Genomic DNA, 57,671 nt, shown 5'->3' on the forward strand with positions numbered 1-57,671 from the left:
GTCAGTTTAAATACGCCCGTAGGTGTTGAGCGCATAAATGTTTCCAGTGCACAAGAGATGCACGAAGCCGTTATGACACATGCAAACCAGCATGATGCCTTTATTAGCTGCGCTGCCGTTGCCGACTACCGCCCACAAACGATCGCGTCTCAAAAGTTGAAAAAGACAGAAGACAACGACGAAATGGTCATTAATATGGTTAAAAATCCTGATATTGTTGCATCTGTGGCAGCAATGACGGAGAAGCGTCCGTTTACCGTCGGTTTTGCGGCTGAAACCAATGATGTAGAGACCTATGCTCGAGGCAAGTTAACAAAGAAAAACCTCGATATGATCTGTGCAAACGACGTTTCGGTTGCAGGGCAAGGATTTAACAGCAACGACAACGCAATTACCCTTTACTGGCCTGAAGGTGAACTTGCGCTCGCTTTGGAATCAAAAGAAGCATTGAGCTTTAAAATTCTCGAAAAAATGCATCAATTGATGTAACTAACGTTTGAAAACCCTGCCAATTTTTTACAAAAGCTGGCATAAATTTGGTACAAAAATGACAACTAAGGGTGTTAAATCTCCCATTCCACCCTTAGTGGTCTAGTTTGAGGCGAAATAGCGTCTTATAATCCCCTCCGCTCAACTTTGTATTTTGAAAGGAAGTAACTAATGGCCGGCAGTAAAAAATCCAACCGTCGTGAAGAAATCTTACAAGCATTGGCAGAAATGCTTGAATCAACAGATGGCGCTTCACGCATTACTACGGCAAAACTGGCCAAGCAAGTCGGCGTTTCAGAAGCCGCGCTGTATCGTCATTTCCCAAGTAAAGCGCGCATGTTCGAAGGGTTGATTGAGTTCATTGAAGAAGCCTTGATGACACGTATCAACCGTATTCTAGACGACGAAAAAGATACACTAGAGCGTATTCGTATGGTGATGCACCTTATTTTGGCGTTCTCTGAACGTAACCCAGGTCTGACACGCATTTTGTCGGGTCATGCTCTAATGTTTGAAAATGAACGTCTACGTGAACGCATCAATCAACTCTTTGAGCGTATAGAAACACAATTGCGCCAAATCCTGCGTGAACGTAAGATTCGTGAAGGGAAGTCTTTCCCTGTCGAAGAGCGCATCCTAGCCGCGCAAATTCTGGGACAAGTTGAGGGGAGCCTAAACCGCTTTGTGCGTAGCGACTTTAAATACCAGCCGACTGCAAACTTTGACGAGTACTGGGCGCTTTTGAGTGCACAAATAAAGTAAAAGACTATGAGTAAAGACAAATACACGCAGCCCGAGTTTTCTCTTTCACTTCTTCACCCTCGTAACTGGGGCGTATGGCTTGGTTTTGGTCTGTTGGCCATCCTCGTCAATATTCTTCCTTATCGGCTGCTGCTTTCATTAGGTCGTTCACTCGGCAAACTTGGCATGCGCTACGGTAAAAAGCGTGTCCACGTTGCTCAGCGTAACTTAGAATTGGCCTTTCCAGACAAAACACCTGAAGAGATTCAACATATTGTTGAAGAGAACTTCAAAAATACCGGTATGGCACTGATAGAAACCGGAATCACTTGGTTCTGGCCGACTTGGCGCTTTAAAAACCTGATCGTCGAGAAAGATCTCGGCGCACTGCGTGAAAAAGCCAAAGAAGGTAAAGGCGTCCTACTTTGTTGTGTCCATGCTCTTAATCTAGAGATCACTGCGCGTGCTTTCGCCGTGTTAGGCGTGGCCGGGTACGGCGCGTTTCGTCCGCATAATAATCCTGCTTATAACTTTATCCAGTATTGGGGACGGACACATAACGGCAATAAACTGATTGATCGTAAAGATGTAAAAAAGATGATTCGTGTTTTACGCAGCGGTGAGCGTCTGTTCTATTTACCGGATCACGATTACGGTCGCAAAAAATCAGTATTTGTGCCCTTCTTTGCCGTAGACGATGCGTGTACGACAACAGGCACGAGCATTCTGGCGTATACCTCAAAATGTGCGATCATCCCAGGCTCAGGGTTTCGCAATGACGAAGGAAAATACGACATCATCGCCGATAAGTGCATTGAAGCCGATTATCCACAAAAAGACGAAGTCGCCGCTGCCGCTTATATGAACAAGTATGTGGAAGAAGTCATTCTACGCGCTCCAGAGCAATGGATGTGGCTCCATAAACGCTATAAAACCATGCAAGATGAGCATGTCGAGAAAGGCATTCGCTATAAGTAAGTGGTCACGGCGATAAATCCAAAAACAAAAAAGGGCAGATGAATATCCATCTGCCCTTTTTACTTTTTCAGAAAAAGTAACCAATTAAATGCCGTATTCTGCGCGGTATGCTTTGACTGCTTCTAGATGCTCTTTGTCTGTGCCTTTCTCTTCAAGGAAAGTCACAAGGTCAGTCAGGCTAACGATTGAGATGATTGCACAACCAAAGTCACGCTCCACTTCTTGGATCGCAGACAACTCACCTTTGCCTTTTTCTTGGCGGTCAATCGCAACCAACACACCAGCAAGGTCTGCGCCATTTGCTTGAATGATTTCCATCGATTCACGAATCGCAGTACCTGCTGTGATTACGTCATCTACTAGCATGATACGGCCTTTAAGCGCAGAGCCTACAAGGTTACCGCCTTCGCCGTGATCTTTCGCTTCTTTACGGTTGAAGCAGTAAGGCGTGTCGACGTCATGATGATCCGCCAGCGCGACTGCTGTTGTCGTCGCGATTGGGATACCTTTGTACGCCGGGCCAAACAGCACATCAAACTCAATGCCTGAATCAGCGAGCGCGGCTGCGTAAAAACGACCAAGACGCGCTAGGTCACGACCAGTATTGAAAAGACCAGCGTTAAAGAAGTACGGGCTTTTACGGCCAGATTTCAAAGTAAACTCACCAAACTTAAGAACTTCTTTCTCAAGTGCAAACTCAATAAATTCACGCTGGTATGCTTTCATTATTTTCTCTCTATGTCCTTGGTTTCTTGTGTCTCTTCTCGACAATCATTCATTTCTCTATTGTCGAGATAAAAAAATAGCCCCCATAATGGGAGCTATCTAAATCAATTGGCTAACGCCGCCTTCTGCGCTGCGACAATTTCCGTAATGCCGACTTTCGCCGACTCGAGCAATGCCATCAGCTGTTCGTGACTGAACGGTTCACCTTCTGCGGTGCCCTGAATTTCAATCATCTTGCCTTCTTCGGTCATTACTACGTTCATGTCTGTGTCTGCCGCTGAATCTTCAACGTATTCAAGATCACACAATACTTCGTCGCCTAGTAAGCCGACAGAAACTGCCGCTACGTGGCCTTTCATTGGGTTTGCTTTTAGCTTGCCGCTATCTACTAGGTGTTGGAACGCATCGGCCATTGCAACACTTGCGCCGCTGATAGATGCAGTGCGAGTGCCGCCGTCTGCTTGGATAACGTCACAGTCAACGGTGATCATGAACTCACCCATGGCTTTTAGATCGACAACAGCACGTAGGCTTCGCGCGATAAGACGCTGAATTTCCATCGTACGGCCGCCTTGTTTGCCACTTGCCGCCTCACGACGAGTACGAGAATGTGTTGCTCGAGGTAGCATGCCGTATTCAGCTGTAACCCAGCCTTTACCTTGACCTTTTAGCCAACGTGGCACAGATTCTTCGACGGTCGCATTACACAACACTTTGGTGTTACCGAACTCAACTAGCACTGACCCTTCAGCGTAAGCTGTGTAGTTACGAGTAATTTTGATAGGGCGAACTTGATCCGCCTTGCGATCGTTTGGACGCATGGGCATCTACCTTAAATATGAGGAGAAGACGATTTGGTTGGGCGAAGATTATAACGGAATCGATTCCGGATTCATAGGTTACGCCGCTGGCACAACATAAACAATCCATACATCCCGCGCACCTATCGACGCAGCATGATACACTCTTGAAGTAATTTTCAAAAAATGAAGACAGGAAAATTCGATGATTTACAGTATGACAGCGTATGCACGCAAAGAAGTAAAAGGCGATTGGGGCTCTGCGGTATGGGAAATCCGCAGCGTGAACCAGCGTTATTTAGAAACATACTTCCGCATGCCAGAGCAATTTCGCGGGTTAGAGCCCGTTTTACGTGAGCGCTTTCGTAAGCGCTTAGCGCGAGGCAAAGTAGAATGTAATCTGCGTTTTGAAGCAAACCCTGCCGCAAAAGGTGAGCTTAGCATCAATGAAGCGCTTGCTAGCCAGGTAATTAAAGCCGCTGAACAAGTCATGCACATGACTGGTGAACTGAGCCGAATCAATCCATTTCAAGTCATGCAATGGCCGGGGGTAATGGAAACGCCAGAGCAAGACATGGATGCAGTAAATAAAGTGCTACTAGAAGCGTTTGATGGCGCAATGGATGAATTTATTGAAGCGCGCGCTCGTGAAGGCGAGAACATGAAAGCGCTGATTGAACAGCGTTTAGACGCCATCTCTGCAGAAGTCGTAAAAGTGCGTGCCCGCATGCCAGAAATTTTAGAATGGCAACGTGAGCGACTATTCTCGAAGTTCGAAGACGCTAAAGTGGAACTGGATCCATCTCGTATCGAGCAAGAGTTGATTTTGCTAGCGCAAAAATCGGATGTTGCTGAAGAGCTCGATCGCTTGGACTCTCACGTAAAAGAAACCACAAACATTCTGAAAAAAGGTGGCGCAGTGGGTCGCCGTCTAGATTTTATGATGCAAGAGTTCAACCGTGAATCAAACACGCTAGCGTCGAAATCCATCAGCACCGACATCACCGCATCGGGCGTTGAACTGAAAGTTCTAATTGAACAGATGCGTGAGCAGATCCAAAATATCGAATAGTTTTTTCACCCGTCCAAGAATGTCTTAAAAGCCCTGTTATTTGCTTGTAAATACAGGGCTTTTTTATTTCCCCCGCCCAAATCGGTTTGCAGACGTCCGTTACCAACTGCCTGTTTAGTGGTGGGCAGAATGGTGGGCAGTCCCCTCATTTTTGCTCAATAAGCATTTTGCGGTGAGCAAATTGGTGGGCAGTAAGTTACCCAATTTTCGCATTTAACTCGCCACCACAACAGGTTAGCTGCTGATTCAATAAGCAAATCGGTGGTGGGCAGCCATTATTGCCCCCTCCATTATTTCAGCAACTATGGAGTAAACATGGGAAAACTCACAGCAAAACAGGTTATTGCATACAGCAAAGCCGACCCAAAAAAATATTCAGATGGTGAAGGTCTATACTTTTGCGTCCGCAAACAAGGCTCGCCTTATTGGATGATTCGCTACACCACAGCCAAAGCAAGACGAGAAGCAACCTTGGGGCAATTTCCTTTAATGTCGTTGGCAGACGCCAGAATTGCCGCCGCATACTTTCGAAAGGAAGTACGTGACGGCATAGATCCTCTTCTAGAAAAACAGAAAATCGAGTTACCTGACATTGAAACCGTGGATCAACTGTTCCATGACTGGTATCGAACCGATCTGAGTAGACGACTAAAGCATCCCAAGATTCCGTATCGGGTTTACACCAAAGACATAAGCCCTGTCATTGGCATTAAGTGTATTGCTGAGGTGACCGCACGAGACGTGCGCGAAGTATTAGAACGCATTCGAGAAAGTAACCGCCCTACCATTGCCAACGACACCTTGATGTACATGAAGCAGTTGTTTCGACATGCGATTAAACTCGATTTAACGCTGAATAACCCCGCCGCAGCGTTTACCGTGGACGATGCCGGTGGCGTGGAGTCCAGTAAAGACAGGATGCTCAGCAAAGAGGAAATTCACTACGCCTTTAGCGTGTTTCATACCCATATCAATAGCTTTGGCCGCGATAACTACCTCGCTTGCTGCCTGTTTTTGGTGTTGGGCGTGCGTAAAAGCGAACTGTGCGAAGCCATGTGGCGTGAAATGGATTTAACCACGGGCGTATGGGACCTACCCAAGGAACGCAGCAAAACTGGCGTGCCGATAAGCATTCCCTTACCGCGCCAAGCCATTGCCTGGTTTAACGAGCTGCAAATCCGCGCTTGTGGCTCGCCTTATGTTTTCCCAGCCAGACGAGCAAGCCATCGTCCACATATGGGGCCAGATACGCTGAACCGCGCCATTTCTAAACTCTTTGGTCGCGAGCCAGGGCGCAAAAAACAGCCTCCCAATAAAATGGGCAAACTTGAACACTTCACCGTACACGATCTGCGCCGCACCTTTCGCAGCCTTGCCGCCTCTTTGGGCATTGCAGGCAATGTGGCCGAACGCTGTCTTAACCATAAGCTAAAAGGCGTTGAGGGTATCTACGACCGCCACGATTACTTTGAAGAGCGCCGTATTGCCCATCAAACCGTGGCTGATGTGGTTGAACCGCTAGTGAACTTTGAGCCACATTCGCAACAGCACGCAGGAGGGCATTAACATGCAATTTATGATGCGACTCGCCCCATTACCTTTCCAATAGCCGTGCTGGCAGGGCTTGGCTGGTGTATTGGCATTGCCCTACTCGAACAGTCTCATGGTATAGGCTACGCACTTACTCGGCATTGCCTGATGGTATTCGTGGTACTCGCTCCTTGGCTAATGCTAAAACTCATGTTCTACGTGATTGTCAGTTTAGGACGCAAACTGGGGCTCATCCCGCCTCCACGTCCAACGCACAGCTTGGGGTATGAAGAATCACTCTATTGGTTCAGAGTCTTGGCCTTCTTCGATGGCAAACGCAGCCGCATGCCGAAAAGGCCTATCAGGCGAAACTAACAAGCCCCCATTTGCTCACTTACCGTGGGCAGTTGGGACAATGGGGCAACACTTGATATGCCGAGCTTTAGAGGGTGAATAAGAGGAAATTACACTGCCCCAAGGAATGGGGCAATTGAGGGTCGTGCCAACAACTCCTTTCAGTCAATCAAACTACAAATTTGCAAAAGTCCCAATATGGGACTAGCATCTGTTTATGAGAATTATCGCACTATCAACCTTAAAAACATTTTGGGAAGACAGCCCAGAATACATTGACGCTAAAGAGCCTACTTTAGCGTGGTATAGGCATGTATTAAACGCTAATTGGGGATCACCGGCGGATGTGAAACAGGATTTTAGAAATGCCAGCATCCTCAGAGATGGGCGTGTCGTGTTTAACATTGCCGGTAATAAATACCGGTTAGTTGTTTGGATCAATTATGCCTACAAAGTGGTTTACATACGGTTTATCGGCAGCCATGCGCAATACGAAAAATTCGTCGGGAACGAATTTTCATGAGCAACGCGAGCCCGAAGGGTGAGGCTCATGGACGAGCCGAATAAAAAATTGATGTGCAAACGATTTGAAGCCAAAAGGTAGTAACAAGAGGTAAATATAATGGACATCAGACCTATTAAAACAGATGCCGACTACCGCGCGGCATTAAACGATATCGAAAACCTAATGATGGCGGAGCCTGATGCCGTCGAAGGTGAAAAGCTGGACATTTTGGTTACGTTAGTTGAAGCCTACGAAGCAAAGCATTTTCCAATGGATTTGCCAGACCCTGTTGAGGCAATAAAGTTTGAGATGGAGCGCAAAGGCTTAACGGTTAAAGATCTTGAACCCATGATAGGTAAAAGCAATCGTGTTTATGAAATCCTAAACCATAAGCGATCACTCACGCTAAAAATGATTTGGAAACTTCATGAAGGGCTAGGTATTCCAGCAGAGTCGCTCATCAAACCGCCGCAAGTTCGCGCTTCATAGCGCTGCGCATAAAAATTATGTTGTCATGAATGACGCTCGCTACCCAAATATTTCAGCTATTGATAACAGGCTAGCTGAGCTTGAAAACGAAAAGCAGCAGCTTCTCGCATTAAGAGAGGCTTTGCGTAGCGCTCAAAACGAGCGTTCAGTACAGACATTCACGCCAGAACAAAAAGTCGCCCTATTCAGACAACGATTTCGTGGAAGAGAGGATATCTTTGCCAATCGTTGGCAAAATCAACAGGGGCGCAGTGGCTATTCCGTAGCCTGTGATAATGAATGGGTAAACGGGGTTTGTAACAAGCCCCGCATTAAATGCCAAGACTGTTCACACCGAAAGTTTAGCGAACTAAACGAGCGCATTATTTACAGGCACCTTGCCGGTCATCAAGTGGTGGGGCTGTATCCCTTACTGAAAGATAATACGTGCTATTTGTTGGCAGCCGATTTTGACAAAGGCTGTTGGCAAGAAGAAGTCAAAGCAATGTCTAAAGCGTGCCAAGCGTTTGATATTCCACACGCGATAGAAATCTCGCGTTCTGGCAACGGAGCGCACTTATGGATCTTTTTTGACACCAACATCCCAGCTAACCAAGCTCGGGCACTTGGTTTCGCTTTGCTTGATAAGGCCATGGAAATATTTCCAAATCTATCGTTTGACTCCTATGACAGGCTATTTCCTAACCAAGATGTCCTTCCTGAAGGAGGGTTTAGCAATCTCATTGCGCTACCACTTCAAAAGGAGGCTCGCCTTTCAGGCCGTAGCTGCTTTGTTGACAATGACCTGAATTCGATTGACGATCAATGGCAGTACCTTGCTGAGCTTAAAACGCTCACGCAATCGAGTATTGTTCAACTCATAACAACCATTTCACCCAATACCCTATTACTGTCCGAACAAGGTCTAATAGACAACCGCCCTCCTTGGGAAATCACAGCCAAAGCCGCACCAATAAAATTAGAGTCTTTGCCGAAAACCGTGACCATTACCTTGGCCAACCATATCTACTTTTTGATGAGCGAGTTACCTGGGCCACTACTGGCAGGACTCAAGCGATTAGCGAGTTTTTCTAATCCTGTGTTTTTTAAAACACAAGCGTTACGCTTTTCAACCCATGGCATTCCAAGGTTTATTTCCTGTGCTCGTATTGAAAACGGTTATCTTGCACTACCGCGTGGCTGTCTCGATGACGCGATTGCTTTGCTACAAGAGCACAGTATTTCGCCACTGTTTGACGATAAGCGTGAAACCGGCAAACCATTATTAAAACTTACCCCTGAGTTCACTTTGCGAAAGAACCAGCGTGACGCAGTGGCCGCAATATCTAAACATGACTTCGGTATTTTGCATGCGCCGACCGCATTTGGAAAAACGGTTACTGCCATCGGCATGATCGTAAAACGCAAAGTAAATACCCTAATACTGGTTCATAGCCGACAACTGCTTGAACAGTGGCAAGAGCGATTACGCACGTTCCTACCCGACGTAAACATTGGCAGTATAGGCGGGGGTAAAAGAAAGCCAAGTGGCATTATCGACATTGCCACCTACCAAAGCTTGGTTAATAAAAAAGACAACTCCATCACGCCTCTCATCCAAGACTACGGCCACATTATTGTTGATGAATGCCACCATCTGTCTGCGCCAAGGTTTGAAATGGTACTCAACGAGGTAAGAGCAAAATATGTATTGGGCCTAACAGCAACGCCAGAGCGACAAGATGGCCATCAGAAGATCATTTTTATGGCGGCAGGGCCCATTCGCTATAAAGTGAAACAAAGTCCTGATGAGCAATTTACTCAAACCGTGATGATTCATCAGCTCTACGATATACCGCCAACTGAGCTAATAAAAACAGATGTGCGCCCAAAAATAAGCGATGCCTACCGCTGGCTCGTCGATAACCAACAGCGCACTTCAAAAATTGTCTCAGACGCCTCTCAATGTGTTCAAAATGGCGGACACCCGCTAGTCCTTACAGAGCGCAGAGAGCACGCAGAGTACGTACACTCACGACTTACCGAGATGGGTATAAGCACTGTCGTACTCAAAGGCGCCATGAAAGCTGCCGAACGCAAGAATGCTGACAATCATCTGCAATCGGCTCAAGTTGTCGTCGCAACAGGAAAATATGTGGGTGAAGGGTTTGACCTACCAAGACTGGATACGTTGTTTTTGGCCATGCCAATCGCATGGAAAGGTACATTGGCCCAATATGCCGGTCGTATTCATCGTGAATCGGAAGGAAAAACACAAGTCACCATTCACGACTATGTAGACTGCGCCCTCCCTATGCTGCAACGCATGTTTAAAAAACGCGAGAAAAGCTACAAGGCAATGGGGTACGCCCTTGAGTACATTGATGGTAACAGTGACAAGCAACCTTCACTGAAGTTAGAAAACGTCCCTTCATCAAATACCAAGCCAAAATAAACAGCAGCACTTCATTAAACACTTCCCCATGCCTTTCCCCCCATACGCCAAAACCACTATCCGTTTGGCTTTTGGATCGAAACGCCAAACAGGGAAATCAGCCCATTTACTGTTTGGCGTCTCAATTAAAATCCAACGCTGCTAAGCCTTGCCGGTACTGGCACAAAGCAAGGTTTGGCACTTTTTGCACCCTAAACCAACCTCGAATCCAAAGTACAAACTGTTTGTTTTTTCTAACCCAGAATGCAAACGATCGTTTGGCGTCTCGATTTTTTTGCACTTGGCGAACGCAGCCAAACAGCGCTGTATTGGACTATGTATATCAAACAGTTAGCCGCGCACGGGTCATCATAAAAAACCGATTTGACTGGTTAGTTTGATGGCCATTTCTTTCATCTAATTCACCACTGAGTCTTCACCCGACGACTGAAAATAGACGGCATGACGAACCAACAAGGTGATAAGTGACGTGTTATGGGCAAGTGCTAACGATTTGGATAGAGAATGGATACAGCAGGTGGTCACTTTACTGGTTGGGCATGGCGCATTTACCCTCTACCCAGCATTAAGCCAGTGCGATAATGCAGCCGAACGCCTAACCCGCTGGCTGACCTATCAGTTACCGCGCGTTAAACAAGCGCACCTAGGCTGCCCGATTCACCAATGGCTAAATAGCATTGGCGCACAAGTGATCGTAGAAAAATGGCAAAGCCCCGAGCAATGGCCAAACCTCTATTGGCTACCTTTACCTGAGGTTGATGGCCACCCGCAAGGCGGCTTGGTTTTGTTACCGGCACATTTGTTACCGGTATATTTGGATTACACGAGCCAAACCAGAACATTACAAGCAAACACACCGGCCAACGCCTGTATTTTTTGGTGCATCACGCCTTTGTCTAAAACAGGAAAGCGCGCTACCTTGCACCCCAAACAGCAAAACCGCGCCTTTTGCCTGCCCAGTTCGCCAGAGCAAATGGGCAAATCATGTACGGGGTTATTACTGAGAGGTTTTAGAAAGGAGAGCCAAAAACGAAACGGCAACGTGATCAGCCACCAGATAAACCTAGCTCTACTGCACCACCTTTGTGGGCCGGAGAATGATGTGTGGTTGAAAGCGAATTTTGGTGCCATAACTCATTACGGTACCAAAAATTAGAAGCCTGAAAAACGAGTAACCCCTCACAGGGCGCTGTTCTGACGGGTAGCGGGAGGGGTGTTGTTGATGCGATTTTAATATCAAAAGCGCCAAATAGCTCGATATTATTTGATGTCGCTTTTTAGTTACTGTTTGCTAAATTGCACAGTTGGTAAAACAACCCTTGGCAAACGCAGTCGTTCACATTGAGTACTTAAGAACTCGCGCCAATAAGGCCAAACATGGTAGCTAGCATTTTTCAGTGCAAATTCATCAATCGATTCCTGCTCTAGTTCTGCTGCGACTTGGTATTCTGCAATAAAGTCTGCTTCAACAAAGGCTTTAATATCAGGATCGCCATTTTCCTTAGGATTCACCCAACGAGTCCCCAAACGGATATAAATGCGTACCAGATGGCCATCGCCATCAATATCGATCAATTCACTTCGAAGAACAACATGCATTTGTTGCACTAACAACGCTTCAAGTTCCGTGGATTTTGGGTCAAAGTCTTCAACACACTTAGCTTGGCACGATTTAACGTATACATCCTGTATCACTAAAGCATCAATAGCCTGTTGTAACGATTTTGATACTTTTTTAACCATAACACGCCTCTAGTTCGAGTTCGTGCGATGCAACAATTCTCGTCTTTCGAGCAGTAGATGAAAAATCCACTACAGCTACATTTTTCCAGCTGGTCTGGATATTACACTCAACACCCGCATCCAACATTAACTTATCTAAAGCAGCTGGCACTTCCGCCGCTAAACGGAGCAGTTTATCCATTGCGTCTGATTGCATCACATCGTCTGATTCGTACTTGGAAAACGCAACAGGGCCACCACCAAACACTTTTGCAGCATCAGCCTGTTTTAAGCCCCAGCGTTTACGCAAGACCTGGAGTTCATTACCCGTTAACAAGCCTTGCACCTGCTTTTTAAAAGCAATCATTGCACGCTTGTTAAAGCGAGCTTCAGCAGTACCAGCCTGTTCACTGCCGCAGCAATCACACACTGCATACTGGCTGTCAATTTGGCCTTGCTGACCTAAATGCTCAACTGTAACCCTCTCGGTATGGAGAGTTAATTGGCCCATCTCACAAATTGGACAAGTTTGACTATTCATCACATATCCTCAGCGCGACAAATGACAAGAAACCAGTAATAACAATTTACCTGTCTTGCCTATCGCAAATTTCACATAGTATTCGTAGCGCATTTCTTTATGCGCATACTCCACCCATTCATTTCTAAACAGCCGATAACTATCACATGCAGCCCAAGAAATAGCCTTATCAGTTTGACCAACTATGCACCATTCTGATTTTAGGTAACTTCCTGAACTCAGAGCGGCACAAACTAGCTGTTTAACATCATCAATATCGAATCCCATTGTCTGAACATCTTTTCTACAACGTTCAGTCAATAGCTTAGTGTTGTCACCAGCGGTTGGGAGCAATGCCTTAACCAACTCTGATGAATAAAGAGGCCCGTCTGCGATATAGATTCTGTCACTGCCAGCTTCATTAGGTGGCTGCTCATCAATATAGGCGCTTACATTTATCGCATTATTTACCATAATGGTAATTTAATCCAGTTAAAGTTGAACATTTAGCCTCACACCATTGCCGCTTCGTACACTTTTTCAACCTCGGTAAACTTAGTGACGCTCTCTAGGCGAGTTAAGGTTGTGAGTTTCATCGAGTTTTTCATTGGGCGATGTGGCACATTGGTCACTGGCGTTTGCAGTGATAGCGGTTTGCCAAGCTCAAATAAATAATACAAATCAGCAGAACCTGACTTCTTACCCGCTTGATCTTCGGTAATGGCGTAGCGTGGTAACACGGTGACTCGTTTAACCGGCCACAGTTTGTCAATTTGCTTGGATGAACTTTGAGTGTCTGAGGTAGACGCCAACGCTAAATAGCGAATTTCCTCGGCAATATGCTGCTTAAATTTCTGCAAAAACGTGCTTTGCGGCAGGTGATACCACTGCGCTGTACCTTGCTCAAATTGTTCAAAGTAGCCATTATCACGGCCGCGTTGCCCACCCAATGCCACTGTCATCTAGACTAGCCCACTGCCAACTTCGCGGCTTGTTGCCACATAAAGTGGGGCATAGGCTCTTTTAACTGCCAAGTAATACTCATCGGCTGTGACCCCGTATGCGATACATACTCCACTTCACCATAATTAACAAAACCCATAGTGCGGCCGTATTCATCTTTGCTTTGTTCACGAACAAATAAAAACAGTCGCTTACCCATTCTTTGATGCTGGATGTACTCCAAACCGCGCCCTTTGTCGGGCCTTGCACTGTTCTGTGACTGCCAGTGAAAGAGATGTTCGTTGATCGCGTAATCGTGATACATAGTGGTTGGCGAAAATTGCTTTTCATTTTTGTCTAAGGTGACAAACATCAGTTCAATATTCTGATCTTTCAACACAAATACCCCTTCGCGTGCTGGAGGTTTGCGCTCAAAAGTGGTCGCTCCAAATGCCACCAATATTTGCTCACGCGCATAACGTGCATGCAGCCTCAATGCGACCTCTGGCAAAGCCTGCATTGTTGGTTGCTCATGCTTGGTTTGTGCGAGTTGCCAATTCACAACATCCAGTAACTCTGCTTTTAACTCGCAAGCATTCAGTTTCGCTAAACTCTGTTCAATGGAATCAAAACCGCACTCTGGCCCTGTTTTTTGCCAAAAATCGTAATGACACATCAAGGCGTAACGATGGTCAGCATCTTCAATAACAAAGTTACTTTGACAAAGCTGTTTTAAGAAACTCAAATAGGCATGATCATCACAGGTCAAAATTCGGTTATGAATGGCCTTTCTGAGCATTTTCAACAGTTCTTCTTCAACTGATTTTTCGTTGATTTCATCTTTAGCTTGCTGAACTAGCTGCGACCAACTCCCTCGCTTATAAAGCTCATTCAAGTCGATGTGAGGATTTAAAGTTAAGAAATTCGACAATGTTAACGGCAGTGTGGAATGCTGAGGATATTGGCGGATCATCGCGACTAGGCGCTTCAACGTTAATGAAGCTTGACGAATATTGCTCAGTACCATTTCTTGCGTGCGCTTGCTTAACTCAATGCGACAACCGAGTGGCGCATGAGGGAAGCCTTGCTTGATTTCATCACTGATCGCGCGATGACTTTTACCGACTAAAGCTCTAAATTTATTGGCAAAGTCGTATTCAGGACGTGAATTACCAACAAAATCCATCACGGTACAACATTCTTTGCCTTCGGCTAAGCGCAAACCTCGGCCAAGCTGTTGCAAGAAAATAGTCAAACTTTCTGTTGGCCTTAAAAACAATAAGGTATCAACTTCGGGAATATCGACACCTTCGTTAAAAATATCGACCACGCAAAGCACGTTAATGCTGCCAGAACGAATCGCTTGCTGCTTTTGTTGCCGCTCTTGGCTGTTATCACTAGTCAACAAATCCGCTTTAACGCCTTTTAATAAGAGTTGCTCTGTCATGTACAGTGCATGTTCTTTGCTCACACAAAAGGCCAAAGCTTTCATTTTGCTAATATCGGTGATGATCTCCTGCATACTCAGCAAAATCTTATTAAAACGAACCTGGTTGTGGGTGTAAAGATGGGTCAGCTGAGCGATATCGTATCGCCCACGACTCCACGGGATAGTTCGAAGGTCAGTATCATCATCAATACCAAAATACTGAAATGGGCAAAGGTGACGACGATTAATAGCTTCCGGCAAACGGATCTCTGCCGCAATCACACCGCCAAAATCCGCTAGAATATCGCCACCATCATGGCGCTCTGGTGTAGCTGTAAGGCCGAGTAATATAGCAGGGGAAAAATGCTCCAGCACTGCGCGATAACTAGTCGCAGCAATATGATGCACCTCATCAATCACAATGTAGTCATAATAGTCAGCCGTTAGGTTAAGCTGTTCCAGCTGATTGTTCAGGGTTTGGATAGAAACAAACAGCTGCCGATAATGCTCTGGGGTATGCCCGCCAACCCACAACTCACCAAAAGCACTATTACGCAATACGCCACGATATGCCGCTCTGGCTTGTTTTAATATTTCTTCTCGGTGCGCGACAAACAGGAACTTAGCTTGCGGTTTTTCTTTGATAAAACGGGCAAAGTCAAAAGCTGAAATAAGGGTTTTTCCGGTACCCGTTGCCGCCACCACTAAATTACGAAAGCGCTGATGCACACTGCGTTCAACGGCCAATTGCTCCAATATGTCACTCTGATGCGGAAACGGCGAAATATCAAAGAAATGCGTAGGACTAGCCTCAAAATCTCCGCGCTGCTGGTTCAAGGCTTTTTTGAGCTTTTCGCTACTTGTTACATCGCCACTAAAGTGTTCAAAATCATGAGAAGCCCAATAGGTTTCAAAAGTGCTCAATGATTTATTGATAATGTGTGGGATTTCTTGCGAAGTAATTTTTAAATTCCATTCTAAGCCATTGGTTAGCGCTGAATGGGAAAGATTGGAAGAGCCGATATAACCAGTGTGATAACCCGTGTTGCGTAAAAATAGATAGCTCTTTGCATGTAACCGTTCACGCTCAGTGTTATAACTCAGCTTCACCTCGGTATTGGGTAAGTTCGCCAAATACTCAACCGCTTTCGCGTCAGTCGCCCCCATATATGAGGTAGTAATAATTTTTAGCTCGCGGCCGCTAGCAGTAAACTCTTCTAACTCTTTGCGAAAAATTCGGATCCCTGCCCACTTAATAAATGACACTAACCAGTAGATTTTATCCGCAGACAAGATCTCCCGCTTTAATTCAGATTCGAGCGACAACCCTGCATTACTGCCACAAAACAGCTCGCTTTGGCTTAGACCTGTTAAAGGGAAAATGTCGTTTATGTAATTTTTTAAATCGGCTGAGACAGGATTTTCGAGCTCATAGAGCGCAGTTAGAATTTTACCTTGACTGGCAAGCAAGTTGTCTTCGATAAAATCATCATCCTGAATTTGTGTTTTTAACCACAATAACAATTGGTTGGACAAAGTAATTTGCTGTTGCAGCCGATCATCACCCGCTGGCACCGCATCAATCGCATACTCAAGAATGTGTGAGAGGAAGCGAGATAACCATGTTGATGCTTCACTGCTATTGAGCTCACGTTCGCCGACATAGAATCGCTCTCGGTCAATACGACTCTCGATAAGCTGCGTTATAAGCTGCTCATAAATTCCGACTTGTTGCATGATATTCCTTTTATTCTAATGGCTGGATCAATAACAACATCGATTGATATCGCAGTTTTACCGCCAGTCCATTTTGTGATTTTGTCATTTCAACCAAGTTGTACTTGCCCAATGTTTTCAGTGTTCTCGACACATTACTGACCGCTCGACCTGTGAGCATGGCCAGCTCAGTGACCGATTGCGGCTGTTGTTCGGCGATTACTTTTAACATCTGCTGGTTTTCTTTCGACAGCAGATTGGCCACCGATTTCAGTGAGTCGAACCAGATATCAACGGGGAAATCGGGGTCGGGCGTTTGCCCTTTAATGCCAATCACGCAGCGCGATTGTTTTGCGTTTTTCATTACTCGCATAGCTTACTCGAATCGTTTGCTCACTAGGTTCCCAGCAAGTAGATAAAAAAGCGCTTGGCCAATAAAAAGACTGTACGCTTATACATAACCAGAACATCTTATCAACCACTGATAATAGAGCAAGGATATTTTCCGTTTAGGGCGACTACAAACCCAGTGTTCAGCAAGTACACAACCAGTACACTGGCGGTATTGTCTGCCTTAGCCTTTAATCCTCGCCCAGCCCTTAGGTTGACTGGCGGTACACTAAAAGGCGACAAGCCCTCACAGGGCTCATCACCTTTTTAGTCATCCAATATGCTGCCTTTCACGCAGTACATGCGTGGGCGGGTATTGTCGGGCAGGCTGACTTTTCGCTGCGGTCGGTTGCCATCAGGGACTAGGTAGCCTGCGGCCATCAGTGCTTTGGCGGCGCGATCTGGGCTTAGGCCTTCGGTGGCTTCACGCCAGCCGGTTGGGTAAAACAAGTAGAGGGTTTGTGGGCCTGTAGAGTCAAGCCAACCGGCGCGTTGGCGTACTTGGCTGCTGTAACCGGTTTGTTTGGGCGTAAAGCGGCTTTCGCCATGCTGCTCAATAAAGCTGCGCACCTGGCGAATGGCTTGTTGGTCTTCATTGGCAGCCACACCACCGCGGGCGAGTATCCATTGGTTAAGCTGGCTTAAACAGGCGGCTTCGACACTTTGGGTTGGCCAATCGAGTACTTTGGCTTGAATGGCTAACAACCCAGCGCTGGCCAGTAAGGCAAACTTTTCGGCAACTCGACGCACTTGGCCGTCCGCCTCGGGTGGTAAGCTGGCTAAAAAACGTTGGCGTACATTTTGGAAAACGGGGCGCACCTGCGCGCTGTGCTGCGTTAAATACCGTAACCAGTCCAAAGCCAAGCAGCCGTAATGTTGGCGACTTTGCTGTTTTAGGTGATCGGCTAAATCAGCGGCGTTCATGTCATGGCTATGGTTAAACACGCCCATTTGCGCTCCAGCATCGGCACTGAGATCAATCACGCGCACTTGCTGGCCGGCTTTTACGCGCTTGCCGATACTGGCAAGATGGCTTTCGAGCGTCACTTCACCAGTAGATAAAAACACTAAACGCCAACGGGCGGGTAAGCGCATTTCACCGTATTTGCCTGCACGGGTTTTACCTTGGCCATTGGCAAGCATATAAGCGACATCTCCCGCCTCTTTTGGATCAACTTCGCCCATTTCATCGAGCGCCAGCAAGGCATCGTTATGCGCTAATGCTGTGCCTTCTAAACCGTTGGCCGTGGCACGCCAACTGTGGCGCAGTTGATTAGGCTCGCCCCACACCGATAATGCTGGATACAGCGCTGCGGTTTTACCAGTACTGCTGGCACCGTAGAGGTGTAAACCAAAACCATCCACCCCGCACAAATGCAACAAAGGCGCAGCCAGAGCAGCACAAACACCAACAATTAATAGCGGGTTATCCAGACAATAACGGCCAACGTGCTGCCGCCAACTATCGCTACTACCTTGTTGAATAAAGCCTTCTATCGGGTGCATGGTTTGCAGCACCATGCGCAGGTTGTTACTGTGTTCGCTTGGGTAAAAGGTGAGGCGCGGATGCACATAAGCGTGGTGATGCCAGCCAATGCAGTTCACGCTGATGGCCTTTTGCGTGGCCAGTTCGCCCATTTGTTGAATAAACAGGGAGAGCAACTGCCGCGCTTTGACACTGTTGCTTAGCCGCATGCCTCGGCTGAGTAGGATTCGGCGGTACTCGCTGCCGTCTCCGGCCAATAGTTCTGCTGGCATGGCCCAATAGCGATGGCGATTGTCATCGTCTAACCAGTGCAATAAATAGCCGTAGTTGTCCCCTTGCGGATCGCGGGTGCGGGCGGCCACTTGCAACCAAGAACAGATTTTAACTGGGCTATCTTGCCCAGCCGGTTGCATCACCAGCCAGTTTTGCGCGTTATAGGCAAAACCAGCCGGTAATGTTGGCATGTTGTTATTCAACTCATTGGCAGGTAACGCGGTTGATGCTGATGGTTTATCTACGGCCATAAGCAGCACCGATACGGCGGGTTTCAATCCACTGGTCGATATCGCTTTCTAACCAGCCCACGGCACGCGCGCCAATCCGGATGGATCGCGGAAATTCACCATTGGCCATCAGGGCATAAATGGTGCTGCGGCCAAAGCCTGTTTTGGCCTTTACCTCGGGCAAGCGCAAAATCCGCTGCTGACGCGCTAGGTGCACTGAGTTTGTGGGTAACTGTGTGGTTGGGTTCATCGTTTGCTTCCTCACTGATCTGTTAAGTTCAGTTAGGAGTTTGCCAGTACTAAACGGACGCAGTAGGCAGATAAATGCCCGGATCGTGCAGCTTTCTGAGGGTACAAGTAGCTACTTGCCCCAGAATTTACATAATGCCCCAAGTCATAAATACCCTGTGGGCAGGGTTAGTGTGTGCCTAAGTGGCGTGAACTAAGGCTTTGCCCAGACTGCCCCAAAAGCCCAAGGGATGAGTGCCAAAAGCTTTTTCAAAAAGGGAGAGTCTTGCTCAATTAGAACGCCACAACACTTTTACGCGCATAAAAATGTAAAATATCACACTTTTCTGCGCGTAAAAGTGTAGACTGAGTTATACTACAGGCAGTTAACAGTCTAAATTGGCGGGAAATGACAATGCAGCGCAACTTACTCAACGCCCTAATAGCATGGAAAAGTCAACCTGTGCGCAAGCCATTATTGATCGATGGCGCAAGACAAACAGGTAAAACCTATCTACTGCAAGAGTTGTTTGGGAATACCTTTGCCAACATCCTTCGTATCGACTTCCTTGAAAACCCAGCTTACAAAGAAGCGTTCGATGGCTCGTTGTCACCTGACGAGCTAGTAATGAACATTGAGTTGTTAACCAACCAAGCGTTCAATCCAGACACCGACTTGCTGATATTAGATGAAATTGGCGAATGTGAACGAGCCGTAACTTCGCTGAAGTATTTTGCCGAAAAAGCACCGTCCTATTTTGTCGCAGCCAGCGGTTCAAATATTGGTTTGCTCAACACCTTCCCTGTGGGCAAGGTAGAGCAATACAATTTACGACCACTGACCTTCCAAGAATTTATTTACGCATCCAACGAGCAAGCACTGATCAAAGCATTTGATAGTCAAGCAAGCACACCGGCGGTGCACACTAAATTGATGGATAAACTAACCGACTATTTTTTTACCGGTGGTATGCCGGAAGCCGTTTCTGCTTGGTATCAGTTTAAGGATTCAAGCATTCTAGAGCGTGTTGAAAAAGTCACAAAAATTCATGCCGATTTAGTTGAAGGTTATCGCCGCGATTTCGGTAAGTACGCGGGCAAGGTCGATGCCACACTGATTGAATCGGTGTTTAATAGCATTCCAGCCCAGCTATCACTTGTCAGCGATGAGTCAGTTAAACGCTTTAAATTTAAGCATGTGCATGAGCGTAAATCTCGTTATAGCGATTTTGAAACCGCGATCCATTGGCTTAACTGCTGCCGCTTAGCTTTGCCAAACTACCCTATTGAAGGATTACCTAAATCTCCGTTGGCGGCCTATAAAAAAGACAATATGGTTAAACTATTTCTGTTTGATGTGGGCCTGCTCAATCATATGCTGGGCAGCAGTTATAAAGAGATTAAGCAACAAAACTATGAATACAAAGGCTATGTGGCTGAAAACTTTGTGCAACAAGAGCTCACAGCTATTGGCGTTGACCCAAGCTATTCATGGAATGACGCCCGCGCCGAAATCGAATTTATTTTGGCGACCGATGAAGGCGATATCATCCCTGTGGAAGTCAAAAGTGGTAAACGTACAAGAGCAAAATCGTTGGCATCCTACGTTGAAAAATGTACTCCAAATAAAACCTTTAAGTTAACGGGTACACAAGGCTCTTCAGCGTTAGAACAAACCAATATCGTGATGCCTTTGTATTTCACGCAGTATTTACCAAAGAGGTGGTAAAAGCGCGTTGCCTAGCCCCGAAGGTCTACACAAAGTTACCTTAGGGATAACAATTTGTAGACCTGATGCTTACCATTCGACACTCAGTCTTATCTCTCTTGGATACCATAGTATCCATATTGAGCTTATTTCTATTAAAATGGACATCATAATGTCCATTTCAGGCTAAGTGAGCTTTCTGCTGACTCATTACTATCGCGTAGAACCAGTGAAAAAATGGCAAAGCTATGTTGACGGAAATCGTGCTCGATAAAGCCCTTCAAAACTGCTATGTTTTAGCTCTAACAGCAGCATAAAAACGGCACTGTTTTTCCATTGCTAACCACTAAGATTTAGTAAAAGCCATAGGCAAGTGGTGGGCAGTTTGGTGGGCAAACAGGCATTCTTGAACGGTTTCTTTTCGATAACTCGTTGAGTTTGTTAGGTTCTAGGCCGCTACTCAATGAGCAGATCCAAAACATTGAATGATCTAAAAGTCATCGAGTATTGAAACAAAAAAGCCCCGCTAGTGCGGGGCTTTCTTTTACTCATCTTTTTCCAAGGTTCTGTTATCAACGTAGGGCCAATAATGGTGTCCAATTCTGATCAGCAAAGTAGCCGCAGCCAAAATAAACGCAGCCAGAGATAACCACACAACCAAAACCGCATCCAGCTCTTTCATTCCGAGAGTGATATAGCGGGCGATCGCCATCATCGCGATGTAGATAGGATAGCGTACCGGAATTTTACCGTTCATCACGAACTGCTGCACCATGGCGAGCACTTCCAGATAGATAAACATCAACAGAATATCTGTGAGTAAGACACGCTTCTCTACAAATACGTGCACAAACTCTTGCATCATGGCGTACAACGTCGCCAAGGTAATAGAGACTAATAATACCGCCTCCAAAATATGGAAGATTCTCAGGAAAGGTCGACTAAAGGATTTCGGTAAATTCGACGGCATGGTCCATTATCCAAACAAAGAAAATAGGCCTTGAGTTTAGCATGCAACGATCTTCAATCAATCAGAATAAACATCAGTGTAAATCGACTCCAAGTCCTGGCATTTGCTTATAAAAACGCTCCGCTTATTTGGCGGAGCGCTTTTGTGTTATAGGACCTGTGGCATCACTTACGCCACTTGCTGCTTTTTTTCAGCTACGCGCTTTTTCTTCCGATATTTAGGGTGAGTGATCGGAATCGCAGATAGGAGTTTTTTGGTGTATTCGTTTTGCGGGTTTGCATAAATTTCTTTAGCACTGCCTGCTTCTACCACTTTGCCAAAATACATCACGGCAACTTTGTCAGAAACATGTTTCACCACCGAGAGATCGTGAGAGATAAATATGATCGCCAAGTTCATTTCTTGTTGCAGTTGTAGCAATAGGTTCAAGATTTGCGCCTGTACCGACACATCTAACGCAGATACCGATTCATCACAAATCAGCAGTTTAGGCTTCAATGCAATCGCGCGAGCGATACCGATACGCTGCCGTTGCCCGCCTGAAAATTCATGTGGATAACGGTTTACTGCCGTTTCTGGTAATCCCACTTTGATTAAAAGCTCTTTTACCCATTGTTTACGCTCTGTTGGCGTGCCAATTTTATGAATAACAAACGGTTCTTCCAGAATCATACCGATGGTATGACGCTGATTGAGTGACTCCATTGGGTCTTGAAAGACGATTTGCATGTCTTTACGCAGCGATCGCATCTCTTTCACAGACAATTTAGTGATGTCTTTACCTTCAAAGAAAATCTTACCTTCTGTTGGCTCGTATAACTTTAAGATCGTGCGACCAAGGGTGCTTTTACCACAACCTGACTCACCAACTAGCCCCAGTGTTTCACCTTCAGAAACAGACAGTGAAACCCCGTCTACCGCTTTGATGGTGTAGCCTTTCTTGAACAGCCCTTTACCAGAAACAAAGTGCTGCTTAAGATTTTCAATTCTTAATACTTCTTTTGCCATAACATCCTCTTTTATGACTGGTTCACTTTGCCCAGTTAACTGGCAAACATACTGGCATCAATAGGCTTGATATCGATCATCTGCTTCGGCTCATTATCTAAGCTCGGCATCAATCCCATTAAACGCTCTGTGTATGGGTGCTGCGGGTTATCAAACAACTCAAAAATTTCTGCTTTTTCGACAATACGTCCGCCATACATCACGGCAACATCATCACACACTTCTGCCACAACCCCGAGATCGTGAGTGATGAAGATCATCGCCATGCCCGTTTCTTCCTGAAGCTCGTTCATCAGTTCAAGGATAGACGCCTGAACCGTAACATCCAACGCTGTAGTCGGTTCATCACAAATCAGAATATCCGGCTTACAGGCCAATGCCATCGCGATCATGACACGCTGGCGCATACCACCAGATAGGTTATGGGGATACTCATTCAATCGCTTCTCTGGCATTGGAATTTTTACTTTTGCCAGCATTTCAATCGAGTACGCCTCCCGCTCCTTTTTGTCGAGCTCAGGTCGATGGAGCTCAAGCACTTCACATATTTGACGACCAATGGTATGCACTGGGTTAAGCGCCGTCATTGGGTCTTGGAAGATGATCGAAATGCGATCGCCACGCATGGCGTACATCTCTTCCGCAGGCAAATCAACTAGGTTGGTGCCGCGATAATTCACTTCACCTTTAATGATGTTGCCATATGGCTTAGGTAATAGCCCCATGATCGACATTGAGGTTACGCTCTTACCACTACCTGACTCTCCCACCAGACCGAGTGTACGCCCAGCTCTCACATCAAAGTTCACACCATGCAGAACCTTCACTGGCCCATCATCGGTGGTAAATTCAACTTCGAGATCTTTAACACTTAGGATTACATCGTTTTCCATAACCAATCCTTACAGCTTATAAGTGTCATCTACGACAACAACAGGTTCAAAAGCTTTGCCTGACTTCATCGCTTGTTTCGTTTCTTTTTTGATATCACTATCAATCCAGTAAGTGCCATCGCCTATGATTGCACCACTGAACAGCGCCTCTGTCATGCGATTCATTGGCTTATCTGGAAACTTTAACCAGCGCCAGTGACCATAGCGGACATAAGGAACCATGTAGCCTGGGACGATAACGTGAGCATCAATGATGTCACGCTGAATCTCATGACCTAGCTGGATCTTTTTATCCATATCCATGCCAAAACGATACTCGATGATCTTTTCATCCAGTTCAGGCGTGCTGTAGTTTGTGAAAGAGTTAGTTTGCGGCTTGTTCGCATTGACTGAATGGAAATACTCCCAATACGTTGGGATCTCAGACGTACCCATATCTAAGAAAGCCAAATCGTGCTTTTTCTCACGTACGTATTTGAACATGGATGAGCCATCAACTAACTTGAGCTCAATATCCAGCCCAGCTAGCTTGGCTTGCTCACGCAAAAAGGCAATACGAGGAGTATGAACAGGTGTTCCGTAGGTCAGCTCGAAGCTTAAGCGCTCACCTTTATCATTGACACGAATACCATCAGAACCAATTTTGTTAAAGCCTGCGGCTTCGAATGCCTCGGCCGCTTTTGCGGGATCAAACTTCGGTGCCTTAGCATCTGGTAGGGTGTATTTACCATGACCATAACCGGTCGGGTTCGGTTTACGGGAGTAGTCGCCACGCATGACATTCTCTATCATGCCATCAAAGTCAATCGCGTAAGTAATGCCCTTGCGAATGTTTAAATCATCCAGCAAAGGCATCGCGGTGTTCATCCATACACCACCAGCCCCAACTGGGAATTGGTTGTAACCCCAGAACTTTTGAATGTATCCCTTTTGGTAAGGTTCCGTATTCGATTTATCATGCCATAAGCTTGGTAAAACAAGACCAAATGCGTCCAGCTTCCCTTTCTCAAAGTGCTTCATCGCGATATCACTGTCGCGAATCACTGTGATGCGGATTTTGTCGACATTATAACGATGTTGATAATACTTATTGCTGTAACCCCACCAGTCTTCACCGACATGTTTGAAGGTAACACTTTTACCTTTTTTAATGTCATCTAGGTAGTATGCACTGGTCGTTGGTTCACTTTTAAAATTGTAGTAGCGGACAAAGTTGTCATGTATACCGTCACCATTTTCATCTTTTGAAGGGTTAGCATAAAAATGTGCGGGGCGTGGGCGCAGAGCCCCCATTCGTAACAGCAACTCTTCCGGATTGAACTCTTTCGCAGCCTTAACAGCAAACGTATGAGTGTCGTACTTGATAACATCCGCAATCGTTTTGTTGTAGTAATCGTTGTACCAAGGTTCCAAGATGTCCTTGGAACGATAAAACTTCAGCATGAACACGAAATCGTCGGCAGTCACAGGTTTGCCGTCCGACCATTTGGCTTCAGGGTTGAGTTTGAAATAGACCGTTTTGTTGTCACCTGCTAACGCCCACTCGTTAGCAAGCTCAGGGATAAACTCTAAAGTATCTGGGTGGCGGACCACCAAGCCTGGTGTTTCATCTAAGATAAAAGAACGTAGCCCTGCATTAGCGTCTGGGCCAACACTACGTAACGTCTGCGGGAAACTTGACATAAAGGTGCGATAAGTCCCTCCACGTTTCGCTTCTGGCGAACCATATTGAGGCTCATCCCAGTTTGTTTGCCAGTTTAAGTCAGTCGGAAGCGTTGCTGACATTGCACCAAAACTCAGGGCGCTCAGCGTGGACGCTAAAAATAATTTCTTCATAAAACTTCCCTTTTTATGTTTTGCTCACAATGCTCGCTTAAACATAGCGTGTGAATTTTTTCGGGTCGAAAGCCGCTCGAATGGCTTCACCAATAAAGGTCACCATTACCAGAACCAGAACAATAGAAGTCACTACTGACGCAACAATCCATGGCGAATCTAAGTTTGACTTACCTTGTTGCAGTAGTTCACCCCAACTTGGCGTTGGTGGCATCAAGCCTAATCCTAGGTAATCGAGAGCAGTCAGTGCTGTGATGTTAGCTGCAATAGTGAAAGGCGCTAGGGTTACAATCATCACCATCGTATTTGGCAAGATGTGATTAAACAAGATACGTCCGGTCGATGCCCCTAAAGCACGAGCCGCCATTACATATTCTCGTGCCGCTTCTTTATAGGTCATGGTCCGCATGTACCATGTCATCCCCATCCAAGTGAAAAGCACGTTAATAGCGACAAAGAGAGCGAACGTCGGCTGAACGATTGAGACAAGAATCATAATGACGTACAAAAACGGGACCATTGACCAGATTTCGATAAGTCGCTGTACAAACAAGTCAAATTTACCGCCCCAAAAACCCATAGCACAACCGACTGCAGTACCGATCGCGTAGGAAATGGCCATCGTAAGCAACGCAAATCCCATCGCCGTTCTGAATCCGTAGACGAGTCGCGCCAAAATATCGCGACCTATCACATCTGTACCTAAATAATGCTTATTTTCGGCACTAGGCGCTGTTGGCGGGAAATCACCACTAAAATCTTGTTCGTATGGGTTCCACGGCACAAGCGGCAAAATAACAAAGTTGTCGCCCCCTTCAGCCTCAAACGCTTTTTGCAGTACACGATAATCGGCTTCACTGGATGACTCTTGGCCGAATTCGCTACCTAAACGTACGTCACTGACAACAGGAAAATAGTAGCTACCATCGTACTTGACGACTAGCGCTTTACTGTTGATCAAAAGTTCGGCGAATAGAGAAAGGATCAACATGATAGAAAGAGCAACAAACGACCAATAGCCTCGTTTGATCTCTTTAAAGTGACGAATTTTCTTTTGAGTTAATGAACTAACTTTAATCATGTTACGCTCCAAACTTCACACGTGGGTCGACTAAAGCAACACAAATATCTGAAATGATGTTACCAATGAGCAGTAACAACGCATTAATGGCGACAATACCCATAACAACAGGGTAATCACGCTCCATGATTGATTCGTAACCCAATAAGCCAATGCCATCAATATTGAAGATAACTTCAATCAGGAAGGCACCGGTCATGAAGAACAACAAAGAGTTACCAAAGTGACTCGCGATCGGAATTAAGCTGTTACGCAACGCGTGCTTACGAACTGCTTTTTTGAAAGGTAATCCTTTCGCAATTGCGGTGCGGATGTAATCTGAGGAAAGGTTTTCCATCAGGTTATTTTTCATTGTCATCGTCAGCGTGGCAAAATCACCAATGAGGTAACAGATCAAAGGCAACACCGCATGCCACATAATGTCTTTAGCGCGTTCAAAGAAGGTTTCGTAATCGTCGAAGTCATCGCCGACAAAGCCTCCCATCGGAAACCATTCCAAGTGATAACTAAATAACGTGATCAGCAATACACCCACCACATAACCTGGTAGCGCGTAGCCTACGAAAATGAGTACTGAAGAGGCGGAATCAAACACAGAACCGTGCTTGAGCGCCTTATAGTAACCAAGAGGAATCGAGATAAAATAACTAATAAAGAAGGTCATGCCGCCATAAAACAACGACACTGGCAAACGCTCTGCGATCATGTCAGAGACAGGCTCGTAGTAACGCGTCGACTCGCCAAGATCTAGCATTACCAAACGACTTAACCATTCGACGTACGCTTCCGTTACTGGTTTATCCAGGCCATAAAACGCATTCAGCTCCGCGATTTGATCGTCAGAAAGGGCCGTATTACCACCCGCAGACGTCATTGATGCGGCGCCGTCCCCCTGGGACTGCATTTGTGACAACATGCGTTCAACAGGTCCGCCAGGCACGAAACGAGTGATAGCAAAGATGAGAATAGTTATCCCGAGAAACGTTGGGATAACCAACGCCAAACGGCGTAAAAAGTACGACAGCATATACAACTTGCTCCTTGTCTACTGTCCAGTTCAAACGGAGTGAAAGAGGATATTTTCCGCCCAAAATGGTGCATATTTATCTCGTAGTAACTAAAACTGTTGAAGCACACTCCCTGCGCCTCAAGAGCTAGACTTTTCTACTACTGCAATAATTTCAGCGTCATATTTATCTTGAATCCACATCAGCTTCAAGTGTTTGAAACCAAAACATGACAAACTTCCTTCGATGTCGAAAAACAGAAATGTTTTTGTAAAAAATTATAAAAAACCACAAAAATAATTCATACAGAATATCAATCTAGGCTGTTTAGAGCCAAAACCCTACATAAAAATGCACCCTACACACATAAATAGACACATAATCCAAGGTTATATTTGACCTAAAAATACGAGTGAGCCCTTTAACAGCAATGGGTATCATATTTTGATACCACCTAATAAGTTCGAGCTAACAAAGTATGGATTCGATATAAAACTCATCTCAGAACAATTCACTGGAAAAATATCTTTTTCCAGATTCAATTACCCACTAAAAAACCATAGGCAAGATAAGTCATTAAAGTTTATAAGAAACACAAAATACGGTGTTTTATTGAAATTTAATCTCGATTCATAAACCTTATTCGGTTTTTTATTCCGCCTTTTAAATAAAGTCTGGTTATTTACATCTTTTTTACATTTAAGCATCCCCGTTTACCACTGGTTTGACTTCCTTTTTTCATCTCGGTTATACATTGGCCGAACGTTAACGAAATATTAACGTCACATTTGGCCGCTATGCGGCCAGACATAGGAAATAATAATAATCGGAGCAACAAGGATGTATAAAAACACAACCGCTTTATCTGTTGCGATAAGCCTTGCTTTGGGGACAGCAGCAGTTGCAGCCCCAGCAACAGCACTGGCAGAAGAGCAGCAAGTTGAAAAACTTCAAAAGATGAAAGTTACTGGTTCGCGTATCTCCACGACGGATATGGAAGGTCCTTCACCAGTTACTGTTATTAATAGTAAAGACATTGAGTCTAAAGGCTTTAACAGCGCGCAAGACGTATTGAACAGTTTGACCCAAAACACAGGTGGTGTAATGGCTCAAACAGACTCTTTCTCGTTTACACCAGCAGCGCAGTCAGTCAACTTACGTGGCCTTGGCGCGTCACGCACATTGATTCTTATTGATGGCCGTCGTCTTCCTCAATACCCGCTAGCACAAGATGGTACATCTAACTTCCAAGATATCGGCCAAATCCCTGTCGCCGCTATTGAGCGTGTTGAAGTAATGACCGACTCAGGTTCTGCTATCTACGGCTCCGACGCAATCGGTGGTGTCGTAAACTTCATTTTAAAGAAAGACTTTGATGGCGTTTCTGTAAAAGTACGCGCGGGTGACGCGACGGATGGTGGTTACCAAAATGGTCGTTTAGACGTTGTAGCTGGCAAAAACTTTGACGACAAACGTATTCTCTTCGTTGGCCAATTTGCGGGCAACGAAATGCTAAAGCAATCTGACCGAGATGATTGGGCTGGCGATGACGGTTCTAGCCGTTCTCAGCTAAGTGGCTACTCTAGCTACGGTGCAAACTTTGAAGGCGCCAACGGAACACTTCTAACACCAGCTGATGCTGGTTCTTCATGTAAAGAAGTCGTTGGTGATGCCGCGATTGAACGAGCGGATGGAAAGTGTGGTGTTAACCGCTCTGCATACCGAACATTAAAACCAGAAAACAAACAAGTAGACCTACTTTTACGTGGTGAAATGGACATTAACGACAATGTCACTGCCATGGCAGAAGCCCGTTTTGGCTACAAGTCTACAGAATCTGAATTCGAACCTAACCCTTACAGCGTTGAAGTTGATGCCACTCACTTCCGCGGCGAAGGCGAATACACTCGCCGTATGGTCGAATTTGGACCACGCGAAAGTAACACTGAAGCCGATTCTTTTGGCTTAACCTTAGGCTTGAACGGCCTGCTTGCTGATACGTATGATTGGGACCTATCCGCTGGTTACTCTGAGCAAAGCGTTGAAACAAGCAACCCAGCAATCTTTCTAACTCTCGACCAAGCTGTACAAAATGGTGATGTCGATCTTCTAGGGCCTATCTCACAAGACGTTGTAGACAAATACAGCGGCACTTCAAGCAAAGAAGCTTACTCAAAGCTTTACTCTGTTAACGGCTCACTGGCTGGTGATTTGGTTGAACTTCCTGCAGGTATGTCTGGCTTTGCTGTTTATGGTGAATGGAACCGTACTGACTACAATGAGACGATTGATGCTACAACAGCAGCTGGTGGTTTCTCTGGTCTAGGTGGAACATCAGGCGGCGGTGACCGCGATCAGATTGGTCTTGGTGTTGAAGCTCTTATTCCTATCATTGAAGATTTAGAAATGACTGTCGCTGGTCGTTACGACCACTACTTCGACGACTCGGCAACTGGCGGCGCATTCACTCCTAAAGTAGCCCTAGCATACCGTCCTACTGACACCCTATTGCTACGTGGTAGCTACGGTCTAGGCTTCCGAGCTCCAGACTTGAAGCGACTATTTGGTGATCAAACTCGAGGCTTTGGTTCTGGTTTTGACCCTGTGCTTTGTGCCAACGCTGGTGGTAGCGGCCCACAAGATAAAGATAAGTACCCAGAGTGTGATACTCAGTACTTCGATACGCTTAATGGCCCTAACTCTGAGCTGAAAGAAGAAACAAGTACAAACATTAACTTGGGCCTAGCGTGGGAGCCTGTGGATGATCTTGGTGTAACTGTTGACTGGTACCACATCAAGATGGAAGACGTCGTAACAGCACCAACTTACCAAGACGTAATTAACGATCCAGGTAAATACCCAGGTACTGAAGTCGTTCGTAACCCAGATGGCACCATCAAGTCGGTATCCTATGGTCCAGTGAACCAGTCGTATGAAGAGCGTTCTGGTATTGACCTAGCGATCAAATACGCATACGACACTAATGAGTTCGGTTCATTTAACACGCGTGTTGCTGTAACGAAGATCTTGATTGCTGAATATCAAGAAAACGACAGCGAGCCTGTAACGGATGAAAGAGATTTCATGCCTGAATACACCGCAACGTTAAATCTTGGCTGGGCATATGAAGATGTCGCTATCAACCTATTTGGTAAATACCGCGACCGTATGTGTTCAAGCTACGCAAACCGTTACTACTTTGATGACTGTGATTCTGCTAAAAAAGCGGGTTACAAAGCAGAAATCGCTAGTATGACAACGTGGAACCTAACGGCTTCTTACCAATTCAACGAGAGTGGTCGTGTAACTCTTGGTGCTATCAACATGTTTGACAAAGTACCGCCTGCAGATCCTCTAAGCGATACCTCTCCATTCTATGCAACTGGGTATGACGATCCAATCGGACGTCAGCTATACGTCGAGGCATCATACGACTTCTAAAAAATATTTGGCGCGGGTTTTCCGCGCCCTTTTCGACTGACTAAAACACTGACAAGGATGCAACCATGAAATTCAAGGAATTTGGTCTCAGTGCCATAGCTGCAGCATTGCTTACTATCAGTAGTAGCTCTATAGCGGCCAGCTCTGGTGCTGTCGTTTCCACACAAGCAAAAGCAAATCAATCTTCAGAAGCTTCGCAACAAAAAATCGACAATTATGCCGAAAGTACTGAAGGCATGTTGGCAGAATACAAAGGCTTACTACGTCAAATCGACAGCATGAAAGTCTACAACGAGCAAATTAACCGTATGGTTCAATCACAGCAAGGTGAATTGGACTCATTAAATAACCAAATTGCTCAGATCGATCAAACGGCAACAGAAGTAGTGCCACTAACACTTAAAATGATCGATGCACTCGATGAGTTTGTGACTCTCGATCTGCCTTTCCAGAAAAAAGAACGTAATAAACGTGTCCAAGAACTGCGTCGTCTCATGGATCGCGCCGACGTAACGACTTCTGAGAAATTCCGTAAAGTGATGGAAGCCTACCAAATTGAAGAAGGCTTCTCTCGCTCAATTGAATCTTACAAAGCTAGCCTAGATAGAAATGGGGAAACCGTGACTTACGACTTCCTACGTATTGGTCGCACGGCGCTTTTATTCCAATCTCCAGACGGTGGTGAGACAGGTATGTGGAACCAACAAACACGTCAATGGGAAACATTACCGGAAAGCTACCGCATAGCGGTACAGCAAGGCCTTCGTATCGCGAAGAAGCAAGCGCCACCAGCGCTAATCAAATTGCCTGTATATGCTGGGGAGGAATAAGAGATGAAAGGATTCAAAACTCTAGCCGCTGGCCTACTAGCGAGCTTATTTATGGTTTCTGGCGTACAAGCAGAAGCGCCTAAAAACTTATCTGAACTACTTAAAAACGTAAAATCAGAAAGCATCGTTGAGTCGAAAGAGAACAAAGCCCGTGAAGCTGAGTTCAAGAACAATCGCGATAAGCAAGCGGTATTATTGCAACAAGCTCGCGAAGAGTTAGCTGCGCAGCAAGCACTGGGCGATCAACTTAAAGCAACATTTGATGAAAACGATAAGCAGCTAACTGAACTAACAGAAACCCTACGTGTTCGCTCTGGTACTTTGGGCGAAATGTTTGGTGTGGTCCGCCAGTATGCGGGAGAGTTTAAGGGCTTATTTGCAGCCTCTCAAAACGCTGTTCAGTTCCCAGAGCGTGACGCGCTACTAACGAAACTGGCTGAAAGCAAAGAACTGCCATCAACACAAGAGCTAGAAGCATTCTGGCATACCATTCTTCAACAAGTGGTTGCCTCAGGCGAGACAGCAACAACCCAAGCAACGGTTGTTTATGGCGAAGGTAAAGAAGCGGTTCGCGATGTTACTCTTGTCGGTGAATTTAACGCGATTGCCGATGGTAAGTACGTTACTTATGTACCTCAAACAGGTAAGTTCGAAGAACTCTCTCGACAACCTCGCACCAATATTACACGTCATGTTGCGGGCTTTGAGTCAGCGTCAAACAGCTATGAGCCACTGTTTATTGACCCATCCCGTGGTGTAATTCTGTCTCTACTTGTACAAAGCCCTACCGTTCAAGAACGTATTGATCAAGGTGGCATTGTAGGTTACGTCATCCTTGGTATGGGTGCAGTTGGCGCTATCATTGCTCTAGTTTGCTTCCTACGCCTTCAAGTGATTGGCGGTAAAATGCGTAAGCAAGCGAAATCAGAAACCGTGATTCCTGGTAACCCTCTGGGTGAAGTTATCCAAGCTTACCAAGAACACAAAGGTGACAACCTTGAAGATCTTGAAGCGAAACTGGACGAAATCATCCTACGTAACGCACCGAGCATTGAACGCTTTATTAGCTCAATCAAACTGTTCGCTTCTGTAGCACCACTTCTAGGTCTACTGGGTACGGTAATGGGTATGATCGGTACGTTCCAAGCAATCACACTATTTGGTACAGGTGATCCTAAGCTAATGGCTGGCGGTATCTCTGAAGCACTTGTTACTACGATGCTTGGTCTGGTTGTCGCAATTCCTCTACTGTTCCTGTACACCATCGTACACAGTAAAGGTCGTCGTTTGGTTCAAACTCTTGAAGAACAGAGTGCAGGCTTCATCGCTCGCTATCAGGAAAAACTACATAAAGCCGAAAGCTAAGGAGGCGTTATGTGGTGGTTAGTTGGAGAACTTGAATCAATTAGGCGCTTCTTGGGAATGGGTGGCGATGTACTCGTCGCCATCTTCATCCTCAGCTTTATGCTTTGGGCAGTATTGTTAGAACGTTGGTTCTATTTTGCTGCCGTCGCTCCAAAAGCCATGAAAAAAGCCGTTGGCTCATGGCAGGGGCGATCAGAGCACCAGAGCTGGAACGCTAAGATGATCCGACAAGAAATTGTTTCTCGTCAGGACATTGAGAATAAAAAGGGCCTGCCAATCGTGAAAGTGTTGATTGCGCTTTGTCCCTTACTGGGTTTGCTCGGCACCGTTGTTGGCATGATCCAAGTATTCGACATCTTAGCGGTAACAGGAACAGGAAGCCCTCGAGCAATGGCCTCGGGGATCTCAAAGGCAACAATCCCAACGTTAGCCGGGATGGTGGCTTCTCTATCAGGACTGTTCTTTAGTTCACGTCTTGATCATTTAGCCAAAGTCACAACGCAAAAGCTGGAAGATAAGCTAAAGCATATTGCCTGAGTAAATGGAATTAGAGGTATAGGTCATGAAAAGACGCTATAGCAGTGATAGCAGTGATGAAACCGCTATCGATATGACACCGATGCTCGACATCGTATTCATCATGTTGATCTTCTTTATCGTAACAACATCGTTCGTAAAAGAAGCTGGTCTAGAAGTAAACCGCCCGACGGCAAGCTCTGCGCAAACCGTGAAAAAAGGTAACATCATGGTCGCAGTTGGTGCGGCGGGTGATGTTTGGGTTGATAAACGCCGCATCGAAGTGGACGCGGTTCGCGCGAATATTGAACGTCTTCGTGCAGAAAGCCCTGATGGCGCAGTTGTTATCCAAGCCGACACAGAAGCAAATGCTGGCGTAGTCGTGAAGGTTATGGACCAGATCAAAATGGCAGGTGTAGAAAGCATCTCCATTGCCGCAACCAATAAGGATTAAGCTTATGCGGTATCTGGCCTCAATTGCACTGGCGCTCATTGTCTCCCTCGGGTTGTTCTGGGGGATGGACAAGCTAGTAAACAAAGAGCGCCACGAGTTAGTGTCGAATGATGACCTGCGTATGGTCGAGTTTATTCGCATTAAACCAGACGAAAAAATACAGGAGAAAAAACGCGAACTTCCAAAGCCACCACCGCCTAAGCGTCCGCCGCCGCCGCCAGAAATGAAAGTGACAGCGACAGTAAAACCGGTGATGGAGCAGACCCCAATGGATATGCCAAAGCTTGACCTACCCGTAAATGTTACAGGTGGTTCGGTGCTTGGACATTATAGCCAGGGTGGAGGTGCGCAACTCGCGGGTAGCGGAGGTCCAACACCTCTAGCGACATTCCAACCTCAAATGCCTAGGAAAGCTGCGAAAGCAGGAATAGAAAAAGGGGTCGTCTTATTAGAGTTTACTGTCAACGCACGTGGTGCCGTAGAGGACATCAAAGTTCTTAAAGAGCAACCACGACGCTTAGGCCTCGGTCGAGCGGCAAGAAAAACAGTCTCTAAATGGACATTTAAACCAAAATTGGTTGACGGGAAACCTGTTAGCTCGCGCCTATCGCAAGAAATAGAGTTCTCAACCAATTAAGGAGTCACGATGAAAAGTTTATGGAAAAGCAAAGTGGCTTCTTTAATTCTCTTCGTAGGAGTGGCAATGGCCGCTCCTACGATGGCAAAAGAAGCTCCTCAGTTATCAGATCGGACATTTCGAACCGTTAACAAAGTGCAAGAGTTGATCGCAACTGAAAAATATTCAGCAGCGAAAGAAAAACTAGCAAGCGCTTTAGAAAGCACAAGTTCGAAAAAATACGACCGAGCAGTTTTACTTCAGCAGACTGGCTTTTTGTATTCGCTACAAGACAATTATGTGCAAGCAGCAAAATACTTTGCCGAAGCATTACAGCTCGACGCACTTCCCGTTCCTGTTGCTCAACAAGTTCGCTACAGCTTGGCTCAGCTTTACCTAGCTGAAGAAAAGTATACGTTGTCTGTAAAAACGATGAAGGAATGGTTCAAGGTTGCAGAAACAACCAAAGAGAAGCCTCAAGCTCATGCTTATATCACGTTAGCGAGCGCTTATGTTCAGTTGGAAGATTACAGAAATGCAATCCCGCCAACCAAAAAAGCCATCGCGATGAGCAAGAGCCCAAGTGAGTCTTGGTACTTAATTCTCGTTGCATCTCACTACGAGTTAGGCCAGCTGAAAAGCGTTGCCAGTGTACTCAAAACTCTGACTTCAAAGTACCCTCAGAAAAAGCGTTACTGGATGCAACTTTCTGGTGTCTACATGGAGCTAGGTCAAGAGCGCAACTCTCTAGCCACCCTAGAAATGGTTTACAAAATGGGGAAACTAGAAGGAGAGAAGGAATATTTACGCTTTGTAAACTTCTTGGCTTATCAAGGTATTCCATATAAAGCAGCCAAAACTCTTGAAAAGGAAATGGCAGCTGGAAACATTGAAAAGACGAAGGAAAACTATGACCGCCTAGCCAGCTTCTGGCAGCAAGCTAAAGAGCTAGATAAATCAATTCTCGCTTATAAAAAGTCATATAACCTCGCTCCTTCTGCTAAAACGCAAATTCAGATTGCTCGCTTAATGATACAAGACAAGCAGTATTCTGAAGCAACTCGTTTTGTAGAAAGCGCGGCATCCAGTGCCTCTAAAGAGCAAAAGGCAGAACTTGAATACATTCGCGGGATGGCCTATTTCGAGCTTAAGCAGCCACAAAAGGCCTTGCAGGCGATGAAAGGCGCTGCTCAATCGCCAAAATTCAGGTCAACCGTTAGCCCTTGGATAAATTTCCTAGAGTCTCAAGGATAATTCGAAGATTAAGTGTGAGTCAGTCGCACGCCTGGGGAAGTGAAAGCTTCCCCTTTTTTCCGTTTTATCTTTATTAACCCCTATTTTTAACCAGAGTCACTCACGCAAGCCAAATCGGGACTCTAAACCTAAAATCAGCACACTAAACGGTTGTAGAAATGGTTTTAATAACAGAGTGCGCGGATGGTAAGTCCTGGTATCACGCTCCTTCTTCGCTGTTTAGGAACACTCTGGCGTAAGTAACTATTTCATCTGGGACGATCACAGACAGAAAGATCAACTGGTAACAAAATAGAGATCATGATACTCTTCGCCTCCATTTTTCTGGCGGGATTATCACCAATATCCACCCCTTTGGTGGTTGATTTCTCAATGCCAGTGCTATCGTTATAAGAATGTCGAACTTTCCTTCGGCACTCAATCAATCCAATCAAAAGTGGAACAGTACAATGGGCAAAGGTACTCTCTATATCGTATCTGCACCTAGCGGCGCAGGTAAATCTAGCTTGATCTCAGCGATGTTGGAACGCAACCCAACCTACGCAATGAAAGTGTCTGTGTCTCACACCACGCGCAACATGCGACCTGGTGAAGAAAATGGTGTCCACTACCATTTTGTAGCGAAAGATGAGTTTGAAGCCCTGATCGCTAAAGGTGACTTCCTAGAATACGCAGAAGTGTTTGGTAATTATTACGGCACATCTCGTGTATGGATTGAAGAAACACTAAATAAAGGTATCGACGTTTTTCTAGATATCGACTGGCAAGGCGCACGCCAAATCCGTGAACAAATGCCAGAAGCCAAAAGCATCTTCATCCTGCCACCATCAAACGGTGAGTTAGAGCGTCGCTTGAACACTCGTGGTCAAGATAGCGATGAAGTGATCGCAAAGCGTATGGCTGAAGCCAAGTCGGAAATCTCTCATTACAACGAGTACGACTACGTGATCGTAAACGACGATTTTGATACCGCTTTGATGGATTTTAAAGCTATCTTGCGTGCTGAAAGATTGAAGGAAGAAAAGCAAGCTGCTAAATATAAAGGTATGCTTGACGCGTTGTTAGCAGAGTAACTTCAAAAAAGTCACGCTGTAAAACATAAAGAATTTCCCGTTTTTTGCCCAGTGCGAAAAACACAATAAACTACCTGAGAAAGTCCACAAACGGTGGCTTGTCTAATTGCTAGTAAATAAAGTAGTTAGGTTGTATACTTTCTCGTCATTCTAAAATTTTAGTTAACTATTTGGAGTCCTCATGGCACGCGTAACTGTTCAAGACGCTGTTGAAAAAGTTGGCAACCGTTTCGACCTAGTACTGATTGCGGCTCGCCGCGCTCGTCAAATGCAAACTGGCGGTAAAGATGCACTAGTGCCAGAAGAGAACGATAAGCCAACGGTTATCGCTCTACGCGAAATCGAAGAAGGTTTAATTACTAAAGAAGTTCTAGACGCTCGTGAACGTCAAGAACAGCAAGAGCAAGAAGCGGCAGAGCTAGCGGCAGTAAGCAGCATCGCTCACAACCGTTAATTCTGACTTTAGAATTCAACAACCTCCCGGGCCTATAATTTGTATCTATTCGATAGCCTCAAAGACGTTGCCCAAGAATACCTAACAGAGCCTCAGATTGAGGCTCTGCGTCAATCTTATGTGGTAGCGAGAGATGCCCATGAAGGGCAAACCCGCTCTAGCGGTGAACCATACATCATCCACCCTGTCGCTGTGGCTCGTATCTTGGCCGAAATGCGCCTTGATATCGAAACCCTCCAAGCTGCTTTGCTGCATGACGTCATTGAAGACTGTGATGTAACTAAAGAAGATCTCGAAGAGAAATTCGGCAACACTGTCGCAGAATTGGTTGATGGTGTATCTAAACTGGACAAACTCAAATTCCGCGATAGGAAAGAGGCTCAGGCTGAGAACTTTCGTAAGATGGTTCTGGCCATGGTGCAAGATATCCGCGTCATTCTGATCAAACTGGCTGACCGCACGCATAACATGCGTACGCTTGGCGCGCTTCGACCAGATAAAAAGCGTCGTATTGCTCGTGAAACGTTAGAAATTTACGCGCCCCTCGCTCATCGTCTTGGTATTCACAATATCAAAACCGAACTCGAAGAGTTGGGCTTTGAGGCGCTATATCCCAACCGCTACCGCGTACTGAAAGAAGTGGTTAAAGCCGCACGTGGTAATCGTAAAGAGATGATCCAACGCATTCACAGCGAAATAGAAGGCCGTCTGCAAGATTTTGGCTTGAATGCTCGCGTCGTTGGTCGTGAGAAAAACCTGTTCTCTATCTACAACAAGATGAAAACCAAAGAACAGCGCTTTCACACCATCATGGATATCTATGCGTTCCGAGTCGTTGTTGATACCGCTGATACTTGTTATCGCGTTTTAGGCCAAGTACACAGCTTGTATAAGCCACGTCCTGGTCGCATGAAAGATTACATCGCGGTACCAAAGGCGAACGGCTATCAATCGCTACACACTTCCATGGTTGGCCCACACGGCGTACCTGTTGAAGTTCAGATCCGTACTGAAGATATGGATCAAATGGCGGACAAAGGTGTCGCGGCACACTGGTCTTACAAAGACAAAGGCGACAAGTCTGGTACCACTGCGCAAGTGAAAGCTCAGCGTTGGATGCAAAGCCTGTTAGAGCTACAACAAAGCGCGGGTAACTCATTCGAATTCATTGAAAACGTAAAATCCGATCTTTTCCCAGATGAGATTTACGTCTTCACACCAAAAGGTCGTATCGTTGAACTACCTTTAGGCGCAACGGCTGTCGACTTTGCCTATGCCGTACATACCGATGTAGGCAACTCTTGTGTTGGTGCTCGTGTTGACCGTAACCCTTACCCATTGAGTAAGGCATTGAAAAACGGTCAGACGGTGGAAATTATCAGTGCCCCTGGTGCGCGTCCGAATGCGGCATGGCTAAACTATGTCGTGACTTCTCGTGCCCGCACTAAGATTCGACAAGTACTGAAAACGATGCGTCGTGAAGAGTCGATTACTTTAGGTCGTCGCCTACTTAATCACGCACTTGGCCGTCACTCGATTGATTCAATTTATCCAGAAAATATCCAAGAAGTCTTGAATGATCTTCGCCTAGAAAGCATCGATGATTTATTGGCTGCTATTGGATTGGGTGAGTTGATGAGCATTGTGATTGCACGTCGTCTCCTTGGTGACACCGAAGAGCTCACGACAACAAGTTCAATCCCAACGGACTCGAAGAAGAAGCTTCCGATTCGTGGCGCAGAAGGCTTATTGCTGACGTTTGCAAATTGTTGTCATCCTATCCCAGATGATCACATTATTGCTCACGTATCGCCTGGTCGTGGTTTGGTTGTTCACCGAGAAACATGTCCGAACGTTCGTGGTTATCAGAAAGAGCCAGACCGTTATATGGCTGTCGCTTGGTCTGAAGACTACGATAAAGAGTTCATTGCTGAACTTAAAGTCGACATGCTTAACAACCAAGGTGCTCTTGCAGAACTGACCAACGTGATCTCGAAAACAGGATCAAACATTCATGGCCTTTCAACGGAAGAACGTGATGGTCGTCTATACACTGTGACTGTGCTGTTGACGACGAAAGATCGTGTCCACCTTGCTGGTATCATGCGTAAGATTAAGGCAATGCCTCAAGCAACCCGAGTCAGACGCAGAAAGAACTAACCTCTATCGCCACCTACTCTGTTAGGTGGCGATTTTTTATACCTCAATAAATATGAACCTAGAACGTTACAACCGTATTCACCAAGTCCTAAAAACTCGCCAAACTGATCTGACACTTTGTCTCGAAGAAGTACATAAGCCAAACAACGTCTCTGCTGTGATCCGCACCGCTGACGCGACAGGCTTACACAAAGTTCACGCAATTTGGCCAGACAAAATGCGTACGCTGAGCCATACCTCAGCTGGCGCGCGTAACTGGGTTGAAGTGGATACTCACGATTCGATTGAAACTGCGATTACCGAACTCAAAGCGCAAGGTATGCAGGTTTTGGTGACCAATCTTTCGGACACCGCCGTCGATTTTCGCGAGATCGACTACACCAGACCAACCGCAATCATTTTAGGCAGTGAAAAAGTTGGCGCTTCGGAGCAAGCCAAACAGCTTGCAGATCAAGACATTATTATCCCGATGGTGGGCATGGTGCAGTCACTAAACGTATCGGTTGCCAGTGCCGTAATTTTGTATGAAGCGCAACGTCAACGTGAAGCCGCAGGCATGTACGACCGAGAAGAAAGCGCTCTGCCTAAAGAGACAATCAACCGTATTCTCTTTGAACGTGGTCACCCAGTGCTGGCAAAGGTCGCGAAACGAAAAGGGCTCGTTTACCCACCACTCGATGAAGAAGGTCAAATCATCGCCGATGACGCGTGGTGGCAAGAGATGCAAAGCAAGTAACAGACTTTCGTCATCCTGAACGGCGGCAAAGGAGCGTGGTTCAGGATCTAATTCTCAAATATACAGATGCTGATAGTGTTAACTTCAGCGACATACTTGTTGAAAATAGAATCCTGATGTCGCTAAAGCTCCTCGGAATGATAGGTTATCAGTCAAATCATGACACTAACTAAAGCATGACTATTTTTTCCTGTACAAAAACACAGCTCCATGGTTAACATACTGCTATGTTAACCATTTTCTTGAGCCCTCTATGTCCGCCCAAATGTTATCTGCCGTCCCATTAACCTCCCTTTCTGGAGTTGGCGCGAAAGTCGCAGAAAAACTCGCCAAAGTTGGCTTACATAGCGTTCAAGATTTGCTGTTTCACCTTCCGTTACGCTACGAAGATCGTACTCGTATTTACCCTATTGCCAAACTGCATGCTGGCCTTTGGGCGGCAGTGCAAGGTAAGGTCATGGCAGTCGACACCATCTTCGGTAAGCGCAAAATGCTAACGGTAAAAATCAGCGACGGTAATGGCACTATCACGCTGCGCTTTTTCAACTTTACCGCAGCCATGAAGAACAATTTCACGCAAGGTAAGTTAGTACATGCTTACGGTGAAATTAAGCGCGGTGGCATGGGTTGGGAAATTGTTCATCCTGACTACAAGTTTTACGTCAGCGAGCAAAAGCCCGATGTAGAACAGAGCTTAACCCCTGTTTATCCCACCACCGATGGTTTACGCCAAATCACATTACGCAACCTTACCGAACAAGCTTTAGCCCTGCTTGATAAAACCGCAGTGCAGGAATTACTTCCAGCGGGGTTGTATGACCATCAAATCACGATGTCGCAAGCGCTGCACACCATTCATCGCCCACCACCAACCATTAATTTAGATGAGTTTGACGAAGGCAAACATCCTGCCCAAATCCGCTTGATCATGGAAGAATTGCTCGCACAAAACTTATCGATGCTGGCGGTGCGTAGCAAAGGTCAGAAGGATTCAGCGCTACCTCTCGGTCCTTGTCATAAACTAAAAACGCAGCTTTTAGCCCAACTGCCTTTCTCTCCTACAAACGCTCAAACCCGAGTAGTACAAGAGATTGAAGCCGATCTAGAAAAACCGCACCCAATGATGCGATTAGTGCAAGGCGATGTTGGTTCGGGGAAAACATTGGTTGCCGCTTTGGCCGCTGTTAGAGCCATTGAGCATGGCCATCAGGTGGCACTCATGGCGCCAACCGAACTATTGGCCGAGCAACACGCTATCAACTTCGCAAACTGGTTTGAAACAATGGGCATTCAAGTCGGTTGGTTAGCGGGCAAACTCAAAGGTAAGGCAAAGGAAGCCGAGCTGGCTCGTATTGCCAGTGGTGAAGCGCAAATGGTAGTGGGTACTCACGCGCTATTCCAAGAGCACGTTGAATTTCATCACCTTGCTTTGGTCATCATTGATGAACAGCACCGCTTCGGTGTCCATCAGCGATTAGAATTGCGTGAAAAAGGCGCAAAACAAGGCGCCTATCCACATCAGCTCATCATGACAGCAACGCCGATTCCGCGAACGTTAGCCATGACTGCTTATGCTGACTTAGAAACGTCGGTGATTGATGAGTTACCGCCAGGTCGAACACCAATCCAGACTGTCGCGATTCCAGATACCAAACGCAATGATATCGTCGAACGTGTCCGAAATGCCTGCTTAAACGAAGGCAAGCAGGCATATTGGGTGTGTACCCTGATTGATGAGTCGGAAGTATTAGAAGCGCAAGCCGCGGCAGATACCGCAGAAGAGCTTCAACGTAAGCTACCGGACGTAAAAATTGGTCTAGTACACGGACGAATGAAGCCGGCAGAGAAACAAGCGGTGATGCAAGATTTCAAAGACAATAAACTGCATTTGCTGGTCGCAACGACAGTGATTGAAGTTGGTGTGGATGTGCCAAACTCTAGCTTGATGATCATAGAAAACCCTGAACGTCTTGGTTTGGCACAATTACACCAGTTAAGAGGTCGCGTGGGCCGAGGTTCCGTTGCTAGCCATTGTGTGCTGCTGTACCACTCTCCGCTGTCAAAAACCGCGCAAAAACGTCTCGGAGTACTACGTGAAAGTAACGATGGCTTCGTCATTGCGCAGAAAGACCTAGAAATTCGCGGCCCTGGAGAACTATTGGGTACAAAGCAGACAGGTCTTGCTGATTTCAAAATCGCAGACTTAGTTCGAGATCAACGCCTGATTCCCGAAGTTCAGCGTATTGCGCGTCATATTCATGACAATTACCCGACTAACGCAACAGCGATTATCGATCGCTGGTTGGGTGAGCGGGATATTTACTCCAAAGCGTAATGATTGAAAGCGAGCCAAATGGCTCGTTTTTTAATACGCCAAAAGCAAACGTTTGCTTTTTGAGAAAATCTCTCTATAATCGCGCACAAATTTTTAAGTGTGTTAGATCACACTCCACCAACCTGAGTTGACTCTGATTAACAGCAATCACAGGTAACGACGTCAACTCCACCCTGCTCTCCCATTCAGCGAGAACTAGGGAAATATTGCGACTAGCGAGACAAACAATGACAACTTCAAACCGATCTTCGGAACTGGTCTATCAACTCAACGATCGACCACCTTTGCCTCAAACCATTTTTGCCGCACTTCAGCACTTATTGGCGATGTTCGTCGCGGTTATCACTCCGTCACTGATCATCTGTCAGTCTTTGGGTGTACCAGCAGACCAAACGAATACCATCATCAGCATGTCTTTGTTTGCGTCAGGCGTGTCTTCGTTTATTCAAATTCGCACCGTTGGCCCAATTGGCTCTGGTTTGCTCTCTGTTCAAGGCACCAGCTTTAACTTTTTAGGTCCTATTATTGGTGCAGGCCTATCGCTGAAAGCCGGTGGAGCAGACATCAGCACCATGATGGCTGCCATTTTTGGTACGATTTTAGTCGCATCATTTGCAGAAATTTTCCTATCTCGCGTATTGGAGCATGCCCGCCGAATCATCACTCCGCTCGTTTCAGGCATCGTCGTCACTCTTATCGGTCTCACACTGATTCAAGTCGGCTTAGTATCAATGGGCGGTGGCTACGCAGCATTAAATGAAGGAACCTTCGGCAGCTTAGACAAACTTGCTCTGGCTGGGACGGTACTTGGATTAATTGTGATTTTAAACCGCTCGAAAAACCCATACATCCGTGTGGCTTCAATCGTGATTGCGATGCTAGTGGGTTACATCATGGCGTATTTTATGGGGATGGTAGATACTTCTCAGCTAGGCGCAACCGAGATCGTAGCACTGCCCGTACCAATGCAATATGGCTTATCGTTTGACTGGTCTCTGTTCATTCCGCTGGTACTGATTTTCTTTATTACCGCACTAGAGGCCATCGGTGATATTACCGCAACATCTGAAGTGTCTGGTGAGCCAGTAAAAGGCCCAGTGTACATGAAACGTATTAAGGGCGGTGTGTTAGCAGACGGCTTAAACTCTGCAATCGCAGCCGTTTTCAACAGCTTCCCGAACTCAACGTTTAGCCAGAATAACGGCATCATCATGCTAACAGGAGTCGCGAGCCGCTACGTGGGTTACTTTATTTCTGGCATGTTAGTGATTCTTGGCTTGTTTCCTGGCGTCGCTAGCTTTGTTCAGCTGATTCCTGAGCCAGTACTTGGCGGCGCAACGATTGTTATGTTTGGTACGATTGCTGCCGCTGGTGTGCGTATTATCTCTCGTGTTGAGCTCGATCGCCGCGCAATTCTGATCATGGCCTTATCCTTCTCAATGGGACTTGGTATCGCACAAAAACCAGAGATCCTGCAATTTATGCCAGAATTTATTAAGAGTATTTTCTCAACTGGTGTTGCAGCAGGTGGCATCACAGCGATCATTTTAAATCTACTTCTGCCAGAGAAACTGGAAGACGAAGATGAACTTCCTCAGGAAGTGAAAGAGTCTTAAGATTATTGAGAATAAGAAAAGCCCAACCTATTTAGGTTGGGCTTTTTGTTTAAAGGGTGCAGGCCATCGACTTACTTGGTAGGAAAGCTGATTTGAGCGATTAAACCGCCTTCACTGCGATTACGCATCACCACAGAGCCTGAATGCTGGCTGATTATGCGCTTCACAATCGCCAACCCTAGCCCAGTGCCTTCACTACCGCGAGCGGTGTCACCACGCGTAAAGGGTTCAAATAACCTCGCGATTTGAGAATGCTCGATACCCGGTCCGTTGTCCTCTACTGAAATCCACACTAGCTGCTTATCTGCTGTCACACCAGTGCTGATTTTGACCCAGCCATTGCCATAACGTAGCGCATTCACAACTAAGTTACTGATCGCCCGCTTAATCGCAATCGCGCTTCCTTTGGCTGGCGGCAAGTTAAGATTAAGATCTGTTTCAATTTCAACCTCATAGCCACCTTCAGAACTGGCGACGTCACTGGCAATCGTACTGATATCAACCGCTTCAAACGATTCTTGGTTCACCGGTTTGAGGTAATCCATAAATTGACTGATGATCTCATTACATTCTTCCGTATCGCTAATGATCCCCTCCGCAAGATAGCTGTCCTCAGGAGACATCATTTCTGTCGCTAGGCGAATACGCGTCAGAGGCGTTCGTAAGTCATGGCTAATCCCCGCCATTAATAAGGCTCGGTCTTCTTCTAGCTCTTGAATACCTTTCGACATTTGATTAAAGGCTCGAGTTACAGAGCGAATCTCCGATGCGCCTTTCTCTGCTAAGGGGGGCGGGATCTCACCTCGACCGACGTCTTTCGCGGCTCTCTCTAAAGCCAAAAGTGGACGGTTTTGCAAACGAATAAACAACCAACCACCTGCAATGATCAGCAGCGCCATAATCAAGCTGTTACGAAACAGCGGGGCAAAATCTTCTTCTTGCAGCTCAGATAACGGAATACGAATGATGGAGTTCGGCAACTTTTCGATGTGCATCCACAAAATGTAACTTTCATCGCCAAGCAATAAGCGCACTTCTGTGGGCGAACCCAGCTCTTGGCTCATTTCTTCAGACATCAAATCAATCGACATTGCGTGATGAAATTCAATCGCCTTATCGCTGTCAAGGCTGTGAACCGTCACCCCTAGTCTTTCTAATAATTGACGCCTTAACGGTGCATCAGACTTTAAAGGTCCTTCATCATCAAGCACCAAATTGAGCTCATGGGCGAGAATTTTATTGAACTGCTGCAAACTCGGCATCAACGCGTAGTTAAAAACGGCGTAGTAAGAGAAAACTTGGCTCGCGAGAAGCAAAGAGATGAACAGCAGAATAGATTGTGTCAATGAACTTCGGATGCGCATGGAACGTTCCTAGTGGTCCTAATCGCGAAATTTCAGCCTTCAAAGGGAAGGTAATGAAGGCTGAAGTTGCTATAGCCAAGTGCTGGCTATGGAGTGAAGAGATTACACCTCTTTGCCGTCTGGGACGAAAACATAACCTAGGCCCCACACGGTTTGAATGTAGCGCGGCTTGCTCGGATCGTCTTCTAACATGCGACGTAAGCGTGAGATTTGTACGTCAATAGAGCGTTCCATTGCAGAATATTCACGGCCACGCGCCATGTTCATCAATTTATCTCGTGACATTGGCTCACGTGCATTCATCACGAGCGCCTTTAGAACAGCAAACTCTCCAGAGGTGAGTGGCATTGCCTCATCACCGCGGAACATCTCGCGAGTGCCTAGATTGAGTCGGAATTCCCCGAACTCCACCACTTTTTCTTCCGTGCTTGGTGCACCCGGCAACTCTACGGTTTGGCGGCGTAATACTGCCTTGATGCGAGCCAACAATTCGCGTGGGTTAAACGGTTTTGGCAAATAATCATCCGCCCCTACCTCAAGACCTACGATGCGGTCCACTTCATCACCTTTCGCGGTGAGCATTAAGATTGGCAACATATTGTTCGCGTGGCGTAGACGACGACAAATTGACAAACCGTCTTCACCTGGCAACATTAGGTCCAGCACCATTAAGTGAAAGTTTTCGCGCGTTAGTAGGCGATCCATCTGTTCGCCATTGGCGACACTTCGTACCTGAAAACCTTGCTCAGAAAGGTAACGCTCCAATAGAGCACGTAAACGAGCATCGTCATCAACCACTAAAATTTTATGATTTTCTTGCATTGAAACATCCTTTCAGAAGCGTCTATTGTCGAAAATGTATCACTGTTTTTCCTAACGTGCTCAAGCAAATTGTTACTCTTTTTATCTTAAGCGCTTTATTCTCTCTCTAGCAGGTATTTTCAGCACCTACTATTGACCATAATTCCATTCCAGTTCACGTTTGGCCTCAAGCAGCTCTTGCTGTGCCTCAGCCAGCTTGTGACGTTTTTTCTCAATTTTGTCTGCTTTCCCTGAATGCTGAGCTTCGACTAATTCTTCCTCTCGCTCCTCAACTTCTTTAGTCTTTTCTTCCACTTCTGTTTGCAGCTCTTGGCGCAGCTCACCTTCCGAGCATTCATTCTGGATAGCGGAAAGTGCTTGCTCCAAGCCTTTAATGCGATGCTCATTACCTTGCGCTTTTGCATACTCAAGCTGCTGCTCTACCGCTAACTCTTTAGCGTCACAGCCTTTCACTTCATCTTGAGCAAAAACTGAAAGTGAGAAACCTATTGTTAGTGCAGCACTACACATGACTGCTTTGTTCATTTTACTTCTCCGAGAAAGGCACCATGCCTTTATACCAAATATTCTGACATTGAGACCCAAGTCACTCCTAGTGAACTTCATGAGACTTGAATCGGTGATAAAGCCTCAGTCTTCCGAGGCCGGTTGAGTATATTCAATTGAGTTGATGAACCACTCTTTTTCACCTTCTGGGGTGCGTACCGTGAACTCTTCATCCACTTGTTTTTTCAACATCGCTCGCGCCATAGGTGAATCGATAGAGATGTAGTCTTTCGCATCGCCATAAATCTCTTCAGGCCCGACAATACGAAACTTTTTCACTTCTCCTGCCTCATTTTCTATTTCCACCCATGCACCAAAAAAGACTTTGCCTTCTTGTTGCGGAGAATAGTCAACGATCGTGACTTCTGGCAGGAATTTACGAAGGAAGCGGACACGACGGTCGATCTGACGGAGTAAACGTTTATTGAAGGTGTAATCCGCATTTTCTGAGCGATCGCCCAGGCTCGCCGCCCAAGTGACGATCTTGGTGATTTCCGGGCGCTTTTCATTCCAAAGGTAATCATGCTCTTGTTTGAGTTTGTTGTAACCTTCTCGTGTAATCAGCTTAGTTTTCAAATTAACTCCTATCTCAACTAAAAAATGCTGCTCTTTGGCAGCATTAAGGAGATGATATACCCAAAGATCCAATGTTGTTCAGGCTTTGGGTATCAAGGTGATAAGGCGGCCAGAGTGTTACTTTTCGTAATCCGGTTTTTGCGTCACGATGTAATTCGTATCACTCGAAACAACCGCGCCATGTTTTAGGAAGTTTTTACCTAAAATCATGCTGTAATGGAAGCGACCTCGGTCCTGTAAGTTGACTCGGATCTTCTTCTCTAATTCGCCAAGCTTAACATGCATTTCAACCACAGGGCGTACGTTCGCTTTCTCGCCTTTCTTCGCTTTAATACGCATGACATCAACAACAGGCTTGGTAAACGCCTGTTTCATGCCAAGATCGTTCTCATAGGTAAAGCTCACCATGTCTTTGCCGTCTTTCTTAAACTGCTTGATGTTCTTAGCATTGATTGAGCTTACATCTGCACCCGTGTCTAACTTCACAGGGAAAGACATCCCCTCAACTTCAGCCACTTCGATATGGCCAGCTTTGAAAAGTGGCCTTGCATCTAGTAGATGGTCTGCGCGAGTGTTCAGCAACACACCACCCTTGGCTATGTCATGACCAAAGACGAAAAAGGGTTGAGTGTCACCCTCATCAAGCACATCGAGCGCAAACTTCATTGATGTGTCTTTTCTACCGAGAAGAAAGTCTCCTTCGACAACAGGGCGAACCGCGCTGCCAACCTTGAGCTTTTTCAACACTGGTTTGGTGATTTTTTCTTCTTTCCCCTCATCGTTCATTAAATAAAACGTGACGGATTCATCCTTACCTTTTTCTGTTACTTCAAACCCATTTACACGCAGTAATGGCGTTTTCACAGTAAAAGTGGGGTAAGCAGGGACGGTATAACCATCAATGGTGACCTGTTCTTCTGGTGAAACGACTAGAGGTTTTGATTTGAGTGCGCTTTTGAACGTTTTTTCTACGCCACCCAGTAGATTTTCTCTGTCCGTATCAATAACAAAGTGCTGACTCGCGACGTCCCGACCTAAGCGAATTTGCGAACTGAACTTACTGCGATCACGCAGATACACCAACCAACGTTGAGTTTCATTTTCGCCGACTTTGACGGGTAAATAGACTAAAGGGCGCTCGCTTTTGGTCGTTTTCAGCATTCGTACCAAGGGTAATGTCATTGGATGACGCTTGCCATTCTCGCCCTCTAACATAAAAGAGACTTCGTTATGCTTTTTGTCTACCTTGATGTCCAGTGCATGGACGTTGGTATAACGGCTAGAAGTTGAGATGCTGATCTTATATGGCACACCTTCGACTTCAACCGTCTCTTTTTTGCCAATCATTTTTGCGCGTGGCTGTTCTTGAAGGTAATCGTAACCAGCGAAGACCCATGCGTTATCATCGAGATAGGTTTTACCAATCAAGATAGGAGAAGAGAATTGCGTACGCTTGGTCAGGTTCACTTCCGTATCAACGGTGTGACCAGCGATTGTCATCGGCATTTTTATTGTCGGGCGTAGGATGGGCTTTTTGCTTGTTCGACTGCGAATCGCGCTCACTCTTTCCAGATCATCGGTAATCTGTATTTCCTTCCCTGTATAAGGGTGAGGAACCGTAAAGCTAACCTTTACTTGATATGGCTTAAAGCTGTCGGCGTCCCACTTTGCCTTCGTACCACCTAAGTCATCGACAATCGCCCAAAGTAACTCGTTATCTTTCAAATCTTGGTAATCTGGGTGTGAGCTACTGACATGGATATTCTCCGCATGCATCGATGTCGTATCTGCACCAGTATCAATCTTGCCAATAAATGGCACCGCTTTTAGTTCCGGAATGTCACTGTAGTAGACGCTCTCCACACGCCCTAGTACCAATTTGTTATCGAGCTGATAAACGGGAGCTTGTGTGGTTCCTGAGATAGACTGCGCCCAACTAAGCGGGGCGGCAAGTAAGGCACTCGTAAGCGCTAACGCCAAAGACATTTTTTTCATCATGATTATCCGTATAAGCCGAGGTACATTTAGTGATATCAACAACCGTGGAATTAGGTTAGTCGATAACTGCGGATATAAGTTCTCAATTTAATTACAGTTTTGACATAAATATGACTGATGTCCACCAGCGCCCGGTAAATTTTTGCCTCGTTAATTTAAAACATTGCAAATTCTTCGAACGACCCCAATGTTCTATACAACCAAAACTGAATTAAAAGAGAAAACACGGATGAGCCAAGCTATCTGTCGCATGATTGCTCAAGAACTGAATGTTCGCCCAGAGCAAGTCAACGCCGCTGTCACCCTAATTGATGATGGCAACACTGTCCCTTTTATTGCACGTTACCGCAAAGAGGTGACGGGGGGCCTTGATGATACCCAGCTTCGTACTTTGGACAGCCGTCTGTCTTACCTTCGTGAAATGGATGATCGCCGCCAAACCATCCTCAAATCAATCCAAGAGCAAGGCAAACTGACGCCAGAGCTAGAACAAGAGATCGCGCAGGCAGACAGCAAAACTCGTCTTGAAGACTTATACCTACCTTACAAACCCAAGCGTCGTACGAAAGGTCAGATCGCGATTGAAGCTGGTCTTGAACCACTCGCAGATCAGCTTTGGAATCATCCACAAACCGAGCCAGAAAGCGAAGCAAGCAAATACCTTGATGCAGACAAAGGCATCGCAGACACCAAAGCTGCATTGGATGGCGCTCGCGCGATCATCATGGAGCGCATCGCAGAAGACGCAAACTTACTGGAAAAAATTCGCAACCACTTAAATCGCAATGCGGAACTGGTTTCACGAGTCGTTGAAGGCAAAGAGCAAGAAGGCGAGAAGTTTAAAGATTACTTCAACCACAACGAGCCCCTAAGCAAAGTGCCATCGCACCGCGCACTGGCGATGCTACGCGGCCGTAACGAAGGCTTCCTGACATTGGCAATGAATGCTGATCCAGAACAGGAAGAAGGCGCTCGTCAGTCTTACTGCGAAACGATTATCGCCGACCATTATGGCGTGACGCTAAGCAGCGCACCGGCGGATACCTGGCGTAAGCAAGTGATCAGCTGGGCATGGCGCATCAAAGTATCGATGCACATGGAAACCGAGCTAATGGGCGCAATGAAAGAGCGCGCTGAAATCGAAGCGATTGAAGTATTCGCCACTAACCTAAAAGACTTGTTGATGGCAGCACCGGCTGGCCCTCGTGCAACACTTGGTCTCGATCCGGGTCTGCGTACAGGTTCAAAAATCGCGGTTGTCGACTCAACAGGTAAAGTGCTTGCAACCGAAACCATCTACCCTCACCCACCACAAAAACAATACGACAAGTCAGCACAAATCGTTGAGCAGTTGGTGCGTAAGTACAACGTGGATTTGATTGCGATTGGTAACGGTACGGCTTCACGTGAAACCGACAGCTTTGTCGCAGACGTCATCAAACGTGGCAACCTGAAAGTTCAGAAGATCATCGTAAGTGAAGCGGGTGCATCGGTTTACTCAGCGTCTGAGCTTGCAGCAAAAGAGTTCCCGAATATGGACGTATCACTGCGTGGTGCAGTGTCGATTGCACGTCGTTTGCAAGATCCATTGGCTGAACTCGTGAAAATTGATCCTAAATCTATTGGTGTGGGTCAATACCAGCACGATGTAAGCCAATCTATGTTGGCAAAACGCCTAGATGCGATTGTGGAAGACTGTGTAAACGCGGTTGGTGTTGATGTGAACACTGCTTCTGCGGCGCTACTGACGCGCGTAGCAGGCTTATCAAGCACCATCGCGCAGAACATTGTCGACTTCCGCGATGAGAACGGCCGCTTCGAAGCACGTACAACCTTGAAGAAAGTACCTCGTTTAGGTCCTAAGGCGTTCGAGCAGTGTGCGGGCTTCCTGCGTATTATGGATGGTAAGAACCCACTTGATGCGTCTGCGGTTCACCCAGAAGCGTACCCAGTGGTCAAAGCGATTTCTGAGAAGAACAACAAAGATATCAAAGCACTGATTGGTGATTCAAGCTTCCTTAAAGGTCTGCATGCGGTCGATTACACCGACGATAACTTCGGCGTTCCAACCATTACAGACATCATCAAAGAGTTAGACAAGCCGGGTCGTGACCCACGTCCAGAATTCAAAACGGCGACCTTTGCAGAAGGTGTAAACTCGGTATCTGACTTGGAACCGGGCATGATTCTAGAAGGCGTGGTGTCTAACGTAGCCAACTTCGGTGCCTTCGTTGATATCGGCGTTCACCAAGATGGTCTTGTGCATATTTCTGCACTGACAGATCGTTATGTGTCTGACCCACGTGAAGTGGTGAAAGCGGGCGACATCGTCAAAGTGAAAGTGATGGAAGTTGACGTGCAGCGTAAACGTATTGGTCTATCGATGCGTATGAACGACGAACCGGGTCAAGACAACCGTAGCCAACGCTCATCAGCAGCGCCGCGTCGTAATGACCAACCGCAGCGTCGTCAGCCTCGCCGTGATGATTCGTCATCGAACAGCGCGATGGGCGGTGCATTTGCTGCAGCGTTTGCTAAAGCGAAAAAGTAATCTTACCTAGGCTTCACCGCTAACGAGCTTTCATAACTAAAAAGAAAACGCTCCAATCAGTCAACCTGCTTGGAGCGTTTTTGTTTGAGTAGGATATTGAGTCGTCATAATACTGCTATCACTTCTGACGGGGTATGGGGAGCGACTGCATGACCATAATGAAACTTGATCACCTTCCTGCGCTTTTCCATTAATCCTTCATTGATCGCAGCATCCAAAATGCGCTTTGGTAAGCGAAAGCGGATCGCGTAGCCTTTCCCCTGGTCTTCACTATACGATTTGAGCGCAAGCAAACTAAAAAGCCGTTCTAGTGTATCTTCCGGCTCTTCTTGATAACGCGTGTCGACTTCCGTTTCCATATCATAATCAGGATGCTCTGAAGGATCCCAAGAAGACTGACGTCGGCGCTTGTCATCACCTTTTACTTTTCGCTCTGCATTGGTTTTGGCCAATGCGACCGTTGGCGTTACAGGCTCTCGGACTTTATTGTCGCGAGCTGCTTGTTCCGTCTGCACATTCACGGATGGGGCGATCAGTGGCACACTTACGTTGGTCGGTGACACAATCATTGCGAACCCTCCTCAGAGTCGCCCAACTCGTCAATATGGCTTAGCTTTATTGGCTAATAAAACCTCACCAGCCTTTATATCGACCACTTTTTAAACAACTTGAGGTATTTCCGCTCGTACTTGCTCAATCGTGAGCAAACTCTCGGATTTGAACACAAAATTCGTCATGTTCGGTGATAAAAGGCGCGTGAGAGGACTGATTAAAAACAAACTGCTGGGTATGAGGCAACTGTTCACTTAAATCGTTAGCTACTTTAATTGGCACCAACCCATCTAAACGGCCATAAAGACGCAACATTGGAACAGAAAGAGACGTCAACGCATCGCGCAGATCCACATCAGCAAGGATGTTTAGCCCAACCAACAGCGATTCAGGGTTTGGCTGAGGGCGCGATAGTACCGCTTGCTTGAGCTGTTTAACGTCTTTACGCGCTGATGGGCTGCCCATCGCTTGCAACGCCATAAAGTGCTCAATGGTCAGTGAGAAATCTTCTAGCAACTGAGAGGTGAACGCACTCAGTACATTCGGTTGAATGCCACGCCAAGGTTTTTCTGCGGCAAATTTAGGTGAGCTGGCAACCGTAATCAACTTAGCCACGCGCTCGGGCATATTTAATGCCACATGCGTCGCCACTAAACCTCCGAGGGACCAACCAAGCCAAATCGCTTTCTCTGGCGCACCTTGCACCACCAAGTTAGCAATATGGTCTAAATCTTCAGCATGAGATTCGGCGCTATGTCCGTACCCCGGAAGGTCAACCACATGAACTCGGAAATAAGGTTGAAGAGACTCGACTGTCTGCTGCCATACCGCACCATTCATGCCCCAACCATGCAGTAACACCAAATCTGGTCCCTGACCAAATGACTGCCAGTGTAATTTCGTGCTCATGCTCTCAATCTCTCCCACTTATTTTATTCCCTACGGCTTCAGCCAAGCGTTAGGCTGAGTAAAATATCACCATGAATAAACGCTATGTTATCTCATCACTGGCAAAACATCATGCATCGCGTATTGAGCAGTCAATGCGGCCTGTGTCGGTTCCCTATTCAAACACCAAGCCACACAAATACTCTGCGCTGGTGCGAGCACTGTTTAAAATACCTAACTCCGGTAAAACGATGTCAACGCTGCGGTTTATCATTACAGAAAGAAGAAATGAGTACGGATAGTATTTGTGGTGAATGTCTTTCAAAGCCACCGCCATGGCAAAGGCTATACACGTTAGGCGATTACGACTTTCCCCTTTCACGGGAAGTACAACGCTTTAAAGATCACGGAGAGTCTTGGCATGTAAAAGCATTAACCGAGCAACTGGCACAGCGCATCACCACGCCAGCTCCAATCATTACCAGTGTGCCATTGCACTGGCAGCGTTACCTGCGCCGGGGTTTTAATCAAAGTGATGTTTTAGCCCGACACCTCGCCAAGCAATTGCAGACTAATTTTGATGCGAAGGTCTTTCGTCGAGTAAGGCTCGCCCAATCACAGCGTGGTAATACCAAAACAAGCCGTGAACAAAACTTAAAAGGCGCGTTTATTCTCAATAAGCGCCCTCACTCTTCCCATGTTGCCATCGTCGATGATGTAGTCACCACAGGCAGTACCGTCCGACAATTATGTCATTTACTACTTGAAGTTGGCGTAGAAAGCATCGATATTTACTGCATCTGCAGAACACCTGCTCCTCGTTCTCTCTAGATCGCTTCGCCATGCCTTAGCATCAAAAAGACTAGACCCATACGTCAACAAGAGTAGAATAGCAGCAGTAACCTACAAATTTACTCGGGTATTCGTCGTGTCAAATATTACTATTACAGAAACTGCGCAAACGCATTTCGCTAACCTTTTAGGTCAACAACCTGAAGGCACTAACATTCGTATTTTCGTTGTGAACCCAGGTACACAAAACGCTGAGTGTGGCGTGTCTTACTGCCCACCAGAAGCAGTAGAATCGACCGACACTGAACTCTCTTACAGCGGTTTTTCAGCTTACGTGGATGAGCTGAGCCTGCCATTCCTTGAAGACGCTGAAATCGATTTTGTTACCGATAAAATGGGCTCTCAGCTAACGCTAAAAGCACCTAACGCTAAAATGCGTAAAGTTGCGGACGACGCACCACTGGTTGAGCGCGTTGAGTACGTTATCCAAACCCAAGTCAACCCACAGCTTGCTGGCCACGGTGGTCACGTAAACTTGGTTGAGATCACTGAAGACGGTGTTGCAATTGTTGCATTTGGTGGCGGTTGTAATGGCTGTTCTATGGTTGACGTAACACTAAAAGAAGGCATCGAGAAAGAGCTGCTAAACCAGTTCATTGGTGAACTAACCGCAGTTCGTGATGCTACAGAACATGACCGTGGTGATCACTCTTACTACTAAGAGTAAACACTGTCAGAAAATGGGAGGCTTCGGTCTCCCATTTTTGTATCGATACTGAGGTGATGCTGAGATGCTTAGCTCGACTCGTAAAATCTGCTAGAAACTCAGGCGGAGTTCTCATATATTAAGAATCTTACGCATCTCGTAAACGCCAACGACACCAAGGAGCCAGCGTCATGCCGAAACGAACCCCACCAGAGATACTCTCATGCCAGACGGTTGCAAAATCCAAACTGTTTGCTGTGGAAGCGCTCGACCTTCGTTTTTCCAATGGTGAGCATCGTACTTATGAGCGTATGAAGCCAAGTGGACGAGATGCTGTAATGGTGGTTCCTGTAACAGAACAAGGCGATTTATTACTGGTGCGTGAATACGCCGCTGGAACTGAACGTTACGAGCTAGGTTTCCCAAAAGGGCTGATTGACCCAGGAGAAACACCACACCAAGCTGCGGATCGTGAGTTAAAAGAAGAAATCGGCTTTGGCTGTAATCAGTTAACCCCGTTGAAACAAGTTATCCTCGCGCCATCTTACTTTTCGAGCAAAATGACTCTATTTTTAGGACAGGCGCTTTATCCAGAGAAGCAAGAAGGCGATGAGCCTGAACCACTGGAAATTGTGCGTTGGCCACTTGCGCAAGCCGAAGAGTTATTAACTCACATGGATTTCTGTGAAGCACGAAGCATCACAGCGCTAATGTTGGCACTGAAACACTTACCAAACACCACTCACAAGCATAACCAATAACGGTCATTAGAACCGAATAACACTGTGAGTAAGGACTATCACTTATGCCAATGACAAAAGATCTATCTCACCTACTTCCTCAAGTCATCGAGATTGCCCGCAGTGCTGGGCAAATGATCCTCGAAATATATGAAAAGAAGCAATACGAGGCCTACACCAAAAGTGACGAAACTCCCGTAACAAGTGCAGATATTGCAGCTCACAAGTTCATCACTGAACGCTTGAGTGATCTGACGCCTGACATTCCCGTGTTGTCAGAAGAAGACGCAGACATAAGCTTAGAGCAACGCGCTCAGTGGGAACGTTATTGGTTAGTCGACCCTCTTGATGGTACTCAAGAATTCATCGCTCGCAGTGGTGACTTTGCCACTATTATCGCGTTGGTCGACAACAATCGACCAACCATGGGCGTCGTTTACGGTCCTGTATCTGGCGTGACTTACTACGCTTATAATGGCAAAGGCGCCTGGAAAATTCCCGACATGTCGGACAGCGTCAAAATCCATACACACAAACACGAACAGCCAGAGCAAAGCATCGCAATTGCTATTAGTCGTCGCCAAGACATCAATCGTATTACTAACCGTATGAGCAGCGCCTGGAATTACGACTTAATACCGCTCGGTTCTGCGGCATTGAAAGCATGCCTCGTCGCGGAAGGGGCGGTAGATTGCTATCTCCGACTAGGTCCAACAGGTGAGTGGGACACCGCTGCGACACAATGCATTGTTGAAGAAGCTGGCGGACGTATTCTCAGCACGCAATTAGAACCGCTGTCATATAACGAGCGGGAAACACTAGAAAACCCGAATTTTATTGTTCTTGGTGATGCGGATTTACCTTGGAATGAGATTTTACAACGCAAAGATTAAGCGCCCTATCGGTAAAATTTAGAGCACAAAATTCTAGCAATAGAAAGGCCACGAATATCTTCGTGGCCTTTTCTTTTTGACCTTCTGTACAGCACTTGGAGTATTTGGCCTACTATGTTCCAATTGCCTGTAAAGCTGAACGAAAGAAAACAAATCAATTAAAAATCATGGTTTTAAATTTCCATTCATTCCCAATGTACAGCGAATAGAGGTTTTAGCTTACAATGATCCAAAAGCAAAAAGAGCTGCACAATAGCAGCTCTTTTAAGATATTGGATTTTGTCACGATAGGTTAGAAGCGCCCTTGGTAGTTAAACTCATATTGACCTTGAGCATTCGGCTTACCCAACCATTTTAGTTGCTCCCCCATGCTGGATGGGAACTCTGCACCAGGTTTGAACCACGCTTTGGTTGAGTACCGTTGATTAGGCATCAGTTCAGCGGAAAACGCCGCAGAGACTTGTTTGCTGCTCTGCTCACCAGTTGCCGTCAATACACTATCCTGACAGTTTATATCGGCAATCACAGGACCGAGATCTAAGCTGCCAACGGGGCTTTGAATACCACTGGCATTCCATACTAAAGTGCCTTCACCGTTCTTACACCAAGGCGCAGCATAAGTCGCATGACGAATATTCAGCTCAAGCTGCCCATCAACACCAACAGGCACAGGGAGGCGCGCTTGCTCAACAACTTTTACCGCCGGAATTGAGGCAACTAAGTTTTTGGCATAAGGGCCATCACTTAAGCTATAGCCGACAAAACCGCGCCCACGAACGTCCATTTCACTACCACGACCAAAGCGCACAGCAAACTCAGCTTTACCTGTCAGTAGA

Annotated in this window: 52 protein-coding genes and 1 pseudogene (2 of these 53 running past the window's edge); 29 read left to right on the forward strand and 24 right to left on the reverse strand. The window is 46.2% G+C overall.

Annotated elements, in window-relative coordinates; all coding sequences use genetic code 11:
- The 3 genes from coaBC to R7035_RS07870 form a co-directional block, all read left to right on the forward strand.
- Positions 1-489 carry the final stretch of a bifunctional phosphopantothenoylcysteine decarboxylase/phosphopantothenate--cysteine ligase CoaBC gene (coaBC, locus tag R7035_RS07860; RefSeq protein ID WP_025768318.1) on the forward strand. Its footprint begins 711 nt before the window's first position, so the window shows 489 of its 1,200 coding nt (coding positions 712-1,200); the start codon falls outside the window, past its left edge; its stop codon occupies positions 487-489.
- 171 nt (positions 490-660) lie between these two features.
- Positions 661-1,251 carry a nucleoid occlusion factor SlmA gene (gene slmA / locus R7035_RS07865; protein ID WP_005379386.1) on the forward strand — a complete coding sequence of 197 codons (591 nt, stop codon included), beginning with the start codon at positions 661-663 and terminating at the stop codon, positions 1,249-1,251.
- A gap of 6 nt (positions 1,252-1,257) precedes the next feature.
- Positions 1,258-2,208 (forward strand): Kdo(2)-lipid IV(A) acyltransferase, encoded by a 951-nt coding sequence (locus R7035_RS07870; protein WP_033905948.1) that lies wholly within the window; start codon positions 1,258-1,260, stop codon positions 2,206-2,208.
- A gap of 84 nt (positions 2,209-2,292) precedes the next feature.
- Here R7035_RS07870 and pyrE read toward each other — a convergent pair whose 3' ends face one another.
- Positions 2,293-2,934, reverse strand: a complete 642-nt coding sequence (gene pyrE, locus R7035_RS07875) for an orotate phosphoribosyltransferase (RefSeq protein WP_033905947.1) — start codon at positions 2,932-2,934, stop codon at positions 2,293-2,295.
- Positions 2,935-3,038: 104 nt separating this feature from the next.
- Positions 3,039-3,755 carry a ribonuclease PH gene (gene rph, locus R7035_RS07880; RefSeq protein WP_031780917.1) on the reverse strand — a complete coding sequence of 239 codons (717 nt, stop codon included), beginning with the start codon at positions 3,753-3,755 and terminating at the stop codon, positions 3,039-3,041.
- A 184-nt stretch (positions 3,756-3,939) separates the two neighbouring features.
- Between rph and R7035_RS07885 the strand changes: the two genes are divergently transcribed.
- The 7 genes and pseudogenes from R7035_RS07885 to R7035_RS07915 all read left to right on the forward strand — a co-directional run bounded on the left by R7035_RS07885 (position 3,940) and on the right by R7035_RS07915 (position 11,274).
- Positions 3,940-4,806, forward strand: a complete 867-nt coding sequence (locus tag R7035_RS07885) for a YicC/YloC family endoribonuclease (protein WP_005395766.1) — start codon at positions 3,940-3,942, stop codon at positions 4,804-4,806.
- 315 nt (positions 4,807-5,121) lie between these two features.
- Positions 5,122-6,372: a tyrosine-type recombinase/integrase gene (locus tag R7035_RS07890; protein WP_203344852.1), complete on the forward strand. Its 1,251-nt coding sequence runs from the start codon at positions 5,122-5,124 to the stop codon at positions 6,370-6,372.
- A gap of 1 nt (position 6,373) precedes the next feature.
- Positions 6,374-6,711: pseudogene (locus R7035_RS07895) on the forward strand (hypothetical protein).
- A gap of 196 nt (positions 6,712-6,907) precedes the next feature.
- Positions 6,908-7,213 (forward strand): type II toxin-antitoxin system HigB family toxin, encoded by a 306-nt coding sequence (locus R7035_RS07900; RefSeq protein WP_318146074.1) that lies wholly within the window; start codon positions 6,908-6,910, stop codon positions 7,211-7,213.
- A gap of 99 nt (positions 7,214-7,312) precedes the next feature.
- Positions 7,313-7,684, forward strand: coding sequence for a transcriptional regulator (locus R7035_RS07905; protein ID WP_318146075.1), 372 nt, complete (start codon positions 7,313-7,315; stop codon positions 7,682-7,684).
- A gap of 25 nt (positions 7,685-7,709) precedes the next feature.
- Positions 7,710-10,118, forward strand: coding sequence for a TOTE conflict system archaeo-eukaryotic primase domain-containing protein (locus tag R7035_RS07910; protein WP_318146076.1), 2,409 nt, complete (start codon positions 7,710-7,712; stop codon positions 10,116-10,118).
- Between the two features lie 469 nt (positions 10,119-10,587).
- Entirely contained in the window at positions 10,588-11,274 is a 687-nt protein-coding gene (locus R7035_RS07915; RefSeq protein WP_203344849.1) for a hypothetical protein, read from the forward strand.
- A 125-nt stretch (positions 11,275-11,399) separates the two neighbouring features.
- Here R7035_RS07915 and R7035_RS07920 read toward each other — a convergent pair whose 3' ends face one another.
- The 8 genes from R7035_RS07920 to R7035_RS07955 all read right to left on the reverse strand — a co-directional run bounded on the left by R7035_RS07920 (position 11,400) and on the right by R7035_RS07955 (position 19,076).
- Positions 11,400-11,861: a hypothetical protein gene (locus tag R7035_RS07920; protein ID WP_053106186.1), complete on the reverse strand. Its 462-nt coding sequence runs from the start codon at positions 11,859-11,861 to the stop codon at positions 11,400-11,402.
- A complete protein-coding gene (locus tag R7035_RS07925; RefSeq protein WP_318146077.1) occupies positions 11,854-12,381 on the reverse strand; it encodes a type II toxin-antitoxin system MqsA family antitoxin in 528 nt (175 codons plus the stop codon). Before R7035_RS07925 ends, R7035_RS07920 begins: the two co-directional genes overlap by 8 nt.
- A gap of 9 nt (positions 12,382-12,390) precedes the next feature.
- Entirely contained in the window at positions 12,391-12,834 is a 444-nt protein-coding gene (locus tag R7035_RS07930; RefSeq protein WP_318146078.1) for a hypothetical protein, read from the reverse strand.
- A 38-nt stretch (positions 12,835-12,872) separates the two neighbouring features.
- Complete coding sequence (locus R7035_RS07935) at positions 12,873-13,322, reverse strand: hypothetical protein (protein ID WP_238938848.1); 450 nt, start codon at positions 13,320-13,322, stop codon at positions 12,873-12,875.
- Between the two features lie 5 nt (positions 13,323-13,327).
- Positions 13,328-16,468 (reverse strand): DUF3427 domain-containing protein, encoded by a 3,141-nt coding sequence (locus tag R7035_RS07940; RefSeq protein ID WP_318074135.1) that lies wholly within the window; start codon positions 16,466-16,468, stop codon positions 13,328-13,330.
- 10 nt (positions 16,469-16,478) lie between these two features.
- A complete protein-coding gene (locus R7035_RS07945) occupies positions 16,479-16,811 on the reverse strand; it encodes a MarR family transcriptional regulator (RefSeq protein WP_203344845.1) in 333 nt (110 codons plus the stop codon).
- 293 nt (positions 16,812-17,104) lie between these two features.
- Positions 17,105-18,847 (reverse strand): DUF927 domain-containing protein, encoded by a 1,743-nt coding sequence (locus R7035_RS07950; protein WP_318146079.1) that lies wholly within the window; start codon positions 18,845-18,847, stop codon positions 17,105-17,107.
- Positions 18,834-19,076, reverse strand: coding sequence for an AlpA family transcriptional regulator (locus R7035_RS07955; protein ID WP_318146080.1), 243 nt, complete (start codon positions 19,074-19,076; stop codon positions 18,834-18,836). Before R7035_RS07955 ends, R7035_RS07950 begins: the two co-directional genes overlap by 14 nt.
- A 393-nt stretch (positions 19,077-19,469) precedes the next feature.
- Between R7035_RS07955 and R7035_RS07960 the strand changes: the two genes are divergently transcribed.
- Positions 19,470-20,783, forward strand: coding sequence for an ATP-binding protein (locus tag R7035_RS07960; protein WP_036188612.1), 1,314 nt, complete (start codon positions 19,470-19,472; stop codon positions 20,781-20,783).
- A 523-nt stretch (positions 20,784-21,306) separates the two neighbouring features.
- Here R7035_RS07960 and R7035_RS07965 read toward each other — a convergent pair.
- The 6 genes from R7035_RS07965 to R7035_RS07990 form a co-directional block, all read right to left on the reverse strand.
- Positions 21,307-21,732, reverse strand: coding sequence for a phosphate-starvation-inducible protein PsiE (locus tag R7035_RS07965; protein ID WP_017820704.1), 426 nt, complete (start codon positions 21,730-21,732; stop codon positions 21,307-21,309).
- A gap of 168 nt (positions 21,733-21,900) precedes the next feature.
- A complete protein-coding gene (locus R7035_RS07970) occupies positions 21,901-22,740 on the reverse strand; it encodes an ABC transporter ATP-binding protein (RefSeq protein ID WP_005379372.1) in 840 nt (279 codons plus the stop codon).
- Between the two features lie 35 nt (positions 22,741-22,775).
- Positions 22,776-23,633 carry an ABC transporter ATP-binding protein gene (locus R7035_RS07975; RefSeq protein ID WP_005379371.1) on the reverse strand — a complete coding sequence of 286 codons (858 nt, stop codon included), beginning with the start codon at positions 23,631-23,633 and terminating at the stop codon, positions 22,776-22,778.
- Between the two features lie 9 nt (positions 23,634-23,642).
- Positions 23,643-25,469, reverse strand: coding sequence for an extracellular solute-binding protein (locus tag R7035_RS07980; RefSeq protein WP_017634997.1), 1,827 nt, complete (start codon positions 25,467-25,469; stop codon positions 23,643-23,645).
- A gap of 37 nt (positions 25,470-25,506) precedes the next feature.
- Positions 25,507-26,550 (reverse strand): ABC transporter permease, encoded by a 1,044-nt coding sequence (locus R7035_RS07985; RefSeq protein WP_318146081.1) that lies wholly within the window; start codon positions 26,548-26,550, stop codon positions 25,507-25,509.
- Position 26,551: 1 nt separating this feature from the next.
- Positions 26,552-27,577: an ABC transporter permease subunit gene (locus R7035_RS07990; protein ID WP_005384771.1), complete on the reverse strand. Its 1,026-nt coding sequence runs from the start codon at positions 27,575-27,577 to the stop codon at positions 26,552-26,554.
- A gap of 820 nt (positions 27,578-28,397) precedes the next feature.
- On the opposite strand from R7035_RS07990, the gene R7035_RS07995 reads away from it, so the two are divergent.
- The 13 genes from R7035_RS07995 (at position 28,398) to R7035_RS08055 (ending at position 44,407) form a co-directional block, all read left to right on the forward strand.
- The gene (locus tag R7035_RS07995; protein WP_017634998.1) at positions 28,398-30,998 is read left to right on the forward strand and encodes a TonB-dependent receptor plug domain-containing protein; all 2,601 of its coding nucleotides are present in this window, start codon (positions 28,398-28,400) and stop codon (positions 30,996-30,998) included.
- A 65-nt stretch (positions 30,999-31,063) separates the two neighbouring features.
- Positions 31,064-31,828, forward strand: a complete 765-nt coding sequence (locus R7035_RS08000) for a DUF3450 domain-containing protein (RefSeq protein ID WP_064353525.1) — start codon at positions 31,064-31,066, stop codon at positions 31,826-31,828.
- A gap of 3 nt (positions 31,829-31,831) precedes the next feature.
- Complete coding sequence (locus R7035_RS08005; protein ID WP_182038434.1) at positions 31,832-33,193, forward strand: MotA/TolQ/ExbB proton channel family protein; 1,362 nt, start codon at positions 31,832-31,834, stop codon at positions 33,191-33,193.
- A 9-nt stretch (positions 33,194-33,202) separates the two neighbouring features.
- On the forward strand, positions 33,203-33,730 hold the full coding sequence (locus R7035_RS08010) for a MotA/TolQ/ExbB proton channel family protein (RefSeq protein WP_005379363.1): 528 nt from the start codon (positions 33,203-33,205) through the stop codon (positions 33,728-33,730).
- 25 nt (positions 33,731-33,755) lie between these two features.
- The gene (locus R7035_RS08015) at positions 33,756-34,163 is read left to right on the forward strand and encodes an ExbD/TolR family protein (protein ID WP_005379359.1); all 408 of its coding nucleotides are present in this window, start codon (positions 33,756-33,758) and stop codon (positions 34,161-34,163) included.
- Positions 34,164-34,167: 4 nt separating this feature from the next.
- Positions 34,168-34,800, forward strand: a complete 633-nt coding sequence (locus R7035_RS08020) for an energy transducer TonB (RefSeq protein WP_005379353.1) — start codon at positions 34,168-34,170, stop codon at positions 34,798-34,800.
- Between the two features lie 9 nt (positions 34,801-34,809).
- Positions 34,810-36,033 carry a tetratricopeptide repeat protein gene (locus R7035_RS08025; RefSeq protein WP_054579406.1) on the forward strand — a complete coding sequence of 408 codons (1,224 nt, stop codon included), beginning with the start codon at positions 34,810-34,812 and terminating at the stop codon, positions 36,031-36,033.
- 449 nt (positions 36,034-36,482) lie between these two features.
- Positions 36,483-37,106 (forward strand): guanylate kinase, encoded by a 624-nt coding sequence (gene gmk / locus R7035_RS08030; protein ID WP_005379347.1) that lies wholly within the window; start codon positions 36,483-36,485, stop codon positions 37,104-37,106.
- 181 nt (positions 37,107-37,287) lie between these two features.
- The gene (gene rpoZ, locus R7035_RS08035) at positions 37,288-37,560 is read left to right on the forward strand and encodes a DNA-directed RNA polymerase subunit omega (protein ID WP_005379346.1); all 273 of its coding nucleotides are present in this window, start codon (positions 37,288-37,290) and stop codon (positions 37,558-37,560) included.
- 39 nt (positions 37,561-37,599) lie between these two features.
- Complete coding sequence (gene spoT, locus R7035_RS08040; protein ID WP_005379340.1) at positions 37,600-39,720, forward strand: bifunctional GTP diphosphokinase/guanosine-3',5'-bis pyrophosphate 3'-pyrophosphohydrolase; 2,121 nt, start codon at positions 37,600-37,602, stop codon at positions 39,718-39,720.
- A gap of 52 nt (positions 39,721-39,772) precedes the next feature.
- On the forward strand, positions 39,773-40,456 hold the full coding sequence (trmH, locus tag R7035_RS08045) for a tRNA (guanosine(18)-2'-O)-methyltransferase TrmH (protein ID WP_017635001.1): 684 nt from the start codon (positions 39,773-39,775) through the stop codon (positions 40,454-40,456).
- 253 nt (positions 40,457-40,709) lie between these two features.
- Positions 40,710-42,791: an ATP-dependent DNA helicase RecG gene (gene recG, locus R7035_RS08050; protein ID WP_318146082.1), complete on the forward strand. Its 2,082-nt coding sequence runs from the start codon at positions 40,710-40,712 to the stop codon at positions 42,789-42,791.
- 227 nt (positions 42,792-43,018) lie between these two features.
- Positions 43,019-44,407 carry a uracil-xanthine permease family protein gene (locus R7035_RS08055; protein WP_005379335.1) on the forward strand — a complete coding sequence of 463 codons (1,389 nt, stop codon included), beginning with the start codon at positions 43,019-43,021 and terminating at the stop codon, positions 44,405-44,407.
- 71 nt (positions 44,408-44,478) lie between these two features.
- Here R7035_RS08055 and envZ read toward each other — a convergent pair whose 3' ends face one another.
- The 5 genes from envZ to R7035_RS08080 all read right to left on the reverse strand — a co-directional run bounded on the left by envZ (position 44,479) and on the right by R7035_RS08080 (position 49,713).
- On the reverse strand, positions 44,479-45,771 hold the full coding sequence (gene envZ / locus R7035_RS08060; protein WP_017820700.1) for a two-component system sensor histidine kinase EnvZ: 1,293 nt from the start codon (positions 45,769-45,771) through the stop codon (positions 44,479-44,481).
- A 102-nt stretch (positions 45,772-45,873) separates the two neighbouring features.
- On the reverse strand, positions 45,874-46,593 hold the full coding sequence (ompR, locus tag R7035_RS08065) for a two-component system response regulator OmpR (RefSeq protein WP_005379333.1): 720 nt from the start codon (positions 46,591-46,593) through the stop codon (positions 45,874-45,876).
- Positions 46,594-46,722: 129 nt separating this feature from the next.
- Positions 46,723-47,118, reverse strand: coding sequence for a DUF1090 domain-containing protein (locus R7035_RS08070; protein WP_005379332.1), 396 nt, complete (start codon positions 47,116-47,118; stop codon positions 46,723-46,725).
- 105 nt (positions 47,119-47,223) lie between these two features.
- A complete protein-coding gene (greB, locus tag R7035_RS08075; protein ID WP_005379321.1) occupies positions 47,224-47,715 on the reverse strand; it encodes a transcription elongation factor GreB in 492 nt (163 codons plus the stop codon).
- 117 nt (positions 47,716-47,832) lie between these two features.
- Positions 47,833-49,713, reverse strand: coding sequence for an ATP-dependent zinc protease (locus R7035_RS08080; protein ID WP_213886565.1), 1,881 nt, complete (start codon positions 49,711-49,713; stop codon positions 47,833-47,835).
- A gap of 229 nt (positions 49,714-49,942) precedes the next feature.
- Between R7035_RS08080 and R7035_RS08085 the strand changes: the two genes are divergently transcribed.
- Positions 49,943-52,264 carry a Tex family protein gene (locus tag R7035_RS08085; protein ID WP_005379317.1) on the forward strand — a complete coding sequence of 774 codons (2,322 nt, stop codon included), beginning with the start codon at positions 49,943-49,945 and terminating at the stop codon, positions 52,262-52,264.
- 104 nt (positions 52,265-52,368) lie between these two features.
- Here R7035_RS08085 and R7035_RS08090 read toward each other — a convergent pair whose 3' ends face one another.
- Complete coding sequence (locus R7035_RS08090; protein ID WP_005379316.1) at positions 52,369-52,833, reverse strand: hypothetical protein; 465 nt, start codon at positions 52,831-52,833, stop codon at positions 52,369-52,371.
- Positions 52,834-52,957: 124 nt separating this feature from the next.
- Positions 52,958-53,725: a pimeloyl-ACP methyl ester esterase BioH gene (gene bioH / locus R7035_RS08095; RefSeq protein ID WP_318146083.1), complete on the reverse strand. Its 768-nt coding sequence runs from the start codon at positions 53,723-53,725 to the stop codon at positions 52,958-52,960.
- An 84-nt stretch (positions 53,726-53,809) separates the two neighbouring features.
- On the opposite strand from bioH, the gene R7035_RS08100 reads away from it, so the two are divergent.
- The 4 genes from R7035_RS08100 (at position 53,810) to cysQ (ending at position 56,835) form a co-directional block, all read left to right on the forward strand.
- The gene (locus tag R7035_RS08100; protein WP_033905914.1) at positions 53,810-54,535 is read left to right on the forward strand and encodes an amidophosphoribosyltransferase; all 726 of its coding nucleotides are present in this window, start codon (positions 53,810-53,812) and stop codon (positions 54,533-54,535) included.
- A gap of 97 nt (positions 54,536-54,632) precedes the next feature.
- Complete coding sequence (gene nfuA, locus R7035_RS08105) at positions 54,633-55,217, forward strand: Fe-S biogenesis protein NfuA (protein WP_005379313.1); 585 nt, start codon at positions 54,633-54,635, stop codon at positions 55,215-55,217.
- Positions 55,218-55,393: 176 nt separating this feature from the next.
- Positions 55,394-55,963: an ADP compounds hydrolase NudE gene (gene nudE, locus R7035_RS08110; RefSeq protein ID WP_005379309.1), complete on the forward strand. Its 570-nt coding sequence runs from the start codon at positions 55,394-55,396 to the stop codon at positions 55,961-55,963.
- 44 nt (positions 55,964-56,007) lie between these two features.
- On the forward strand, positions 56,008-56,835 hold the full coding sequence (gene cysQ, locus R7035_RS08115; RefSeq protein WP_005379308.1) for a 3'(2'),5'-bisphosphate nucleotidase CysQ: 828 nt from the start codon (positions 56,008-56,010) through the stop codon (positions 56,833-56,835).
- Positions 56,836-57,127: 292 nt separating this feature from the next.
- Here the strand turns inward: cysQ and R7035_RS08120 are convergent, their stop codons facing one another.
- Positions 57,128-57,671 carry the 3' portion of a type II secretion system protein N gene (locus R7035_RS08120; protein WP_017635007.1) on the reverse strand. It continues 218 nt past the right edge of the window, so only the last 544 of its 762 coding nucleotides appear in the window; its start codon lies beyond the right edge, outside the window — the gene reads right to left on this strand; the stop codon is at positions 57,128-57,130.

The organism is Vibrio sp. 1731 (assembly GCF_033339955.1).
GTDB classification, from domain to species: domain Bacteria; phylum Pseudomonadota; class Gammaproteobacteria; order Enterobacterales; family Vibrionaceae; genus Vibrio; species Vibrio alginolyticus.

What these genes read in the sequence shown, in the direction of transcription:
- slmA (WP_005379386.1), top strand. Translation starts at nt 661, where the DNA reads ATGGCCGGCAGTAAAAAATCCAACCGTCGTGAAGAAATCTTACAAGCA.
- R7035_RS07870 (WP_033905948.1), top strand. Translation starts at nt 1,258, where the DNA reads ATGAGTAAAGACAAATACACGCAGCCCGAGTTTTCTCTTTCACTTCTT.
- pyrE (WP_033905947.1), bottom strand. Translation starts at nt 2,934, where the DNA reads ATGAAAGCATACCAGCGTGAATTTATTGAGTTTGCACTTGAGAAAGAA.
- rph (WP_031780917.1), bottom strand. Translation starts at nt 3,755, where the DNA reads ATGCGTCCAAACGATCGCAAGGCGGATCAAGTTCGCCCTATCAAAATT.
- R7035_RS07885 (WP_005395766.1), top strand. Translation starts at nt 3,940, where the DNA reads ATGATTTACAGTATGACAGCGTATGCACGCAAAGAAGTAAAAGGCGAT.
- R7035_RS07890 (WP_203344852.1), top strand. Translation starts at nt 5,122, where the DNA reads ATGGGAAAACTCACAGCAAAACAGGTTATTGCATACAGCAAAGCCGAC.
- R7035_RS07900 (WP_318146074.1), top strand. Translation starts at nt 6,908, where the DNA reads ATGAGAATTATCGCACTATCAACCTTAAAAACATTTTGGGAAGACAGC.
- R7035_RS07905 (WP_318146075.1), top strand. Translation starts at nt 7,313, where the DNA reads ATGGACATCAGACCTATTAAAACAGATGCCGACTACCGCGCGGCATTA.
- R7035_RS07910 (WP_318146076.1), top strand. Translation starts at nt 7,710, where the DNA reads ATGAATGACGCTCGCTACCCAAATATTTCAGCTATTGATAACAGGCTA.
- R7035_RS07920 (WP_053106186.1), bottom strand. Translation starts at nt 11,861, where the DNA reads ATGGTTAAAAAAGTATCAAAATCGTTACAACAGGCTATTGATGCTTTA.
- R7035_RS07925 (WP_318146077.1), bottom strand. Translation starts at nt 12,381, where the DNA reads ATGAATAGTCAAACTTGTCCAATTTGTGAGATGGGCCAATTAACTCTC.
- R7035_RS07930 (WP_318146078.1), bottom strand. Translation starts at nt 12,834, where the DNA reads ATGGTAAATAATGCGATAAATGTAAGCGCCTATATTGATGAGCAGCCA.
- R7035_RS07935 (WP_238938848.1), bottom strand. Translation starts at nt 13,322, where the DNA reads ATGACAGTGGCATTGGGTGGGCAACGCGGCCGTGATAATGGCTACTTT.
- R7035_RS07940 (WP_318074135.1), bottom strand. Translation starts at nt 16,468, where the DNA reads ATGCAACAAGTCGGAATTTATGAGCAGCTTATAACGCAGCTTATCGAG.
- R7035_RS07945 (WP_203344845.1), bottom strand. Translation starts at nt 16,811, where the DNA reads ATGAAAAACGCAAAACAATCGCGCTGCGTGATTGGCATTAAAGGGCAA.
- R7035_RS07950 (WP_318146079.1), bottom strand. Translation starts at nt 18,847, where the DNA reads ATGGCCGTAGATAAACCATCAGCATCAACCGCGTTACCTGCCAATGAG.
- R7035_RS07955 (WP_318146080.1), bottom strand. Translation starts at nt 19,076, where the DNA reads ATGAACCCAACCACACAGTTACCCACAAACTCAGTGCACCTAGCGCGT.
- R7035_RS07960 (WP_036188612.1), top strand. Translation starts at nt 19,470, where the DNA reads ATGCAGCGCAACTTACTCAACGCCCTAATAGCATGGAAAAGTCAACCT.
- R7035_RS07965 (WP_017820704.1), bottom strand. Translation starts at nt 21,732, where the DNA reads ATGCCGTCGAATTTACCGAAATCCTTTAGTCGACCTTTCCTGAGAATC.
- R7035_RS07970 (WP_005379372.1), bottom strand. Translation starts at nt 22,740, where the DNA reads ATGGCAAAAGAAGTATTAAGAATTGAAAATCTTAAGCAGCACTTTGTT.
- R7035_RS07975 (WP_005379371.1), bottom strand. Translation starts at nt 23,633, where the DNA reads ATGGAAAACGATGTAATCCTAAGTGTTAAAGATCTCGAAGTTGAATTT.
- R7035_RS07980 (WP_017634997.1), bottom strand. Translation starts at nt 25,469, where the DNA reads ATGAAGAAATTATTTTTAGCGTCCACGCTGAGCGCCCTGAGTTTTGGT.
- R7035_RS07985 (WP_318146081.1), bottom strand. Translation starts at nt 26,550, where the DNA reads ATGATTAAAGTTAGTTCATTAACTCAAAAGAAAATTCGTCACTTTAAA.
- R7035_RS07990 (WP_005384771.1), bottom strand. Translation starts at nt 27,577, where the DNA reads ATGCTGTCGTACTTTTTACGCCGTTTGGCGTTGGTTATCCCAACGTTT.
- R7035_RS07995 (WP_017634998.1), top strand. Translation starts at nt 28,398, where the DNA reads ATGTATAAAAACACAACCGCTTTATCTGTTGCGATAAGCCTTGCTTTG.
- R7035_RS08000 (WP_064353525.1), top strand. Translation starts at nt 31,064, where the DNA reads ATGAAATTCAAGGAATTTGGTCTCAGTGCCATAGCTGCAGCATTGCTT.
- R7035_RS08005 (WP_182038434.1), top strand. Translation starts at nt 31,832, where the DNA reads ATGAAAGGATTCAAAACTCTAGCCGCTGGCCTACTAGCGAGCTTATTT.
- R7035_RS08010 (WP_005379363.1), top strand. Translation starts at nt 33,203, where the DNA reads ATGTGGTGGTTAGTTGGAGAACTTGAATCAATTAGGCGCTTCTTGGGA.
- R7035_RS08015 (WP_005379359.1), top strand. Translation starts at nt 33,756, where the DNA reads ATGAAAAGACGCTATAGCAGTGATAGCAGTGATGAAACCGCTATCGAT.
- R7035_RS08020 (WP_005379353.1), top strand. Translation starts at nt 34,168, where the DNA reads ATGCGGTATCTGGCCTCAATTGCACTGGCGCTCATTGTCTCCCTCGGG.
- R7035_RS08025 (WP_054579406.1), top strand. Translation starts at nt 34,810, where the DNA reads ATGAAAAGTTTATGGAAAAGCAAAGTGGCTTCTTTAATTCTCTTCGTA.
- gmk (WP_005379347.1), top strand. Translation starts at nt 36,483, where the DNA reads ATGGGCAAAGGTACTCTCTATATCGTATCTGCACCTAGCGGCGCAGGT.
- rpoZ (WP_005379346.1), top strand. Translation starts at nt 37,288, where the DNA reads ATGGCACGCGTAACTGTTCAAGACGCTGTTGAAAAAGTTGGCAACCGT.
- trmH (WP_017635001.1), top strand. Translation starts at nt 39,773, where the DNA reads ATGAACCTAGAACGTTACAACCGTATTCACCAAGTCCTAAAAACTCGC.
- recG (WP_318146082.1), top strand. Translation starts at nt 40,710, where the DNA reads ATGTCCGCCCAAATGTTATCTGCCGTCCCATTAACCTCCCTTTCTGGA.
- R7035_RS08055 (WP_005379335.1), top strand. Translation starts at nt 43,019, where the DNA reads ATGACAACTTCAAACCGATCTTCGGAACTGGTCTATCAACTCAACGAT.
- envZ (WP_017820700.1), bottom strand. Translation starts at nt 45,771, where the DNA reads ATGCGCATCCGAAGTTCATTGACACAATCTATTCTGCTGTTCATCTCT.
- ompR (WP_005379333.1), bottom strand. Translation starts at nt 46,593, where the DNA reads ATGCAAGAAAATCATAAAATTTTAGTGGTTGATGACGATGCTCGTTTA.
- R7035_RS08070 (WP_005379332.1), bottom strand. Translation starts at nt 47,118, where the DNA reads ATGAACAAAGCAGTCATGTGTAGTGCTGCACTAACAATAGGTTTCTCA.
- R7035_RS08080 (WP_213886565.1), bottom strand. Translation starts at nt 49,713, where the DNA reads ATGATGAAAAAAATGTCTTTGGCGTTAGCGCTTACGAGTGCCTTACTT.
- R7035_RS08085 (WP_005379317.1), top strand. Translation starts at nt 49,943, where the DNA reads ATGAGCCAAGCTATCTGTCGCATGATTGCTCAAGAACTGAATGTTCGC.
- R7035_RS08090 (WP_005379316.1), bottom strand. Translation starts at nt 52,833, where the DNA reads ATGATTGTGTCACCGACCAACGTAAGTGTGCCACTGATCGCCCCATCC.
- bioH (WP_318146083.1), bottom strand. Translation starts at nt 53,725, where the DNA reads ATGAGCACGAAATTACACTGGCAGTCATTTGGTCAGGGACCAGATTTG.
- R7035_RS08100 (WP_033905914.1), top strand. Translation starts at nt 53,810, where the DNA reads ATGTTATCTCATCACTGGCAAAACATCATGCATCGCGTATTGAGCAGT.
- nudE (WP_005379309.1), top strand. Translation starts at nt 55,394, where the DNA reads ATGCCGAAACGAACCCCACCAGAGATACTCTCATGCCAGACGGTTGCA.
- cysQ (WP_005379308.1), top strand. Translation starts at nt 56,008, where the DNA reads ATGCCAATGACAAAAGATCTATCTCACCTACTTCCTCAAGTCATCGAG.